The sequence below is a fragment of the Actinoplanes utahensis genome (genome assembly GCF_016862455.1).
In the GTDB taxonomy this organism is placed as follows: Bacteria; Actinomycetota; Actinomycetes; order Mycobacteriales; family Micromonosporaceae; genus Actinoplanes; species Actinoplanes utahensis.
This window is the reverse complement of sequence record NZ_BOMZ01000108.1, coordinates 57,672-104,688: the sequence shown is the minus strand read 5'-3', so window position 1 is coordinate 104,688 and position 47,017 is coordinate 57,672. Positions and strand designations below refer to the sequence as shown.

Sequence of the window (47,017 nt, the reverse complement as noted above, 5' to 3'; positions counted from 1 at the left end):
GCTGGTCGTCACTGCTGTCTCGCCCGCCCCGAGACAGCAGTGACGACCAGCCGGAAGTAACCCCGCTGGCCGGCGGACAGTTCCGGGCCGGACGGGACGTGACATCCCCTGTACCGACACTCCCCCGACTGCGGGCACGAAGAAGCCCGGAGGGGCGGCTCCGGGCTTCTTCGTGGTGCGCACGTAAGGGCGGTGCGCGGGTGAAGCGGACAAGCGGGTCAGCCCTCGCTCAGGCCACGCTCGCTGCCCTTCTTGAGCTTGCGGGTGTCACGCAGTTCGAGGAAGGGCTCGTCGTCGGCGGGGTGGCCGGCCGCGATCGCCCGGCCGCGCTCGAGTTCCGCGTCGAGTTCCGCGCCGAGCAGGATCGCCATGTTGGAGATCCAGAGCCAGACGAGGAAGGCGATGACACCACCGAGCGTGCCGTACGTCGCGTTGTAGTTGGCGAAGTTGGCCAGGTACAGCGCGAACGCCGCGGAGGCCGCCACCCACAGCACGACCGCGAAGATGCCGCCCGGGCTGACCCAGCGGAAACCGCCGGTCTTCGCGTTCGGCGAGGCCCAGTACAGGACCGCGAACATCAGGCTGATCAGCATGACCAGCACCGGCCACTTGACGATGTTCCAGGTGGTGACGAAGACGCCGCTGAGGCCGATCTTCTCCCCGACGACCTGGGACAGTTCACCGGTGAAGATGACGATGGCCGCGGAGGCGATCAGCATGACGCCGACGAGAGCGGTGACGCCGACCCGGATCGGCAGGGTCTTCCAGATGGGCCGGCCTTCCGGCACGTCGTAGATCGAGTTGGACGCGCGCATGAACGCCGCGATGTAGCCGGACGCGGACCAGAACGCCACCACCAGACCGATGATCGCCGCCAGTCCGGCCTTGCCGGTGCCCTGGACCTGACCCAGCACCAGCTCGACGAACTCCTGGAGTTTCGCGCTGGGCGCGATCTCGCTGACCGCGTCCCGCACGGTCTGCTGACCGTCGTTGCCGATCATGCCGAGCAGCGACACGATCACCAGGACACCCGGGAAGATCGACAGGATGCCGTAGTAGGTGAGCGCGGCCGCCCAGTCCGAGATGTTGTCGTCGGAGAACTGTTTGAACGTGCGTTTCAGGGCGGCGAGGATGCCTTTGCCCTTGAGCTGGGTGGGACTGTCCGGCCCGGCGTCCGGCCCCGGCGCGGAGAGATCCACGTCGCGGTCCTCTCCGGTCCGCGCCGTGGCCGCCGCGGCCACGTCGTAGTCGGTGTTTCCCTGACGGCGCGCCTCGGCTGCCTCCCGGTCGTCCGGACCGGCGGCGTGTGACGACGTCTCGTCAGCCTTGTGGAAAAGTTTCATGGTGGGGTTCCCTCCGGTCCGAAGCGATGGCTCCCGGCCGGTCCACACGTCGTGTCCCCACCACGACGTGCGCAGACGGCCTACACGTCAGTTGCCCTCCGTCACGCTTTCCCTAACCTTCCGTCCCGTCCGCGACCCTTCGGGGCCATGTCAGCGGCACAGCAGCCGCTCCATCCGGCGGCCGGCGACGGCCAGGCCCCCGGCGGTCAGCGCCAGCAGGTAGAGCACGTCGAGCAGCTGGACAGGGCCGACCGTGCCGAGGCTGATGCCGCGGATCAGATCGACCGCGCGGTACAGCGGGGTGATCTCGACCAGCCAGCGGAGCGCAGCCGGATAGGTGGTGGCCGGGACGAAGGTGCCGGAGAACAGGAACAGCGCGAACTGGCCGGCGCCGATCATGTCGAAGTCCTGCCAGCTGCGGATCAGTGTCGCGATGGCCATGCCGAGCGCGCCGAACGCGAAGCCGACCAGGACCGTCGCCGGGAAGGCGGCGAGCGCCCGCAGCGGGCTGGTCAGATCCATCGCGACCATGATCGCCAGGAAGACGGCCGAGTAGAGGCTGCCCCGCAGCATCGCCCAGCCCAGCTCACCCAGCGCGATCTCGATCGGCCGGACGGGGGTGGCGAGCATGCCCTCGTACAGCCGCATGAACTTCATCTTCCCGAAGAAGTTGAAGGTGGTCTCGACGATCGCCCCGCTCATCGCCGACGCCGCGAGCATCGCCGGGGCCACGAACTCGGCGTACCCGATGGTCTGGCCGCCGGGCAGCGGGATCTCCCCGACCAGCGAGCCCACCCCGATGCCGATGGAGAACAGGTAGAACACCGGGTCGAGCAGGCCGCCGAGCATCACCAGCCAGTACGCCGGTTTGAGCGCCGACACGTTACGCCCGGCCACCGCGGCCGAACGGCGCCCGGCGCCACTGAGGCCCGCCAGCCGGGGCAGCATCACGGTCAGCACGTCGCCACACCTCCGGTCATCTCAGAACACCAGCCGCCGCCGGTAACGCCACACCGCCAGGAACCAGCCGGCCACGCCCCAGAGCAGCAGGTAGAGCACGTGCCACACGGCTCCGGGACCGGGGTCGAGGCCCAGGACGGCGGTCCGGCACAGGTCCACCCCGTGCCAGAGCGGCAGCACATGGGCGATCCAGCGCAGCGCCCCGGGCAGCGACTCGATCGGGAAGAACACCCCGGAGAACAGCGACATCGGCAGCACCACGAAACGGAACAGCACGGCCAGGAACATGTCGCTGGTCACCGACGCGGTGTAGGCCGCGGCCGGCGCCGCGGTGGCGAACCCGAGCAGCGCCGCGATCGGCAGGACGGCCACCGCCCCGGGCGACCGGATCGCCCCGAACAGCAGCGCCACCAGCAGGAACGAGGCGACGCTGAGCAGCACCCGGAACAGCATGAAGGCCAGGTGCCCGCCGAGGATGTCACCGGCCCGCAGCGGCGCGGCGGCCTGCGCGAAATAGCTCTTCACCCACGCGAAGCCGCTCATCACCGGCCAGGTCGCCTCGCCGACGGCGGTCTGCACGGCGGTGGTGGCGATCAGGCCGGGGACCATCCACTCCAGATAGGAGAAGCCCTGCACGTCACCGGTCACGAACGCGCCGACGCCGAGGCCGAACCCGAGCATGGTGAGCAGCGGCAGCACCACCGAGGACAGCACGGTGGCCCGCCAGGTGCGGCGGTAGTTGACCAGGTGGTACTCGAAGACGTAGGTCGCGGCGGTCATCTCAGTCCACCAGGGTGCGGCCGGTGAGGCGCAGGAACACGTCCTCCAGGCTGCTGCGGCGGGCCAGCGAGCCCACCGGGGTCAGCGAGCGCCGGTGCACCTCGGCCAGCGCGTCGTCGCCGTCGGCCACATAGAGCAGGATCCGGTCGGGCAGCACCTCGATCCGCTCGCCGATGCCCTTCAGCTCGTCCGCATAGGCGCCCTGGTCCTCGGTGGGGAACCGCAGCTCGACCACCTCACGGGTGGAGTGGGCCGCGATCAGCTCGCGCGGGGAGCCCTCGGCCACGATGCGGCCGCCGTCCATCACCACGAGCCGGTCGCACAGCTGCTCGGCCTCATCCATGTAGTGCGTGGTCAGCACCAGCGTGACGCCCTGCTGCTTCAGCCGGAACAGCCGCTCCCACACCAGATGCCGGGCCTGGGGGTCGAGACCGGTGGTCGGCTCGTCGAGCAGCACCAGGTCGGGCTCGTTGATCAGCGCCCGGGCGATGGTGAGCCGCCGTTTCATCCCGCCGGACAGCGGGTCGACCCGGCTGCCGGCCCGCTCCCCCAGCTGCACGAAGTCGAGCAGCTCGGTGGCCCGGGCCCGGGCCACCTTGCGCGGGATGCCGAAGAACCGGGCATAGGTCGTCAGGTTCTCGCGCACGGTCAGCTCGGGATCGAGGTTGTCCAGCTGTGGGCAGACGCCGAGCCGGGCCCGGATCGCCGGGCCGTCCCGCCGCGGGTCCATGCCGAGGATGCGCAGCACGCCGTCGCTGGGTGGGGAGACGCAGCCGATCATGCGCATGGTGGAGCTCTTGCCCGCGCCGTTGGGCCCGAGGAACCCGAACGCCTCGCCGGGCCGCACGTCGACGTCGATGCCGTCGACCGCGGTGAACCCGTCGAACCGTTTGACCAGACCGCGCGCGTGGATGAGGGAGTTCACCCTCGCGACCCTACGGAGGGGGTACGACAGAATCCCGCGCCGCGCCCACCAGTTCCCCGGTCGCCAGGACCACCGGCTCGCTGTCCACCGGGGTGCCGGAGTCGTACCGGACCGCCCAGCTGAGCCCGTCGCGCCCGGCCACCCGGCGGCCGACCACCCGGACCGCGCCCTCGGGGAGCGGGTGGTGCGCGGTGTACGCCACCGACCGGGTCACCCGGGCCCGCACCTGGTCCGGCAGCTCCGCCGGCTCCAGCAGGAGGAACGACACCACCGGCGCGTCCACCAGCACGGTGTACCCGTCCCGCTCCTCGGCGACCTCGGCCGGCGTGATCCGCAGCTCCCGCCCGGACCAGGCCGCCTTGTGCACCTCGTGCCAGCCCAGCCGGCCGGCGACGCCGGGCAGCCAGAGCCCGTGGTTGGTGGCGACCACCACGTCCGCCGAGTCGGCGACCGGGCACCACGCCAGGACGCGTTCGCCGTCGGCCAGCGGGGGCCGGGACGCGGCCGGCAGCCGGGGACGCCGCCGGAGGAACTCGAACATCGTCAAGGGCCACCTCATCCGTGCGCCGAGTCGTAGGAGAACGCCGCCTGCCGGAGCGCCTTCGCATGTTGTTCCAGGGGGAACAGCTCGCCCGCCAGCGCGAAGTACTCGTCCCGGTTCTTGACCGGGTTCATCCTCTGGATCTTGGACTTGATGTCTTGGATCCGGGCCATCACCCGGGGCAGCTGGAGCCGGGCCACCTGCTGCGAGACATAGGAGGGGTCGGCCTCGCGGTCGGCCCGCAACGGCTCCACGGACAGCTCGCCCACCATGGCCTTGGCGCCCAGATCCTCGGCCGCGTCCCGGACCGCCTCGATCCAGTTGGCGCCGCTGATCGCCGCGGCGGTCCCGCCGACGGCCGCGATCGCGACCCGGATCGAACGCAGGATCTCGTCGCCGAAGTCCTCCGGAGCAAGCGTGTCGAACATCGACCCGGCCAGGCCCGGGCACTGCAGAGCGAGTTTCAGGGCCTCCCGCTCGGCCAGGCGCTGGGTGCTGTGCACCGAGCCGGAGCTCCTCTCGGCGCGCGCCTCGTTGCCGGCCTGGGCGGCGCGGACGGCCCGCTGGACGGGCTCCAGGTCCATGCCGAGGTCGCCGGCGAGCTTCCGGGCGTACTCCGGGCGCTTCTCCCGGTCCTTGATCTTGGCGACCAGAGGCGCGGCACGCCGCATCGCCTCCACCCGGCCCTCCACCGTGTCCAGGTCGAAGCGGGCGATGGTCTGGCGCAGGGCGAAGTCGACGAGCGGCTCCCGGCCCGCGATCATGTCGCGGACCGCCAGATCGCCGCGGGCCAGCCGCAGCTCACAGGGATCCATGTTGTCCGGCGAGACCGCGATGAAGGTACGCCCGACGAAGCGCTGATCCTCCTCGAACGCCCGCAGCGCCGCCTTCTGCCCGGCCGCGTCCCCGTCGAAGGTGTAGATGATCTCGCCGGTGAAGCTGTCGCTGTCCATCAGCAGCCGCCGCAGCACCTGGATGTGATCCACCCCGAACGCCGTGCCGCAGGTCGCCACCGCGGTCGGCTCGCCCGCCTCGTGACAGGCCATCACGTCGGTGTACCCCTCGACGATCACCGCCCGGCCACGCTTGGCGATCTCCCGTTTCGCGTGGTCAAGCCCGTACAGCACGTGCGATTTCTTGTAGATCGGCGTCTCGGGGGTGTTCAGGTACTTCGGGCCGTCGTCGTCGTCGAACAGCTTCCGCGCGCCGAACCCGATCACGTCGCCGGTCACGTCCTTGATCGGCCAGAGCAGCCGCCGCCGGAACCGGTCGATCAGCGAGCCGGACCGGGCCTGCTTGCACAACCCGGCCGTGATCAGCTCCTCGGCGGTGAAACCCTTGAGCCGCAGGTGCTTGCCGAGCGCGTCCCAGGTGTCCGGGGCGAAGCCACAGCCGTACCGCTCCGCCGCGTCCCGCCCGAACCCCCGCTCGGCCAGGAACTCCCGCGCCTTGCGCGCTCCCGGCGAGCCGAGCTGGTCACGGTAGAACGCGACAGCGGCGGCGTGTGCGGCGATCAGCCGCTGTTTCTGTCCGATCTGCGGCCGCGGCGTGGAGGGCCCGGTGTCGGTGTCGTAGCGCAGCTGGATGCCGGCCTTGCCGGCGAGCCGCTCCACCGACTCGATGAACGACAGATGCTCCGCGTCCATCAGGAACTTGATCGCGTCCCCGCCCTGCCCGCACCCGTGACAGAAATACACGTTACGGGCCGGCGAGACGTTGAAGGAGGGCGTCTTCTCGTCGTGGAAGGGGCACAGCCCCTTCATGTTGCCGCCGCCGGCCGACCGGAGCGTCACCGTATCGCTGATCACGTCGATGATCGAGGTCCGGTCGCGGACCAGTGCGATGTCCTCGTCCTTGACCCTGCCCGCCACGGCATACATCCTGCCTCGCGCGATCGGCCGTCCGCCAGCAGGGTCGGCCGCGCCTCAGCCGCGTGTCCCGACGACCGCCCGATGCCAGGCCACGGCGGCGTGGTCGGTCAGCGAGGCGACCTGGTCGATCACCACCCGCAGGCGTGCCGCGTCGTCCTCGGCGGCCGCATGCAACGGGCGGAAGAGCGGATCCAACCTCTCCGGGGTACGGGTGAGCGCCTGAACCAATTCGGTCAGGATCGTCCGCTGCTGCTCGTACCAGTCCTCGGCCGCCCTGGACCGCATGACGTACCGGTAGGCCATGCCCTTGAGCAGCGCACACTGGTTCCGGACGGCGCGCGGGACGATCAGGTCGGCGTCGTACCGGCGCAGCGGTCCGGTGCCGTGATGCCCCTGGGTGGCGCCGACCGCGGACGCGACGAACCGGCCGGTCAGCACACTCGTCATCCGTTTGAGGGCGGTCAGGGCGGTGTACCCGCCGTCGTAATCGGCGACCGCCGCCACGGCCGGGTCGGCGAGCAGCTGATCGAGGGCGCCGCCCAGTTCGTCACAGGTCTCGCCGGAGTAGGTGGCGGCGACGTCGACGCAGAGCGCGGCCCGCTCGTCCGGATCGGCCAGCAGCGTACGCAGATCGATGTAGCCGCCGTGCACGCCGTCCTCGACGTCGTGCACCGAGTAGGCGACGTCGTCGGCCCAGTCCATCACCTGCGCCTCCAGGCAGCGGCGCTCGTCGTCACGCCCGTCCCGCAGCCACTCGAAGACCGGCCGGTCGTCGGCGTAGACGCCGAACTTGCGGTAGCCGGGCTTGCGGAACCACGGGTACTTGGAGCAGGCGTCGAGGGTGGCCCGGGTCAGGTTGAGACCGGCGCCGGGAACCTTCGCCTCCAGCCGGGTGATCACCCGCAGGGTCTGCGCGTTGCCCTCGAAACCGCCACACGGTCCGGCCACGGCGTCCAGCGCGGCCTCCCCGTTGTGCCCGAACGGCGGGTGGCCGAGGTCGTGGGCCAGCCCCGCGACGTCCACCACGTCGGGATCGCAGCCGAGGCGGGCGCCCATCTCCCGGGAGATCTGCGCGACCTCGAGCGAGTGGGTGAGCCGGGTCCGCAGGAAGTCGTCCGACCCGGCGGTGTGCACCTGGGTCTTGGCGGCGAGCCGGCGGAACGCGGCCGAGTGCAGCACCCGGGCCCGGTCCCGCTGGTACGGGGTACGCCCGTACCCACTGTCCTTGGCGGGCTCGGCCGCCCACCTCCGGCCCTCGGCGGCGATCATGATCCCCATGAGCTGAACTAACGCGCGCTCAGCACGCAGAACTCGTTGCCCTCGGGGTCGGCGAGGACGATCCAGGGCACGTCGTCGGTCTGGCCGATGTCGACGTGGCGGGCGCCCATGCCGACCAGGCGCTCCACCTCGGCCTGCTGGTCGTCCGGGCGCAGGTCGATGTGCAGCCGGTTCTTCCCCCGCTTGACGTCGTTGTTGACGCCGAACAGCAGGCCGGGCAGCTCGTCGGGGGTACGCCGGATCTCCACCTCGTCGGCGGACTCGTCGACGATCACGTAGCCCAGCGCCTCGGCCCACCACCGGCCCAGCCGGGCCGGGTCCTGCGCGTCCACCACGACCTGCTCCCAGCGACTGGGCACGAGTCCTCCCGAAATAGACATATGGCGATCATGTTACGCGATCCGGCCGGGTGAACCGGACAGAACAGCGCACCGGCCGTGCGACGACGGCCCTCGATGGGGGGTTCAGGATGACGAACCGTGATTCCAGGTTCATCGGCGACCGCATCGATGCGGCGCCTGCTCACCGAACTGGGCGAGTCGGGACGTACCGGCGCGCTGCACGTCGGCGGCACCCCGGGCGGGGTGCTCTACCTGATCGCCGGACGCATCGCCTACGCCGAGTCACCCGCCTGCGAAGGCATCGGCGAACGTCTGGTCGGCTCCGGGCGGCTTACCCCGCAGACCTGGCGGGCGGCCTATCAGGAGGGCCGTGGCAGCCACCGGGTCGGCCGGGCGCTGATGCGGGACGGCTGGCTCGGCCAGAACGAGCTGGCGCTGCGGGTGGTGGCGGTGATCGCCGACGCCACCCACGTGCTGCTGCAGCAGGCCGACGCGCCGGCCCGGTTCGTGCCGGGCGAGCGGCACTGGCTGGGCGAGGTGGCCGGCGTGGACCTGGGCGCGCTGGGCCATTACACGGCGGCACGGCTGCGGGCGGTGCCACACCCCCGGCGCGCCGGGGCCCGAGTCGCCGCGACGGGACCATGACGCACAACGGGTGCGACCCGTCAGCTGCCGGTAACCGGAGGATGGCCCACGGTGGCGGACGGGAAGCGCCCGACCGCCGACCGTAGCGCTGAGGAGTGAAGTGCCCGGCGTCGACCACTGCCTACAGGAGGCGATGACGATCCCCGGCGCCGTCGGGGCCAGCATCGTCGACTACACCACCGGTTTTCCGGTCGCGACGACCGGAGCCGCCCCGAACTCCGACCACGAGGCCGCGGCCGCCGGCACGGCCGAGGTGGTCCAGGCCGCGAACAGCCGCTCGCTGTTCGTCTCCGCGGTTCCGCACGACCTGCTCGAAGACCTGATCATCACCACCGCCGGGGGCTATCACCTTCTGCGGATGGTCCAGACCGAGTTCGACAGCCGCCTGGTGCTCTACGTGTGGCTGGACCGGGTCCGCGGCAACCTCGCCGTGGCCCGCCGCCAGATGCAGCGCCTGGCCGACGACCTGGTCGCGCGATGAGCACCCGCACCGGCCGCACCCGTTCCACTGACCATGCTCGACGCACTGACCACGAAGGAGCGTTCGGTGGGCCCGACCAGGACGTTGGCGCCCGGAGACCTGCTCGCGCGGGTCGCCGGGGCGCGGCAGACCGGAGCGCTGGTGGTCAAGGGCCATCCAGGCGGCGCGGTCTACGTCCTCGAGGGCCGGGTGCTGTACGCCGAGTCGCCGGCCGCGCCGGGGGTGGGCGAGCTGCTCACCTCGTCGGGGCGGCTCGCCGGGCGGACCTGGCAGAGCGCGCTCGATCTGGGCACCTCGACCGCCCGGGTGGGCCGGCTGCTGGTCGAGCAGGGCCATCTCACCCAGGGCGAGCTGGAGTTGTGCGTGCTCGGGGCGACCTACGACGCGGCCTACTTCGTGCTCTCCGACGATGCGGCGCCGGCCGAGTTCCTGGCCGGCGCGATGCACTGGCTGGGGCCGGTGGTGCACATCGACGCGGCGGCGGTGGAGCGCGAGGTGCGCCGCCGGATCCAGCTGCTCGACGAGATCTTCCCGAACCCGCGGATCGACGTGGCGCCGGTCATCCCGGTGACCCGGCCGCCCCGCGAACGGGTCACCGTCACCGCGCCGCAGTGGGAGGTGCTGGTTCACGCGGACGGCCAGCGCACCCCCGCCGACCTGGCGCAACTGCTCGGGCGGGCGGGGTACGCGATCATTGCGGAACTGCGCCGGATGGCCGCGGCGGGGCTGATCGAGCCGCCCGAGACGAAGGCTCCGGAGGGTCCGGAGTTCGTCCGGCTCCCGCATCCACGGGGGGCGTCGGTTCCGGTGAGCCGGTCCGCGCCGGCCGGTTCCGTACCGGCGAGTCCCGCGTCGGCGAGTCCCGTACCGGCGGATTCCGCGCCGGCGAGTCCCGTACCGGTGATCTCCGGTCCGGAACCGGCGGCCCGCAACCCGCCGCCCGTCGGCGACCCACCGCCCGCCCCGCCACCGCCCGGCGACGGCAATGCCGGGATGAACCGGCCACCGCGGCTGGCCCGCCGAAAACCCGGCGCGAAGCTGCCCAAGGAGTTCGCGGGCGAGAGCCCGCCGGCGCATCAGGGCGCCGATGAGGTTCTACTCAAGCGCATACGCACCGCATTGAGGGCACTGCGGTGACCCGCGCGCCACCGACCAGCCGAAGGAGCGAGAAGAAGTGACGGTGGATCCGGCGGTACTCGACGAGCTCGCTCGCCTGCGCAGCAGAGTGCCGGAGCTGGCCGGCAGCGTGCTGGCCACCGCCGACGGGCTGGTCGTGGCGCACGACTCGCACGGCATCGAGCCGGACACCCTGGCCGCGCTGGCCGCGGCCCACCTGGCACTGGCCCGCCGGTTCGCGCACGCCGTCAATCACGGTGACCTGCGCGAGTCGGTGGTGGAGTGCGACGGCGGATACATCACCTCGTACACCGCCGGACCGAACGCCCTGCTCACCGTGGTCACCTCGGGCGACGCGAACCTCGCCATGGTGCATCTGGAGGCGCGGCGATGCGTACGCCGCCTGATCCGGATCATGGCGCTGGAGACCGCGCCCCCGCTGCGCCCGGAGATCCCCACACAAGCCGGCCCGTCGACGCCGCTGGCCCGGCGGACCCCGATGGCCACCCTGCCGAACGTCGTCCGGCGCCGTCAGGCGGCCGGCTGACCGGCAGGTCGGACCGCAATCGACCACCATCCCACCACAACGGAGGAACAATCCCATGCCCGACATGGACACCGCACTCAAGGAAATCATGGAGATCGACGGCTGCATCGGCGTCGCGCTCGTGGACCACACCAGCGGCATGGCCCTGGGCACGCTCGGCGGCGGCAAGGACCTCGATCTGACGGTCGCCGCGGCCGGGAACACCGATGTGGTCCGGGCCAAGCTGCGGGCGATGGAGATGCTCAACCTATCCGAGAAGATCGAGGACATCCTGATCACTCTCGACACGCAGTACCACATGATCCGGCCGCTCACGAGCCGGTCGGGGAAGGGCCTCTTCCTCTATGTGGCCCTGCGCCGGGACCGGGCGAACCTGGCCATGTCCCGGCACCAGCTGCGCCGTATCGAGAACGATCTCGACGTCTGAGTCCCGAGGCGTGATCGCCACCCCTGGCGACGGGGAGGGCCCGCACCGCCCTCCCCGTCCTCGCCGGTGATGTGCCCCGGAGACCGAACCGTAACCAAGGTTTCCGGGACGTTACCTCTTGCCGTCCGTTCCAGGCGCGTGCATCCTGTCTTTGCAGCGCTGCAAAGACAGCGCAGGAGCCGAACGCACGCCAGAACGACAGTTCGACGTGCGTTTTCGTGTCTCATGTGGTCGGCGCCGGTGTGCCAGCACCGTGCGCTGCGCATCCGTCTGTGAGGACCATGTGAACCTTCGCCAGAACCGTCGGCCGGGCCGGTTGACCGCCCTGCTGGCCGCGTTCCTCTTGATCGCCGCCCCGGCCGTCCCGGCGGACGCGGCAGAGCCCGCCCCGGCCGTCCCGTCCCACGCGGCGAAGCCCGCCACGGCCGGCCCCGACCCGGTGGCCCACGACCCCACGCTGATCAAGCAGGGCCGCTACTACTACGAGATCATCACCGGCGACAGCGCCACCCGGACGTACCTGCCGATCCGGCGGTCCGCCGATCTGATCAACTGGACCTACGTCGGCACCGTCTTCGACACCGCGCCGGCCTGGGTCACCGCCGAGCTCGGCGTCACCCCGGACGACTTCTGGGCGCCGGACATCAACTACTTCGACGGCGAGTACCACCTGTACTACGCGGCCTCCTCGTTCGGCACCAACGACTCGGTGATCGGCCTGGCCACCACCCGGAGCCTGGAGAAGCCGCAGTGGGTGGACCGGGGCCTGGTGCTGCGCACGACGAGCGGTGTGGAGAACGTCAACGCGATCGACCCGGACGTCAGCTTCGACCGGGCCGGCGACGCGTACCTCTCCTACGGCTCGTTCTGGGACGGCCTGCGGATGCGCAAGCTGGACGTACGGACCGGCCTGCTCTCCACCAGCGACACCACCGAGCACCGGATCGCCTCCCGTGCCGGCATGGCGATCGAGGGTCCGTCGGTGACCTACCGCAACGGCTGGTACTACCTGTTCATCAGCTTCGACTTCTGCTGCCGGGGCGTGAACAGCGACTACCGGGTGATGGTCGGCCGGTCCCGGAGCATCACCGGGCCGTACGCCGACCGGGACGGGGTCGCGCTCACCGACGGCGGCGGCACCCCGATCCTGGCCGGCTACAACGACTTCGCCGGCCCCGGCCACGGTGACGTCTACGGCGACCTGTTCGCGCACCACTACTACGACAAGGCGGACGCGGGCGCGCCCAAGGGCTCGATCCGGCGGATCAACTGGGTGAACGGCTGGCCGCGGCTGTCCGACCCGCTCAGCGGCAACCGCGGGTACGGTCACGGCCCCGCCTACGTCCAGCTGGTGCACCGCGACAGCGAGGCCGTCCTGGCGAACGCGAGCTGCGGGTACGAGGGCGCCGCCATCACCCTGGCCGCTCCGGACGAGGGCGACCCCTGCCGGCAGTGGCAGCTGATCGACCGCGGTGACGGCGCGGTGAGCCTGACCAACCGGCAGAGCAACAAGGTCGCCGAGGTGGCCGCCTGCGTCGACGCCGACGGCGCGCCGGTCGCCCAGTGGGGCTGGCTCGCCAACGACTGCCAGCGGTTCCGGCTGATCCCCGGCTCCGCGGGCTGGTCCCGGATCGTCAACCCGCTCGCCGGACGGGCCCTCCAGCCCGCCGCCTGTGCCGGCGCCGGCGCCGCGGTGCAGACCTTCGCCGCCGGGGACTGCCAGGAGTTCCGGATCCAGCCGGTCGGCGAGGTGCTGCTGACCGACCTGACGAACACCAGGCTGATCGGCAAGCGCTGGCGGTTCACCCACACCACCGGCGGCTGGTACCGGGTCACCGACTCGGCCTCGCGCCGGTCGCTGGACGGCACGTACTGGCGGATCGAGGCGCCGGCCACCGGCGGCTACCGGCTGGTGGGCCTGAACGGGCAGACCCGGGAGGTCCTGCTGCACACTCCGTGACCGTCCGGCCGCTCGGCAGTCACGGCGCCGGGGTCCTGGCCGGGAACCAGGACCCCGGCAACTACCATCTGCTCCATGACGGCCCGCGAGATCGTCGACCGCGTCCGGGCCGGGGAACTCGACCACGAGACCGCGCTCGACCTGCTGACCGGCGCGCCCGCCGCCGAGGTGGACGACGCCCTCGACACAGCCCTGACCGGGCAGTTCGACCGCCTGTTCCGCAACGGCTGGCAGCCGCTGGAGCTGCACCGGGCGGTGGCCCGCCGGGGCAACCCGATCCAGGCGCGGCTGGTCGCGGAAGCGGCCACCGCGTTCCTGCGAGGCAAGGAACCGGTCGACGCCCGATGGCGCGACCAGATCCCGAAGCCCGTGGGTAGGCGACAGGACCGGATCGCGGTCCTGGACGCCTCCCTGGACCTGCTGGGCGAGCTGCGCCGGCTGCCCGCCATCGAGATCCTGATCCCGCCGCCGGGCACCCCGCTCACCACCGTGCCGCACCACGGCGACCAGCGGATCCTCGGGCGGGTACGGGCCCTGCTGGCCAAGGCGGAGGCCACCGACTTCCCGGCCGAGGCGGAGACGTACAGCGCCAAGGCCCAGGAGCTGATCATCCGGTACCGGATCGAGGAGGTCACCGCCCCCGCGGTGGACATGACCCCGTTCGCCCGGCGGATCGGCGTGGACCACCCCTACGAGAGCGAGAAGGCGGGGCTGCTGGACGCGGTGGCCCGGGCCAACACCTGCCGCACGGTCTGGTCGCCGGAGCTGGGGTTCAGCACGATCTTCGGCTTCGACTCCGACATCGACGCGGTCGAGCTGCTCTACACGTCGCTGCTGGTGCAGGCGAACCGGGCGATGGTCCGGGACGAGAAGAACGTACGCAAGGCCCGGCTGAAGGCGTTCCGGCGGTCGTTCCTGGTCTCCTACGGCGTGCGGATCGGCGAGCGGTTGCGCGAGACGGTCGAGCGGGAGATGACCGGGCACGGCGATCTCCTGCCGGTGCTGCGCAGCCGTGAGATCAAGGTCCACGAGGAGATGGACCGGGTCTTCCCGCGTACGGTCCGCACGCGCGGCAGCCGGGTGGACAGCCTGGAGGGCTGGGAGTCCGGGCGGGCCGCCGCCGACGAGGCCCAGTTGCGCTGACGCCTTATTTCAGCGCTGAAAATTGTTATCCCGCGCCCACCGGCGCATCTACGGGGGTGCCGCTCTTTTCTGTGGGCGACGGGCAACCTTTCCGGCCCGTCCGCACACGTACCGAGCGTTCCCCCCGACACGAAAGGCGATCCCCCATGCGATCCCGCCTGCGTAAGTTCCTCCTTGCCGGAGTGACCGGCATGCTGGCCGTGAGCGCCAGCGTCTACGGGCTGACGAGGGCCGACGCCGCCACGTACCCGAACCCGGGCGTGGTCACCGGCTCCACGTTCGCCCACGACCCGACGATGGTGAAGAAGCCCGCCGGCGGCTACATCATGGCGTACACGTCGCCCGGCATCGGCCTGAAGACGTCGGCCGACCGGACCAGGTTCGCCGACGCCGGCAAGGCCTTCCCCAACGGCACGCCGTGGGCCGACGCCTACACCGCCAGTGACAAGAACCTGTGGGCGCCGGACATCTCGTACCAGGGCGGCAAGTACCTGATGTACTACTCCGCCTCGACGTTCGGCTCCAACAGGTCGGCGATCTTCCTGGCCGGCAGCCCCACCGGCGCGGCCGGCACCTGGTCGAACTACGGCAAGATCATCGAGAGCACCACGAGCAGCGGCTTCAACGCGATCGACCCGAACCTGACGGTCACCCCGTCCGGCGAGTGGTGGCTCAGCTTCGGCTCCTTCTGGAGCGGCATCAAGATGATCAAGCTGAACCCGTCGACCGGCAAGCGGGCCGACAACACCGTCCACCACATCGCGGAGCGGTTCGTCAACAGCAAGTCGATCGAGGCGCCGCACATCTACTACCGGAACGGGTACTACTACCTGTTCACGGCGTTCGACCTGTGCTGCAAGGGCGCGTCGAGCACGTACCGGACCATGGTGGCCCGCTCCACCAGCATCACCGGGCCGTACAAGGACCGGGCCGGCACGCTGGCCACGGCGGGCGGCGGCACGGAGATCCTCGCCTCGCACGACGCCGTGTACGGCCCCGGCCACCCTGCGGTGTTCAAGGACGGGTCGCAGGACGTGCTGGTCTACCACTACTACACCGCCGCGGGTGACGCGAAGCTCGGCATCAACCTGCTGAGCTGGAGCTCCTCCGGCTGGCCGACGGTCTACTGAGATGCGGATCCGTCCCCTGCGCGCCGCGCTGGTCACCCTTCTGATGACCGCCGCGGCCTACGTGACAGTCGCCTTCAACCCGCTGAGCAGCGACGCCGCGGTCGGTTTCAGCAACCCGGTCTCGGCCGCGCCGTACGCCGCCGATCCCTGGGTCGGTTACGACAACGGCTACTACTACCTGGCCGCCACCACCTGGAACAAGCAGGTCGTGATCAAGCGGGCCAAGTCGGTGGCGGCGCTGCCCGCGGCCGCCGCGTCCGTCGTCCACACCGGCTCCGCGACCGCGAGCTGCTGCAACGAGTGGGCGCCGGAGCTGCACAAGCTGTCCGGGCCGAACGGCACCCGCTGGTACCTCTACTACACGGCGGGCACGGCGGCCTGCTGCGAGGGACAGCGGTCCTTCGTGCTGGAGTCGGCCGGCACCGACCCGATGGGGCCGTACACGTTCAAGGGCCAGCTCGACGTCCAGGCCGGCAACGGCTGGGCGATCGACGGCAGTGTCGCCACGATCGGCGGGAAGAACTACTTCCTGTACTCGTCGTGGGTCGGCGACCTGCAGAGTCTCTTCATCGCGCCGATGAGCAACCCGTGGACGGTGTCGGCGTACGGCACCCGGATCTCCTACCCGACCCACGACTGGGAGAAGGTCGGCACCAAGGTCAACGAGGCGCCGTACATCCTCCAGCGCGGCGGCAAGACCTTCCTGACCTACTCGGCGAGCTCCTGCAACACCCCCGACTACAAGCTCGGCATGCTGACCCTGACCGGCGGCAACCCGCTCGCCGCGGCGTCGTGGACCAAGAAGTCCACGCCGATCTTCCAGCGCAGTGACGCCAACGGCGTCTTCGGGCCGGGCCACCACTCGTTCTTCACGTCGCCCGACGGCACCGAGACATGGATGGCCTACCACGCCAACGAGACGGCGGCGCAGGGTTGCGGCGCGACCCGCACCACACGGCTGAAGAAGGTCACCTTCAACAGCGACGGCACACCCAACCTGGGTACGCCCGACAAGCTCACGACCACGCTGACCGCCCCCTCCGGCGACCCGGGCAGCGCCATCACGTTCCCGGTGGCGAACACGAAGTACCGCCTGGTCAACAAGGCCACCGGCAAGGTGCTGGACGCGAAGGACTGCGGCACCGCCAACGGCACCGCCATCCGGCAGTGGTCGTCGCTCGGCAACGCGTGCCAGCAGTGGACGTTCACGAAGACGACGAGCAACTACTACCGGATCACCAACGCCAACAGTGGCACCGTCCTCGACTCGGTCGACTGCGGCACCGCCAACGGCACCGCCGTAGACCTGTGGACGTCGCTCGGCAACACCTGCCAACAGTGGAGCCTCACCCCCACCAGCGGCGGTTACCTGATCGCCAACCGGGGCAACGGCCTGGTCCTCGACGTCGCCGACTGCGCCACCGCCGACGGCACCGCCGTCCGGCAGTGGGCCGCGCTGGGCAACTCCTGCCAGCAGTGGGCCATCACCGCCTAGATCACGTCATGGAGTGTGTGGAGCTCGGCCGCTGTTCGCGCCCGAACTCCACACACTTTCGGCGGCGAGCACGGCGACCGCGGTCACCAACCGCCACCGCCGCTGTCGCCGCCGCCACCGCTGTCGCCGCCGCCACCACCGCTGTCGCCACCGCTGGAACCCCCGCCGCCGCCGTCGTTGTAGCCGCCACCATCCGTGGTGTTCCGGCCGGAAGCCCACACCGGCGAGTCGGCGCTGTAGTCGGATCCGCCGCCCTGACGGCGCTTTCTCTTCGACGGCGGCCGCACCCCGCGGGCGAGCAGGGCGTCCCGGAAGGCGGCTTCCTCCTCGTTGCGGTCGGCCAGCGTCCGCAACTGCTCCACCGAGGCGGTCCGTGCCAGCCCGGCCCGGATCTCACCGAGCTCACCATCCCGGCCGAGCCGGCGGAGCAGTTTCGCCAGAGGTGCGTAGGCGTCTCCGCTGCCCTCGGTCAGGGCGAGCCGCAACGCCCGCTCGGCCTCGGCGGGACGCCCGCGGGCCATCCGATCCGCCACCCGCGCGTGCAGCCACCAGTCATGCGGGCGCCTGGCCAGCTCGTACCGCTCGGCCAGGGCCGTGCCGTGCGGCGGGATCCAGTTCACGTCCCGGCAGAACAGGCAGGCGAAGACGGCCGCCGCCACCCCTCCGGTCAGGCCCCACACGGTCGACTCGAAATGCCACCGCACCAGTCCCGCCACCGCGCCGAACGACACCACGGCCACGACCGCCCACATCAACCAGACCGACACCACCGCGGGCCACACCCGGACACCCGCCACCTCGCCTCGCATGGTGGTGATCGTGCCGGGTCAGGTGAAGTGGCGCAGCCCCGCGATCAGCCGCCGGACTCGTCGGTCTCCGCGCCCTCCGGGACGGTGTCGTCGTCGCGGCTGTCCAGCCAGCCGTGCGGAAGCGACACCTTGCCCGGCGCGTTGACCCGGCCCCGGGGCTGGCCCAGCGCGTCCGCCGGGAACGGCACCGACGGGTCCAGCTTGGCGAGCAGGTCGTCCAGCTCGGCCAGCGAGGAGATCATCGCCAGACTGCGGCGCAGGTCGCCGCCGACCGGGAAGCCCTTCAGGTACCACGCGACGTGCTTGCGGAAGTCCGCGCAGCCGTGCTTCTCGTCCTCCAGGGCCTCGACCAGCAACTGCGCGTGCCGGGCCAGGATCTTGGAGACCTCGCCGAGGGTCGGCAGCACCGGCTGATAACCGGCGCCCTGGGTGAACGCGGCCTCCAGGTCGGCGAACAGCCACGGACGGCCCAGGCAGCCGCGGCCGACCACCACGCCGTCGCAGCCGGTGTGCGCGACCATCCGCAGGGCGTCGGAGCCCTCCCAGATGTCACCGTTGCCGAGAACGGGCACGTCCAGGGCCTGCTTCAGAGTGGCGATGGCGTCCCAGTCGGCCTTGCCGGAATAACGCTGCTCCGCGGTACGGGCGTGCAGCGCCACCCAGGCCACGCCGGCTTCCTGCGCGGCGAGACCTGCTTCCACGTACGTCAGATGGTCGTCGTCGATGCCCTTGCGCATCTTGATCGTGACCGGGATGCCGAACGGTTTCGCCGCCGCCACCGCCTGGCTGACGATCCGGCCGAAGAGACGCCGCCGCCACGGCAGGGCCGAACCGCCGCCGCGCCGCGTCACCTTCGGCACCGGGCATCCGAAGTTCAGGTCGATGTGGTCCGCCAGGTTGTCCTCGCCGACCATCCGCACCGCCGCCGCCGTCACGTCCGGGTCCACCCCGTAGAGCTGCAGGCTGCGAAAACCCTCGTCCTCCGCGAACGTGATCATCTTGAGCGTCTTGGGAATCCGCTCCACCAGCGCCCGGGTCGTGATCATCTCGCAGACGTAGACCCCGCCACCCTGCTCTCGGCAGAGCCGCCGGAACGCCACGTTGGTGATCCCGGCCATGGGCGCGAGCACGACGGGCGGGTTGACGGGATGGTCGCCGAGGAGGAGCGGTGCTGTCACGCGCTCTAGGGTGACACGCCCGCCCCGGCAACCTCGAATCGCCCGCTCTACTTGCCGTCTTCCCGAGCGATCAGCGTGTCCAGCATCCCGATGATCTGCTCCATCCCGTCTTTGAGGGTGTAGCCGTTGAGTGTGAGCTCGGCGAGCGCCGCAGTGTGCTCCTTATACATCGCGGTGTGCCGGCTGAGCGTCGCGGTGTGCTCGGACTGGGTATCCGCGAGGGCTTGGATGAGCTCGGTCTGAACACGCAGCTTCTCGCTGATGTCGGACTGATCGCGATCCTGGCTGGCACGAAGCCGTTCTTGCTCCTCCATGCGCTCCTCAAAGTTGGTGACGCGCTCTTCCAAGGTGGGCATCCGTGCCTCCGGGGTGAAGGGTAGTCGCTCAGCGAGCCGCCGTTGAGCTTTCGTCGCACATGACTATAGGCGCTGAGCTAGTTTGTACGCGACCACCTGAGCGGATGCAAGTCGGATACACGTCTGGCAGAGTTCCGGGGGTGAGTGACGAGCTGAGCCCGCGGCGGCTGATCGCCGTGTTCGAGTCGCCGGTGTCGGAGATGCTGTTCCGGTTCGGGGTGGAGCTGGGCTTCCAGACGGTGCTGGTGGAGCCGGATCCGACCCGGATCGCAGGGACACCGCGGCCGCACGGGGACACCGTCGTCGCGGATCTGTCGGCGGCCGCGCCGGACGAGCACACCGACGTCCTGGTCACCGATCATCACCGGGCGGAGATCGGGCCGGTCCTGCGCGAGGCGCTGAGCGGGAAGGCCCGCTGGATCGGCATCCTGGGCAACCCGAAGGTGGAGGGTCCACACGTGGCCGCGCTGCGTGACCTGGGCATGCCCGGCGAGGAGATCGCGCGGGTGCACCGGCCGGTGGGGTTGAACATCGGGAGCCGTACCCCCGCGGAGATCGCCGTGGCGGTGCTCGCCGGACTGATCGCCGACCGCAACGACCGCCCCGGCGGCTTCGTCTTCTGAGCCGGCGGGCTCACCGCCCCGAGCTGATCCCGCTTCTGAGCCGGCAGGCTCAGCGGCCCGAGCGGATCCGGCTTCTGGGCCGGCGGGCTCAGCGCCTCTGGCGGATGCGGCGCACCGCAAGGGCGACGATCACGATGCCCGCGGCGAGCCACAGCGCGACGAACCAGTGGAACTCACCGATGATGATCATCTGGGAGATACCGAAGATCAGAAGGGCGACCGCGCCGACCGCGATCATGATCGCCAGCGACCGGGAGGGGCGCATGAGTTCGCGGGACATGGCCGAAGCCATGCCCCGCATCGACGGAAGTGAAACGATCAGCAGCCGGGCAGGCGCTTGATCAGGTAGTCCTCGATGTTGTCGAGGGAGACCCGCTCCTGCTTCATGGTGTCGCGGTCGCGCACCGTCACCGCGTTGTCGGTGAGGGTGTCGAAGTCGACGGTGACGCAGAACGGGGTGCCGATCTCGTCCTGCCGGCGGTACCGGCGGCCGATCGCCTGCGAGTCGTCGAACTCGACGACCCAGCGCTTGCGCAGCAGCGCCGACAGCTCCTTGGCCTTCGGCGACAGCTCCGGGTTGCGCGACAGCGGCAGCACGGCGACCTTGACCGGGGCGAGCCGGGGATCGAACCGCATGACGGTCCGCTTGTCGACGCCGCCCTTGGTGTTCGGGGCCTCGTCCTCGTCGTACGCCTCGAGCAGGAACGCCAGCACCGCGCGGGTCAGACCGGCCGCCGGCTCGATGACGTAGGGCACCCAGCGCTCGCCCTTCTCCTGGTCGAAGTAGGAGAGCTCGACGCCGGAGTGCTTGGAGTGCGTCGAGAGGTCGAAGTCGGTGCGGTTGGCGATGCCCTCGAGCTCGGCGAACTCGGTGCCGCCGAACTGGAAGCGGTACTCGATGTCGACGGTCCGCTTCGAGTAGTGCGAGAGCTTCTCCTTGGGGTGCTCGTAGAAGCGCAGGTTGCTCTCGGACAGACCCAGGTCGCGGTACCAGTCCCAGCGCTGCTGGAGCCAGTACTCGTGCCATTCCTCGTCGGAGCCGGGCGCGACGAAGAACTCCATCTCCATCTGCTCGAACTCACGCGTACGGAAGATGAAGTTGCCCGGAGTGATCTCGTTGCGGAAGCTCTTGCCGATCTGGGCGATGCCGAACGGCGGCTTCTTGCGGGCCGCGGTGGCCACGTTGTTGTAGTTGACGAAGATGCCCTGCGCGGTCTCCGGCCGGAGGTAGTGCAGGCCGTCGGCGCTCTCGGTCGGGCCGAGGTAGGTCTTCATCAGGCCGTTGAACATCTTCGGCTCGGTGAAGGTGCCCTTGTTGCCGCAGTTCGGGCAGTTCAGCTCCTGCAGCGACTCCGGCAGCTTGCCGTGCTTGGCCTCGAAGGCCTCCTCCAGGTGGTCGGCCCGGAAGCGCTTGTGGCAGGACTGGCACTCGGTCAGGGGGTCGACGAAGGCGTCGAGGTGACCGGAGGCGGCCCACACGTCCTTGGAGAGGATGACCGCCGAGTCCAGGCCGACGATGTCGTCACGCTGCTGGACCATGGTCTTCCACCACTGACGGCGGACGTTCTCCTTCAGCTCCACGCCGAGCGGGCCGTAGTCCCAGGCCGAGCGGGTGCCTCCGTAGATCTCGCTGGAGGGGAAGACGAAGCCCCGGCGCTTGGCCAGGCTGACGACGCTGTCGATACGGTCGGCAGGCATGTGCGGTTTCCTCCTACGCCGGCTGGGTGTCGGCGGGGAAATCTCGAGTGATTGGACGGAGAGTGAGGTTACTCTTCGAGTTCGCAGACCTCGAACTCGCCCGTCTGCGTGTTCTGCCCGAGCACGGCCGCGGCCTGCACCCGGTCACCGCCGACGTAGATCAGGTCGACCGGCAGGACGATCTGGATGCCCATGGTGAGTTCACGGAAGCTGTACGACCGGAGCGGCTCGCTGTCGGTCATCCGCGCCACGTAGTCGGCTTTCGCCTCGGTGTCCCGCGCGTCCTGGCAGAGTTGCTCATAGGCGCCGCCGAAGTCGCGTTCCCGCAGGTCGTCGAGGTAACGCCCGACGACCACCTGGGCCTGCTCGTCCAGCGCGCTGGTGAAGGCGGTGAAGAACCCGCCGGCCGCGATCGTGCCGGCGCCGCAGACCAGCACCAGGACCACCGCGACGATGCCCAGGGTGGTCCCGGTCCGCTTGCCGCGCCCCTCGACCGGGGGCGCCGGGAAGGGCGGGTGCACTCCCGGGCCCGGCGGCGGTGGAGGCGGAGGAAGACTCATGTCTTCAGCCTAGTGTTCAGCGCCAGGGCTCGGCCGCCCGGTCGCTGGCGGTGATCACCACGTCCGAGCCGGGCGCGGCGGACGCCAGCGTCTCGAACGCCGAGGGCTCGTCCAGCGAACGGGCCAGCAGCGGTGTGGCGTGCACCTTCACGTCGAACGATCCGAGCGCCCGGCGGTAGGCTCCGACGGACTCCCACTCGGTGACCAGGGTCCACCCGGCCGGGTCCTCCAGGGCGCGGGCGAGCCGGCCGGAGAGGTACCCGGAGGTGCGCGCCAGGGCGGCGAGCGCGGCGTGCGCCTGCTCCCGGAAGGCGTCCTGCGTTTCCGGTGGGACGGTGAAGCGGTTGAGCACCAGCATGTGACCGAGGGTACGCACACACGACAGGAGTGGAAGTGACGCGCACGATGCTGCACCGGCTGGCCCGGGTGAGCCCGACCGTGGCGTTCGCCGGGACTCTCGCCGTGCTGCTGGCCGGTCTCTTCCTGCCCGGCATCGTCGGGGCGCTGCTGCTGTTCGCGCTGGCCGGCGGCCTGGCCACGCTGACCTTCACCACCTGGCCGGTGCAGACCGGCGTCACCCGGGCGGTGCGGCTGGCGCTGCTGGCCCTGTTGGTGGTGGCCGCGGTGGCGAAGACACTGTGAATCCATGCGGCTTTGACAATCATTGTCATTATCGACCACAGTTGGTGGCATGATGCGCCGCCTGCTGCCCGCCCTGCTCCTGACGACCGCCACCGCCCTCGCCGGCTGCGGAGGATCGGCCAGCGCCGACGACCGCCTCTCCGTCGTCACCGCCTTCTATCCGCTGCAGTTCGTCAGCGAGCGCATCGGCGGCGACGCGGTCAGCGTCTCCACCCTCACCAAGCCGGGCGCCGAGCCGCACGACGTGGAGCTGACCGCCAGCCAGGTGGGTGAGGTCGCCGACGCCGGCGTGATCGTCTACCTCGGCGGCTTCCAGCCCGCCGTGGACGACGCGGTGAAGCAGAACGGCGGCGACCGGGCCTTCGACGCCTCCTCCGCGGTCAAGCTGATCGAGGCCGGCGCGGCCGACCCGCACGCCGAGGAGCACGCCGAGGAGGAGAAGGGCGAGCACGCCGGCGAGGAGGGCGGGGAGCACGCCACCGACCCGCACGTCTGGCTCGACCCGGAGCGCCTCGCCACCATCGGCGACAAGCTGGCCGAGCGTCTCGGCAAGGCCGACCCGGACCACGCGGCCGACTACACCGCCCGCGCCGCCGCGCTGCGCACCGAGCTGACCGCCCTCGACGGCGAGTTCAAGACCGGCCTGGGCAGCTGCACCCGCCGCGAGCTGGTGACCAGCCACACCGCCTTCGGATACCTGGCCGACCGCTACGAGCTGACTCAGATCGGCATCACCGGCATCGACCCGGAGACCGAGCCGTCGCCGCAGCGGCTCGCCGCCGTCGCCGCCGAGGCCAAGGAGCACGGCACCACCACGATCTTCTTCGAGACGCTGGTCAGCCCGAAGGTGGCCGAGACCATCGCCCGGGAGATCGGCGCGCAGACCGCGGTGCTGGACCCGATCGAAGGTTTGACCGACGGCTCGGCAGACTATTTCTCGGTGATGCGCGCCAACCTGGCGGCGCTCAAGCTGGGGCTGGAGTGTAAGTAGACATGAGCGTTGTCGAGGTATCGCATCTCGCGGCCGGCTACGACGGCCGCGAGATCCTCCGGGACGTGTCGCTGTCCGTCACGGCCGGCGATGTCGTCGCGGTCCTCGGCGCCAACGGCTCCGGAAAATCGACGCTGATTCGTACGATCCTCGGCCTCGTCCCGTCCCGCCGCGGCGAGATCACCCTGTTCGGGACGCCGCACAAGCGGTTCCGGCAGTGGCAGCGGATCGGATACGTGCCGCAGCGGCTGGGCGCCGGCAGCGGCGTCCCGGCCACGGTCGGTGAGGTCGTCGCGTCGGGCCGTCTGGCCCGGCGCGGCATCTTCCGCTTCCCCGGCGCCGCGGACCGGGACGCCGTCCGGGAAGCGCTCACCGCGGTCGGCCTGCTGGATCGGATCGGCGACCCGGTGGCGACCCTCTCCGGCGGTCAGCAGCAGCGCACCCTGATCGCCCGGGCGCTGGCCGGCCGGCCGGACCTGCTGGTGCTGGACGAGCCGAACGCGGGGGTGGACGCGGCCAGCCAGGAGGCGTTCGCCGCGGCGCTGACCCGGTTCGCCGGCGAGGGCGGGACGATCCTGGTGGTCCTGCACGAGCTGGGGCCGCTGCGCCAGCTGATCGGGCGGGCCGTGGTGGTGCACGACGGCCGGATCGCGTACGAGGGGACACCTCCCGAACCGGCCGGGCACCACGCCGAGCCGGATCACGAGCACCTGCACCCGCACGCCGAGGAGATCCAGGCCGGCATCTGCGAGTGGGCACCGACCGAACAGACGAAGGCGTACTGATGGAACTGCTCTCGCTGCCGTTCATGCAGCGCGCCCTGGCCGCCGCTCTGATCATCGGGCTGGCCGCCCCGGCGCTCGGCATCTATCTGGTGCAGCGCCGCCTCTCGCTGATCGGGGACGGCATCGGTCACGTCGCCCTCACCGGCGTCGGCCTCGGCCTGCTCACCGGCAACTCACCGGTCTTCTCCGCGGTGCTGGTGGCGACGGTCGGCGCGGTCGGCGTGGAGCTGATCCGCGAGCGTGGCCGTACCTCCGGGGATCTGGCCCTGGCCATGCTGTTCTACGGCGGGATCGCCGGTGGCGTGCTGCTGGTCGGCCTCTCCGAGGACAGCGGCAGCAACAGCCTCATGCAGTACCTCTTCGGATCGCTGCTCACCACGTCACCGGCCGACCTGATGGTCATCGGCGGGCTGGGCGCGGCCGTGCTGATCGCCATGCTGGTGTTCCGCCCGGCCCTGTTCGCCCTCTGCAACGACGAGGAGTACGCCCGGGTCAGCGGCCTGCCGGTACGGACCCTCAACATCCTGCTGGCGGTGACCACCGCGGTGACCGTGACGATCGCCATGCGTACCGTCGGGCTGTTGCTCGTCTCCGCCCTGATGGTCGTCCCGGTCGCCGCCGCCCAGCAGGTCACCCGGGGTTTCGTCAGCACGATGCTGGCCGCCATGGCGATCGGTCTCGGTGCCGCCGGCGCCGGGGTGCTGGTCTCGGCCGAAGCGGACACCGCGCCCGGCGCCACCACGGTCCTGCTGGCCCTCACCGTCTTCGTGGTGACCGCGATCGCCGGCTCGGTACGTCACCGGCTGCGCCGGCACAAGGCTCATCCGGTCGCCTCGGAGCCACCGGATGTCGTACTGCATGCCTGACCGGGGGCGCCCTGTACCGTTGGCGCCACGATGACGACGACCACCGGTTACGAAGCGTACGAATCGGCGGGGGCGCTGCTGCGTGCGCTCTCCGCTCCGATCCGTGTCGCCATCGTGGTCGAGCTGGCCGTGGGCGAGCAGTGTGTGCACGATCTCGTGGAGCGGCTCGGCGCCCCGCAGCCGCTGGTGTCCCAGCATCTGCGTGTGCTGCGCGGGGCCGGCGTGGTGCGGGGTGTGCGGCGCGGCCGGGAGATCGCGTACTCCCTGGTGGACGAACACGTTGCTCACATCGTCGCGGACGCCGTGAGCCATGCCAGGGAGAGCCGACAGTGAACTCCGAGACCCCGATCCGCAACACCAAGCAGCGCAGCGCGGTCAGTGCCGTCCTGGCCGAGACCGAGGGCTTCCACAGCGCTCAGGACCTGCACGCGATGCTGCGTGACCGGGGCGAGCGGGTGGGTCTGACCACGGTCTACCGCACGCTGCAGGGGCTGGCCGACGCCGGGGAGATCGACGTCATGCGGCCGCCGGGCGGCGAGCACCTCTACCGCCGGTGCAGCCAGGGCCACCACCATCACCTGGTGTGCCGCTCGTGCGGGCGGACCGTCGAGGTGGCCGGTCCCGCGGTCGAGTCGTGGGCGGACAAGGTGGCCGGGCAGCACGGTTTCGTCGACGTCTCGCACACCATGGAGATCTTCGGCACCTGCCCGGAATGCGCCGCGAAACGCTGAGTGCGACCCTTCGGGGGTGAAGTTCTATGCGGACCGCGTCCCCGTCGCCCTGCGCCAGCTGATCACCGACGTCTTCGTCGTCATCTGGGTCTTCGTATGGCTTCGGATCGCCTTCTGGATCCAGGACATCGTGGAGAAGCTCGCCGTCCCCGGCGAGAAACTGGAGAGCGCCGGCACCGGCATCGCCACCAACCTGGCCGACGCCGGCGGCAAGGTCGGTGACGTTCCGCTCGTCGGGGACGAGCTGACCAAGCCGTTCACCGGCGCCGCCGACGCGGCCCGGTCGATCGCCGACGCCGGCCGGCAGCAGCAGGAGTTCGTCGGCCAGCTGGCGCTGATCCTGCCCGCGGTCGCGGTCGCGGTGCCGCTGGCCCTGGTGCTGTTCCTCTGGCTGCCGTGGCGGCTGCTCTGGATCCGCCGGGCCGGGGTCGCGTCCGCCGTCCGCGAGAACCCGGCCGGGCAGGATCTGCTGGCGCTGCGGGCGCTGACCTCCCAGCCGCTGACCCGACTGGCCAGGCTGGGACCGGACATCGCCCAGAGCTGGCGGGCCGGCGACCCGGCCGCGGTCGCCGCCCTCGCCGAGCTGGAGCTGAAGCAGCTGGGACTACGAGGCCGGCGCCGCTGAGTCGTCCTCGTTGTCGTCGTCGTCGCCCCACTCCCGGTGCGCGAACGGCAGGATGGCCCAGAAGGTGAGGAACCAGCCACCGGTGATCACGGTCAGCGGGATCGCCCACTTCCAGTCCAGCAGGTAGTCGGTGATCAGCAGGACGCTGCTGGTCATCGCGATCAGCATGAACGCCAGGCCGCCGGTGGCCATCTTGTGGGCGTACTTGACCAGCTCGGGCTTGCGCCCCTGGCGGAACAGCGCGCGGTGGAACGCCACCGGCGAAATGATCATTGCGGTGGCGAAGGCCGCGCTGATCAACGCGACGATGTAGACGTCCTTCTGGAACTGGCTGACCTGGGGGAAGCCACTGCTGAACGGGAGGGTGAGCAGGAACGCGAAGAGGATCTGCACACCCGTCTGCGCAACACGCAGCTCCTGGAGCAGGTCCGCGAAGTTGCGGTCCCAGCGCTGCTTCTCGGTCTCCTGGGATTTACCGGGGGTTTGCGTATCGACGGCCATGTTGCGCGAGCGTTCCCCCGCGCGCGCGAAATCAAACGCCGATTCGTGCCAGGACCGCGTCGGCCAGCTCGCGGGGCGCCTGTTCGGGGATCCAGTGGCTCACCCCGCGCATCGCGACCAGCTGATAGTCGCCCTGCACCCAGTCCCGGGTGCGCAGCGCCGCGGTCAGCCCGACGACCCCGTCCTTGTCGCTCCACACGTAGGTGGTCGGCACGTTGATCACCCCGAGGCCGGAGATCTGCTCGGCGGTGAACGCGCGGTACCAGTTGAGACCGCCGGTGAGCCGCCCCGGCTCACGCATCGCCGCCACGTACTGCTCGGCGCGCATGCCGATCGGCCGCAACATCAGCCGCAACGCCAGGGCGTGCTGAGCGAGCAACAGCTTCTCCGCGCGCCGGTTCCGGAACACGCCGAAGTAGGCGAGCCGGGCCTGCTGGCTGGGCCGGACCCGCAACGCCAGCAGCAGCGCCCGCGGGTGCGGCACCGAGATCGCGGTGAGGGTCCGCACCCGGCCCGGATGCCGGCCGGCCAGCTGCCAGCCCACCTGGGCGCCCCAGTCGTGGCCGACGACGTGCGCCTTCTCGATGCCGAGGCTGTCCAGGACGGCGACGGCGTCGGCGGTCACCGACGTCATGGTGTACGCCGCGACGTCGGCCGGGCGCGCGCCGGGCGAGTATCCCCGCTGATCCATCGCGTACGTCCGCAGACCGGCCGCGTGCAGCCGGGGCAGGATCAGGTCGAACTCCCGATGGTCCTGCGGGAAACCGTGCAACAGCAGCACCGGCTCCCCGTCGGCGGGCCCGCTCTCGTGCACATCGAAGACCAGACCCCGCGCTTTGACCTCCATCTGCACATCCTCCCCATGCCGGTGACGTGACCAGGTGCCACCGCCATCGAAACACATCCCGCGCGAGTTGGCCGGACAGCGACACGACCCCGGCTGGTCGTGGGTCCCGTCTCCGGGTGCTGAGACGGCACCCGTGACCAGCCGGGGTCGCCGTTGATCGTTCGCCGGGCGGCTACGAGATCGACAACGGGAGTTGTCCTGTTCGGACGAGGGTGTCGGCCATGGGTCACGGCCACGATCATTCACACGACCACGCGCACGAGACGGTCCCCGCGGGCGACCTCCCCGAGGCGCTCGACCTCTCCGTACCCGCCTCCGAGCTGTCGCCGTCCGACGCGACCCGCCGCCGCTTCCTGCTCGGCGCGGGCCTGCTCGGCGCCGGCGCGGCCGCCTCCGTGCTGGCCCGGCCGGGCGCCGCCGAGGCCGCCGGACTGGGACACACCCACGGCCCGGCCGGCGGCGGCACCGCCAAGGGCGGGTTCCGCTGGCTCGCCGGCGACCACCACATCCACACCCAGTACAGCTCCGACGCCCAGTATCGGGTGATCGACCAGGCACAGCACGGTCACGCGTACGGCCTGGACTGGCTGGTCATCACCGACCACGGCAGCGCCACCCACGCCAAGATCGGCGTCGACAAGGTCAACCCGGACATCGTCGAGACCCGCTCGGCACTGCCGGAGCTGCTCACCTTCCAGGGCCTGGAGTGGAACATCCCGGCCGCCGAGCACGCCACCGTCTTCGTGCACCCGGGCCGGAACGAGGTCGAGGTCCTCAAGCAGTTCGAGAACGCGTACGACGGCTCGCTGCTGCCCTCCACCAACACCGCCGCCCAGAACGAGGCGATGGCGATCGCCGGCATCAAGTTTCTCGGCGAGCAGGTCAAACGGCGCAAGATCGACGGCGCGCTGTTCTTCGCCAACCACCCGGCCCGGCGCGGCATCGACTCCCCGCACGAGATCCGCAACTGGCGGGACGCCGACCCGACCGTCGCCGTCGGCTTCGAGGGCGCGCCCGGCCACCAGGCCGCCGGCATCCCCGCCCCCAACGGTCGGGGCGGCGCCCGCGGCTACTACGACAACAACCCGTCCGCCGCGTCGTTCGCCGGGTACCCGCTCGAGAGCTACCGCACCTGGGGCGGCTTCGACTGGATGACCTCGACCGTCGGCGGCCTCTGGGACAGCCTCCTCGCCGAGGGCAAGGCGTGGTGGATCACCGTCAACTCCGACAGCCACGTCAACTACCTGGACCAGACCGAGCGCGGGCCGGGCAGCGACTTCAACGCCAACGGCAAGTACAACGACCCGGTCTACAACGGCTCCATCAACACCCAGGCGGGTGACTTCTGGCCCGGGTACTACGGCCGGACCAACGTGGGCGCGTCGTCGTTCTCGTACAAGGCCGTCATGGACGGGCTGCGGGCCGGGCGGGTCTGGGTCGACCACGGCCGGCTCGTCAAGGCCCTCGACGCCCGGGTCCGGGTCACCGGCGACCGCCGCTGGTCCACCGGCACCCCGCTCGGCGGCGTCCTCCAGGTCAAGCGCGGCACCTCCACCGAGCTCGTGCTCGACATCGACCTGCAGGACGTGCCGAACTGGGCCGGCTTCATCCCGGTCCTCAAGCGCGTCGACCTGATCGTCGGCACGGTCACCGGCCCGGTCGCCGACAAGGACACCTTCACCACCCCGAACACCAAGGTGGTCAAGTCGTTCGAGATCTCGGCGAAGAGCGGCAAGGTGTCGCTGAGCTACTCCCTCGGGCGCCTCGACAAGCCGTTCTACCTGCGGCTTCGTGGCACCGACGGCAACCGCACCCAGCCGGGCCTGCTCGGCACGGCGGTCGACCCGTACGGCCCGCAGCTCGACGTGGCCGGCGCCGCCGACCCGTGGGGCGACCTGTGGTTCTACACCAACCCGATCTGGGTCCTGCCTCGATGACATCGTTCATCGGTCACCACGCGCCGGCCGCTCACGCGGCCGGCGCCGCCCGGATCGTCGGTGTCAGCCTCGGGCACGCCACCCTCGCCGAAGCCGACCACTGGATCCAGTCGCTGACGCCGCCGCCCGTGCTGGCCTGCACCCACCTGGTGAGCGAGCCGTTCCCGCACGTCGCGGTCAGCCTGCTCACCGCGCACCCGTTCGAGACCGCGCCGGAGCTGGCCGCAGCGGCGACCGCCGCGGCAGCCGGACGGCACGGGCGGGCGGTACGGTTCCCCGGCGTCGAACGGCTCACCGGGTCGCTGACCGTCAGCGAGATCCTGCAGCGCAGCTCCATCGCCCGGGTCGAGGTCCTGGGCGGCGGGCCGGCCGCGCCGGACGTCGTCGTGGACACCGGGGACTTCGTCCGCCCGCAGTTCCGCGAGGGCGAACTGGTGCTGGTCACCACACCGGCGGCGGGTGGACGGCTGATCCCGTTCGAGAGCCGCAACCCGACCCCCTGCTGCGCCGACCATCCCTGATGAGCGGGACGGCCCGCGCGCCTCTTCCGCGGGGTGGGGGCGCGTCACCCGTACCGCTGAAAAGCTCGCAGTGCGGGACACGCCGCCTGCGGTGACCACCGCGGCCCCGCTGTTACCTACGGTGTTCGCATGTCTCGTCACCCCTTGCCACAGCTTCTGGCGGAAGCGCGCAGCGGCGTGCTGGTCTTCAGCATCACGCCGCCGAAGCGCAGCAACACCGAGGAGCGGATCAAGGAGATCGCCGAGGTCACCCTGGAACGTCTCGCCGCGCTCGACCTCGACGGCCTGATCCTTTACGACATCGACGACGAATCCGACCGCAACCCGGACGACCGGCCGTTCCCCTTCCTGCCGACCCTGGACCCGGGCAGCTACTACACCGAGCATCTGACCGGCTGGCGGCAGCCGGTGATCATCTACCGCTGTGTCGGGAAATACCCGGAACCGGAGCTGCGGGCCTGGATGGCCGGCGCCGGGCCCGGCGTACTCAGCGTCTTCGTCGGCCCGTCCTCGGGTGGCAAGAGCGTGCAGACCAGCCTGCGCCGGGCTCAGGAACTGCGGGCCGAGGTGCGCCCGGACCTGCCGCTGGGCGCCGTCGCGATCAGTGAGCGCACCGACGAGCACCTGCGGATGCTGGCCAAGCAGGAGCGTGGCGCGTCGTTCTTCGTGACCCAGGTCGTCTATCACGTCAACGAGACGAAGAACCTGCTCAGCGACTACTTCTACGAATGCCGCGCCCGGGGGGTCGCACCTCGTACGGTGATCTTCACGCTGTCGCTGTGCGGCTCGATGAAGACCCTCGAACTCGTCCGGTGGCTCGGCGTCGACGTGCCCCGCTGGCTGGAGAACTCGATCCGGCACGCCGCCGACCCGCTGGCCGAGTCGTACCGTCAGTGCGTGGCGATGGCCCGCGACCTGATGGATTTCTGCGAACACCTGGGCCTGCCGTACGGCTTCAACATCGAGAGCGTCTCCATCCGCAAAGCCGAGATCGAAGCGAGCATCGACCTGGCCGCCGAGGTCACCGAGATGCTCCGTCACCGCCGCTGACCGGCTGGGAGAGGATGGGGGCATGCTGGTTGCCTTCTCAGTCACGCCGATCGGGATCGGGGACGCCGTCGGGGACGCCGTCGCCGAGGCCGTCCGGGTGGTTCGCGCCTCCGGTCTGCCGAACCGGACCGATGCCATGTTCACCACCATCGAGGGCGAGTGGGACGAGGTGATGGCCGTCGTCAAGCAGGCCGTCGACGCCGTCGCGAAAGTCTCCCCCAGGGTCAGCCTGTCCCTGAAAGCCGACATCCGTCCCGGCGTCACCGGCGCGCTGACCGCCAAGGTCGAGTACATCGAGCGGGTGCTCGCCGAGTGAGACGCCTGGTGATGTGGGACATCGACTACACCCTGCTGCGCGGTGGCGGGGTCGCGTCGAGCGCCTGGAAGGCCGCGTTCACCGAGGTCACCGGGGTGCCGTGGCAGGACACCCCGATCTTCGGCGGGCGCACCGACACCGACATCTGCGCCGAGGTCTTCGCCTCCCACGGGGTGACCGACTGCACCCCCGAGCGGTTCTTCGCCCGCTACGTCGAGGTGGTGCACGAGAACCGGCACGAGTTCGCGGTGCAGGGCGCGCTGATGCCGGGGGTCCGCGAGGTGCTGACCCGGCTCGGTGACGATCCGGGCGTGGTGCAGACGCTGGTCACCGGCAACGTCCCGCAGGTGGCGGCGGCGAAGGTGGCGGCGTTCGGGCTGGAGGGCACGTTCGACGCCGAGGTGGGTGGTTACGGCACCGACGACAGCGTGCGGGCCACCCTGGTGCGCCGGAGCCTGGAGCGGGCCGAGGCGAAGTACGGCGAGCGGTTCCTGCCGGTGGTGGTCGGCGACACGGTGTACGACGTGACCGCCGCTCTGGCCAACGGCGCCGTCGCGATCGCGGTGGCGACCGGCGCCACCCCGGCGGACGCGCTGGCCGCCGCGGGCGCGCACGTGGTACTCGGAGATCTGAGCGACCTGGAGACGACCGTGCGGGTCCTCACGGCCGCAACTCCACCGGCATCCCGGTCCATTGAAGTTCCGGCGGCAGGTGCGTGACGTCGTTGTACATGATCAGCTGCGGGGGCCGGTCCCGGCGGTAACGGATCAGGGTCAGTCCGGTGTTGCACGGCAGGAGGGACTGCCACCGCTCGTCCGGCGCCCCGAGCGCGTCCCGCACGAACCAGCCCACCTGGAAGGCGTGCGTGATCAGCAGCTCGTGCGTCTCCACGGACGGCGGGCCGGCGAACCGCGCGATCATCGCGGCCGAGGCCGCCGGCTCCTCGTCCGGGATCCGGTCGTCGAGCTCGGCGGCCGGCCGGACCGGCACGCCCGGCAGGTGCGCCGACACCAGCGCGGCGGTCCGCACGGCCCGTGGGAGCGGGCCGTGGCTGACCGCCGTGAGCGGCACCCCGGCCAGCCTCCGCCCGAGCAGCGTCGCCTGCCGCTCACCGGCCTCGCTCAGACCGGACTGGTCCCGGGTCGCCTCGGCGTGCCGGGCGATCCACAGGTGCCGGACGGCGGTCATGTCGGGCTCACCGGGTTGGGCAGCGCACCCCCGAACCGGCGATCGCGCTGCGCGTAGAGCTCGCACGCGTACCACAGGTGGCGGCGGTCGAAGTCGGGCCAGAGGGTGTCCAGGTAGACCATCTCGGCGTACGCCGACTGCCAGAGCAGGAAGTTCGACGTGCGCTGCTCGCCGGAGGGCCGCAGGAACATGTCCACCTCGGGGATCTCCGGGTGGTACAGGTATTTCGCGATGGTCTTCTCGGTGATCTTGTCGGCCTTCAGCTTGCCGGCCGCCACGTCCCGGGCGATGGCCGCCGCCGCGTCCGCGATCTCCGCCTGCCCGCCGTAATTGACGCAGAACTGCAGGGTGAGCTTGCTGTTGTGCCGGCTCATCTCCTCGGCGGTCTGCAGCTCGGAGATGACGCTCTTCCACAGCCGGCCCGCCCGGCCGGACCAGACCACCCGCACGCCGAGGTCGACGAGCTGGTCGCGGCGGCGGCGGATGACGTCCCGGTTGAAACCCATCAGGAAGCGCACCTCCTCGGGCGAGCGCTTCCAGTTCTCGGTGGAGAACGCGTACGCCGAGAGGTAGGGGATGCCGATCTCGATGGCGCCCTCGATGGTGTCGAAGAGCGAGTGCTCCCCCTGCTCGTGCCCCTTGGTCCGGGACAGCCCGCGCTCCTTGGCCCAGCGGCCGTTGCCGTCCATGACGACGGCCACGTGCTTGGGCAGGGCCGCCGAGGGCAGCTGGGGTGGCCGGGCACCGGAGATGTGGGGGGTGGGCGGGCGCGGGCTCACGAGTTCAACTCCCGTCGATCGACAAGCGGGAGCGAACGCAGTGCCCGCTCCATGTGCCATTGCAGGTGGGCGGCGACCAGACCGCTGCACTCGCGGCGCACCGAGGGCTCGGTGTGATCCGCGACGGCCCAGTCGCCGGAGGAGAGGGCGGACATCAGGCCGAGGGTGGCCGGGCTGGGGTGGGCGGCGCCCGGCGGCCGGCAGTCCGGGCAGACCGCGCCGCCGGCCGGCACCGAGAACGCCGCGTGCTGCCCGGGTGTGCCGCAGACGGCGCACTCGGTGACGGCCGGCGCCCAGCCGGCGAAGGCCATCGCCCGCAGCAGGTAGGCGTCGAGCACCAGGCCGCCGGAGTGCTCCCCGGCGGCGAGGGCCTTGAACGCGCCCAGGGTGAGCTGGAAGAGCCGCAGGGCGGGCTCCCGCTCGACCGGGGTGAGCCGCTCGGCGGTCTCGCAGATGGCGCTGGCCGCGGTGTAGCGCGGGTAGTCGCTGAGAAGGCTCTTGCCGTAGAGCGAGACCGCCTCGACCTGGCTGACCGAGTGCAGCGGGCTGCCCACTCCCTCGGGGGAGCCGGCGAGCTGCAGGTCGATGTGGCCGAACGGCTCGAGCCGGGCGCCGAACCGGGAGGAGGTGCGGCGGACCCCGCGGGCGACGGCGCGCAGGCGGCCGTGGCGACGGGTCAGGAGGGTGACGATCCGGTCGCTCTCACCGAGTTTCTGCACACGCAGGACCACCGCGTCGTCGCGGTAGAGCTGGCGGCGGTATCCGGCGGTCACACCCGCCATTCTGCCCGGTCCCTACGACAGACCCTGACCCGGATCTCAGGGTCGTCTCGGGGACGGGACCGATGGCGCCGGGTTGCCACCCGGAAATAGCGTCAGGGCATGACCGACTGCACCGAGCGGCACCACCCGGAGGCGTCCGGCAACCTCGCAGGCGAGGGCCGGGAGGGCAGCCCGGGCCGGGCCGGCATGAGCCGAAAGGTCGCGTTCCTCCTTGCCGCCGTCTCCGTGGGCGCGCTGGCCGGCTGTTCCGGCGTGGTGGGCGCGCGGATGACCTTCGAGGACACCGAGACCGAGAAGATCACCGAGATCGTGCTGGCCGGCGGCCGCGGCGACGTCATGGTCACCACCGACGGCGCGGCGACGAAGACGACGATCCAGCGGATCGTCAACGGCGGCTCCGACCCCGGCTCGTCCTACCAGCGGGCCGGCAGCGTGCTCACCCTGGGCACCGAGTGCGGTCCCGACTGCTCCCTGTCGTACCAGGTGGTCACCCCCGCCGCGGTGACCGTCCGCGGCGAGCTGACCTCCGGCGACGTCACCCTGTCCCGGGTCGGTTCCGTCGATCTGCGGCTGACCTCGGGGGACGTGATGGTGGAGGACGCCACCGGCCCGGTGAAGGTGCGGACGACCAACGGCGACATGAACGTGACCGGCGGCACCGAGGTGGCGGTGGAGGCGCGCAACGGCGACATCAGCGTGCTCGGCGCCGACGGTCCGGTCACCGCGCAGACCACCTCGGGCGACATCGACCTGAAGCTCGGCGCCGTCGCCTCGGTCACCGCGACGGCGACCGACGGCGACATCGATCTGATGGTGCCGCCGGGCTCCTACCGGCTGCGGGCGGACACCCACGGCCGCGAGGACGGCAAGGAGATCATCGGGATCACCGACGATCCGTCGTCACCGAACGTGCTGACTCTGCGGTCCGCCGGCGGCGAACTGCGGGTCATCGCGGGCTGACGGCTGCCGGGAGCCGATTGCCGGAGCCGGCCGGAGCCGGGGACACCGGCACGGGGAGCGGTCGTCCCGGCAGCAGCGCGGGGCGGCGCCCGGCAGCCACGTCCTCCACCCACCCGAAGATCGCGGTCAGCACGCCGAGCAGCACCAGCACCGCCCCGAGCCGCCAGCCGACCCCGGCGAGCCCGTCGATGGGCCAGCCGTGCCGCTCGCCCCACTGGGTCACCGCGATGACCACCGGCACGTGCCAGAGGTAGATGGTGAGCGCCCGGGCGTTCAGCACGGTGAGCACCCGGTGGCCGGGGATCACCGGGCGCAGGCAGCCGAGGACGACCAGGATGAACGCGGCCGACCAGAGCGCGTTGCCGAGCGGGATGTCGTTGAGGTCGTACCCGCGCGGGCTGGGGTGGGTGATCACCCAGCCGATCGCGGGCACGGCGAGCGCCGCGGCGAGGCCGAGCAGGCGGGCGCGGCCGAGCCGCTCCAGGTGGCCGTCGTGGTGGGCGAAACCGAGCAGCCACGCCCCGCCGTACAGGGCCAGTCCTTCGACCACCGGCGGCACGGTCATCCCGGTCAGGGTGACGGCCGTCAGGACGAGGTACGGCGTGGCCACCGTCGCCAGCGGGAACCGGCGGTACACCGGCAGCGCCAGCGGCGACAGCAGGACCATCCAGAGGAAGTCACGCAGGTACCAGGTGTGCCCGAGCGCCTGGATCCACCACCCGGTCGCCTCCGGGGTGTCGATCGGGAAACCCCAGAGCAGCAGCTTGGCGTTGGCGGTGGAGGTGCCGGTGATCAGCATGGCCGGCACCGCGATCAGGGCGAGCGCCCACAGCGAGGGCAGCAGGCGGCGGATCCGGCGTTCCACCGCCCACACCCCGAATCGGTCCAGCGAGGCCGCCATCAGCGACCCCGCCAGCGCGAACATCACCGACATCGCCGGGAAGACGACGGTGAGAGCGGTCCACCCGGTGACGTGGTAGACCACCACCCGGACGGTCGCTACCGCGCGCAGCAGGTCCAGGTACCGATTTCGCATAGCCCAAGGTGTTACCCAAGGACAAGCACGCTGCGCAAATTATGGTGAAGAACACCATAGTTGGAGAATGTCCATGTATGGATCAGAAACCGAGTTTGCGCAACTGTTTCGGGTCGCGCTGCCATTCCTTGGCCACTCGAACGTGGAGATCCAGATAGACCCGGCGGCCGATCAGCTGCTCGATCTCCGCCCGCGCCCGCGTGCCGACCTCCTTGAGCCTTACCCCCCGACTGCCGATCACAATCGACTTCTGACTGTCGCGCTCCACGTACAGATCCGCGAAGATCCGGGTCAGGTTGCCCTCGACCAGCATCTCCTCCACCATCACCGCGATCGAGTGCGGCAGCTCGTCGCGCACACCCTCCAGCGCCGCCTCCCGGATCAGCTCCGCGATCAACACCTGCTCCGGCTCGTCGGTCAGGACGTCGTCCGGATAGAGCTGCGGCGACTCCGGCATGTGCCGGACCATCACGTCGGTCAGCGCCTCCACCTGATGCCCGGAGACCGCGCTCACCGGGACGATCTCGGCGAAGTCGTACAGCTCGGCGACGGCGAGCAGCCGCTGCGCCAGGACCTCCGGAGAGACCAGGTCGACCTTGGTGACCACGGCGATGACCTTGGCCTTGAGCTCGCTGACCTCCGAGGAGATGAACCGGTCGCCGCGCCCGATCGGCTCGTCCGCCGGGAAGCACACGCCGATCACGTCGACCTCGCTCCACACCTCGCGGACCAGATCGTTCAGCCGCTCGCCGAGCAGGGTCCGGGGACGGTGCAGACCGGGCGTGTCGACCAGCACCAGCTGCGCGTCCGGCCGGTGCAGGATGCCGCGGATCACGTGCCGGGTGGTCTGCGGCTTGTTCGAGGTGATCGCGATCTTCTGGCCGACGATGGCGTTGGTCAGGGTCGACTTGCCGGCGTTCGGCCGCCCGACGAAACAGGCGAAACCGGCACGGTAGACGTCGTCCTGCGGTTTCTCGACACGTGCGGCCTTGTGCCGGTGCTTCTTGCGAGGAAAGGCGTTGGCGGTACGGGGGTCGCCGTCCTTCGCCGCGCCGTCCCGCTCCCGGGGACCCGCGGCGCCTCCGGCCTTGCCCGGCGGATCCGCCGGGACGCCACCACCACGGCCGGGCCGGTCGTCCCGGGCGCCGGCGGGGGCGGCCTTACGCGTACCTGGCAGGCCCTTGGCCCCGCCTCCAGCCGACCCGCCACGCGTACTAGGCAGGCCCTTGGCCCCGCCTCCAGCCGACCCGCCACGCGTACCAGGCAGGCCCTTGGCCCCGGCTCCAGCCGACCCGCCACGCGTACCCGGGAGGCCCTTGGCCCCGGCTCCGGCCGACCCGCCACGCGCGCCGGCCGGCTTGCGACCGCCCTGCGCCGCGCTGTCGTCGGCCGTGCGCTTCGCCGCCCGCCGTTCCTGCCGCCGCTGCTCGTTGCGCTCGCCGGCGGTGAGACGCCGCTCCCCGGACTCGGGACGGCGCTCCGGTGACTTCTCCGCCATCACTGGACCGTGCCGGCGAGCGAGCCGTCCGGGCCGGCCACGTGGATCGGCGCTCCGGCGGCCAGGTCGCGCACCGCGGCGAACCCGTCGTCCTCCAGCCGGCCGGCCCCGGTCACCACCGCGGCCGCCTCGATCTTCGTCGCGCCGGACGCGGCGGCCTGCGCCACGGCCAGCTGCAACGCGCTCAGGGACAGGTGGGGAAGCCGGACCGTCGCGGCCGCGTAGGTGCGGCCGTCCTGGTCGCGGACCGCCGCGCCCTCCGCCGCGCCCACGCGGGTGCGGGAGTGGCGCGCGAGGGTCACCAGCTTGGCGTCCTCGGCGCTCAGCTCATCAACAGAAAGGGTCAGGTCAGGCATCGGCGGGTTGTCTTTCCTCGTTCTCGGCAACGTTCTCATCGTCTCGTTCGGCGGGCGGTTCCGGTCGCACCCGGCGCACCAGCACCGAGTCGATCCGGTTCCGCCGGCCGGTGGTGCCCTCGGCGGTCAGGTGCAGGCCCTCCACCTCGGCCTTGGCGCCCGGGATCGGCACCCGGCCCAGCGTCTGGGCCAGCAGGCCGCCGACCGTCTCGACCTCGTCGGCCGGGAGCTCGACGCCGAAGACGGCGCCCAGGTCCTCGATCGGCAGCCGGGCGGTCACCCGGACCGCGCCGTCCTCCAGGTGGTCGATCGGCGGGCGCTCCACGTCGTACTCGTCGGTGATCTCCCCGACGATCTCCTCCAGGATGTCCTCGATCGTGACCAGGCCGGCGGTCCCGCCGTACTCGTCGACGACGATCACCAGGTGGTTGCGGGCGGCCTGCATCTCCGACAGCAGGTCGTCGACCGGTTTCGACTCCGGCACGAAGTTCGCCGGGCGCATCGCCTCGGCCACCGGCTGTGAGGTCGTGGCCGGATCGCCGTTCTGCGTACGCCGGATGACGTCCTTGAGGTAGAGCACGCCCAGCACGTCGTCGACGCTCTCGCCGATCACCGGGATCCGGGAGAACCCGGACCGCAGGAACAGGAAGAGCGCCTGCTGCAGCGTCTTGGTGCCCTCGATCCACACCATCTCGGTGCGCGGAACCATCACCTCGCGGGCGATCGTGTCACCCAGCGTGAACACCGAGTGGATCATCTCGCGCTCGCCGTGTTCCACCACACCGCGCTGCTCGGCCAGATCGACCAGCTCGCGCAACTCCACCTGGCTGCCGAACGGCCCCTCCGGGAACCCCTTGCCCGGGGTCACCGCGTTACCGATCAGGATCAGCAGTTTGGCGAGCGGGTTGAGCACCCGGCCCAGCCAGCGCACCAGCGGGGCGGTCGCCCGGCCCACCGCGTAGGCGTGCTGGCGGCCCAGCGTCCGTGGGGCGACACCCACCACCACGAAACTGACCAGCGTCATCGTGCCGGCCGACACCAGCGCCGCCGGCCAGCCGACCCCCCACGTGTCCACCGCCACCAGCGCCACCAGCGTGGTCGCGGTCAGCTCGCAGAGCAGCCGCAACAGGAGAAGCAGGTTGACGTAGCGCACCACGTCGGAGGCGACCGCCGCCAGCGCGCCGGCGCCCCGCTGCCCCTCCCGGTCCAGCTCGGCGGCCCGGGCCTGGGAGACGGTCGCCAGCGCGGCGTCGGTCATCGAGGCCAGGCCGGCGAGCAGCACCAGCAGGACAGCGAAGATGATCAGCTGCAGGTCCGGCAGGCCGGCCGAGGCGGGGTCCATGATCAGCCGGCTTTGCGCCCGGCACGCCAGCTCTGCAGAAGCTTGTTCTGCAGAGCGAACATCTCCCGCTCCTCGTCCGGCTCGGCATGGTCGTAGCCGAGCAGGTGCAGCGCGCCGTGCACGGTGAGCAGGTGCAGCTCGTCGGCGGCGGTGTGCCCGGCCACGGCGGCCTGCTTGGCGGCCACCTCCGGCGAGAGCACGATGTCGCCGAGCAGCGCCGGCTCGCCCATGCCCGACTCCCCGGGACCATGGTCGACGCTGCCCTCGTCCATCGGGAACGCGAGCACGTCGGTCGGCCCGTCGCTGCCCATCCAGCGATGGTTCAGCTCGGCCATGTAGTCGATGTCGACGAGCAGGATCGACAGCTCGGCGAGCGGGTTGACCCCCATCTCGTCCAGGGCGTGCCGGGCAACCGCGAGGATCGCGTCGGTGTCGACCTCGACTCCCGACTCGTTGGCGATCTCGATGGACATAGTGGTGCGATTACCCCTTGCGAATCAGCGCCGGCGGCCCTGCGCCCGGCCACCGCTGGCGGCCCGGCCCGGCACGGCGTGGACGGATTGTGCTGCCTGTTGCTCCTGCACGGCGTCGAACCGTGCGTACGCGTCGACGATCTCGGCGACCAGCCGGTGCCGCACCACGTCGGAGCTGGACAGCTCCGCGAAGTGCACGTCCTCCACGTCGCGCAGGATCTCCCGCACGATCTTGAGCCCGCTGGTCGTCCCGCCGGGCAGGTCGACCTGGGTCACGTCACCGGTCACCACGATCTTCGCCCCGAACCCGAGCCGGGTCAGGAACATCTTCATCTGCTCGGGCGTGGTGTTCTGCGCCTCGTCCAGAATGATGAACGCGTCGTTGAGAGTACGGCCGCGCATGTAGGCGAGTGGCGCGACCTCGATCGTGCCCGCGGCCATCAGGCGCGGGATCGTCTCGGGGTCGAGCATGTCGTGCAGCGCGTCGTAGAGCGGCCGCAGATAAGGGTCGATCTTCTCGGTCAGCGATCCGGGCAGGAACCCGAGCCGCTCACCCGCCTCGACCGCCGGCCGGGTCAGGATGATCCGGCTGATCTGCTTGGCCTGCAGCGCCTGCACGGCCTTGGCCATCGCCAGGTACGTCTTACCGGTACCGGCGGGGCCGATGCCGAAGACGATGGTGTTCTCGTCGATGGCGTCGACGTACTTCTTCTGCCCCAGGGTCTTGGGCCGGATGGTGCGCCCGCGCCGGGACAGGATGTTGAGGGTGAGCACCTCGGCCGGGCGCTCCGAGGTGTTCTCCTCGAGCATCCGGAGGGTGCGGCGGACGGCGTCGACGCTGAGCGTCTCGCCCTTCTCGATGAGCTCGATCAGCTCGGCGAAAAGGCGCTCGGCGATGGCGTTCTCCGCCGGCTCGCCGGTGATGGTGATCTCGTTGCCGCGGACGTGCACGTCGCTGTCGACAGTGCGCTCGATGAGCCGGAGGATCTCGTCCTTGGCGCCGAGCAGGTTCACCATGATCTTCGGATCGCTCACCGAGATCTTGGTCTGCGCCCGCACCGGGCTGGTCGAGCCAGTGCTGGATTCGTTCGGCGTACCGGTCATAGGGTGGCCCGGCGGGCCTCCGCCACCTGCTCTCTTCTTCATCGCCGTCCGGGTCGGGCGGCTCGCTCAAGGATCGTGCCATCCTATCCGCTCGCCCGCCCGCACGCCGATGCCATTATCGCCGGTGGCGCTAAACCGGCCCGTCCGACGCCCGGCCCCCGTCGAAGGCCTCCTGCATCCGGGTGAACCGATAGGTCGCCCAGTGCATCCGGGACACCGTCCCGTCGTCGTCGCGGGTGAGCCGCAGCAGCTCGCCGGCCTCCCGCCCGGAGACGGTCCGCAGCACGTCCGGATCGTCCTGCGGCTCGAAGACCGCCGGCGGCCGGCCCGCCGGGGCCTCGGCCACCCGGGCCTGCAACCGCCCGTCGTGCCAGGCGAAGACGAACTCGGTGCCCTCACTCCACCATCGGCCGAGGATCGACCGGTAGGCCGCCGGCGCGGGCGGCGCCGGCCGCCACGGGGTGATCTCGGCCGGATCCAGGTCGACGGTGAGCCGCAGCAGCTCGTGCACCAGCTCGTTGGTCTCGCCGGCGGTGCCGGAGGAGCCGAGGACCGCGCAGCCGAGCGCGCCGGGGTTCCCGTCGCCGCCGCGCCGCCCGTACACCCCGGCCAGGAAGCCCGGCATCGCCCCGTCGTGGCCGACGTGCACGACCCGTTTGCCCTCCGGGACCAGGATCAGCCCGAGCCCGAACCCGGCCGCCCACAGCGCCTCGTCGGTGGTGGTCAGCGGCCAGCGCATCTCGTCGACGGTCGCGGCCGCCAGCACCCGGCCGTCCGGGTCGATGCTCTCCGGGGCCGCCAGGAACGCCGCCCAGCGCGCCATGTCGGCGGCGGTGCTCCACAGCTGCGCGGCCGGGCCGACCCCGGCCAGGTCGACCGGCGGCTCGGGGCGTACCGCGTCGGAATAGGCGTCGACCAGGTAGCCGACGACCGCCTCGGGCGGGGTCTCGACGGTGGTCCGGGTCAGGCCGAGCGGGGTCAGGATCCGCTCGGTGAGGACCTCCGCCCAGGTGCCGCCGCGCACCCGGGCGACCAGGTGGCCGAGGACGGCGAGGCCGAGGTTGGAGTAGTGGAAGCGGCGGGCGTTGGGCAGCACCCGCTCGGCCCGGGCCAGCTCGGCGATCAGGCGGCCGGCGTCGGGGGTGATCAGGGTGTCCCAGACGTCGCCGTACGGCTCGCGCTGGAAGCCCGCGGTGTGCGAGAGCAGCCGCCGGATGGTGGCGTCGCCGTGGGCGGGCACGTCGAGGTGCGCCGAGACCGGCTGGTCGAGGTCGAGCAGCCCGTCGTCGCGGGCCTGCATGACGAGCACCGCGGTGAAGGTCTTGGTGACCGAGCCGATCCGGAACCGGCTGTCCGGCCCGAGCGGGTGCGCCGGGTTGCCGGAGCCGCCGACGGTGAAGACCCACGGCTCCCGGTCGGCGCGGTGCAGCGCGACCGAGAGGGCCGGGATCCGCCCGGCGGCCTGGGCCCGCCGGGCGGCCCGTTCGTACCGCGGGGTGGGCCCGTTCACCGACGGGCCAGCATCGGTCCGAGCGGGGCGCCACCGACGACGTGCGCGTGCACGTGGAAGACCTCCTGGCCACCGTGCGCGCCGGTGTTGAAGATGACCCGGAACCCGTCGGCCAGGCCCTCCAGCTCGGCGACCTTGGCGGCGGTGGCGAGCACGTCGGCGGCCGCGGCCGGGTCGGCGGCGAGCTCGATCACGTTCGCGTGGTGGGTGACCGGGATCACCAGGACGTGGCTGGGCGCCTTGGGGTCGATGTCCCGGAAGGCGAGGGTCGTGTCGGTGCGGTGCACGACCGTCGCGGGGATCTCGCCGGCCACGATGCGACAGAACAGGCAGGAGTTTTCCACCCGATGGATCTTATGGGCCCGGGTGGGATCAGATGGGCGCCGGATCCTCGGAAACAATGGTGGGAGCGCTTTCATGGCCGACAGGTCGAATCGGAAGGCTTCGAAAGGTGTGGGACGACGGCGCCTGGCACACGATTCCCGGCACCTCCCAGGTGATCGCGTCGCACGCTCTCGACGATCCCCGCCGCACCGCCACGATCGAGGTCTGACCGCCGCTTGGCGACCCCGCGTGGTGAGTCGTGGCTCGCCTTCACCACGCGGGTCGTCACCAGCGGCCGAGGCGGGCGGAGAGCACCGACAGGGCGGCGACGCCCGCCGTCGAGGTGCGCAGCACCGCGTCGCCCAGGCGCACCGGGACCGCGCCGGCCTCTCGGAAGGCGTCGAGCTCCGCGTCGGCGACGCCGCCCTCGGGACCCACCACCAGCGCGATCTCGCCCGAGTCCGGCAGGGCCGCCGTGGCCAGCCGCTCGGTCGCCTCCTCGTGCAGCACGAACGCCGCCGCCACGTCGGCCAGCCGGGCCGTGACCTGCTTCGTGGAGCAGTCCGGTTCGCCGGAGACGACCGGCAGCCACGACCGGCGGGCCTGCTTGGCGGCTTCCCGGGCGGTGGCCGCCCATTTGTCGCGCGCTTTGAGGCCCCGGTCGCCGCGCCACTGTGCCACCGACCGGGACGCCGCCCACGGCACGATCTCGTCGACGCCGACCTCGGTCATCGCCTGCACGGCCAGTTCGCCCCGGTCGCCTTTGGCGATGCCCTGCACGACGGTCAGCCTCGGGTCGGGTGCGGGTTCGGCGGCGACGCTCAGCACGGTGACGTCCACGCTGCCGCGGCCGACGGCGGTCACCTCGGCCCGGGCGGTTCCGCCTCGCCCGTCGGCGAGGATCAGCACCTCACCGGATCGCAGCCGCTGGACGGTGGCGGCGTGATGGCCCTCCGGCCCGTCGAGGGTGAAGTACGACCCGGTGGGCAGGCTCTCGACCAGGAACAGTGGCGCGGACATGCCCGCACGCTACCGGGCCGGCCGGATCCGCCACCGGATCGGGGCGGCCGGCGTGCACGGCGTACCGCGGCGAGGGCTCGACCGGCGGCGCCGTGCTCACGGCGTACCCCCGGCGGGGTTCAGATCGGCCGGAACCGCGCGGGGAGGCCGCGCGGGACCGGAACGACGACCGTGCGGGTGGGCTAGTGGCCGTTGAAGGCGTCGCGCATGCGGCTGAAGAAGCCGCCCTGTTTGCTGAGCTCGGCCACGTCCTCGCCGCGGGTCTTGGCGAAGTCGCGGAGCATCCGCTCCTGGTCGGCGGTGAGCTTGGTCGGCGTCTTCACGTCGAGGTGCACGAAGAGCTCGCCGCGGCCCTGACCGCGCAGGTGCGGGACGCCCTTGCCGCGGATGCGCAGCGTGCTGGCCGGCTGGGTGCCCGGTTTGACCTCGATGTTCTCTTCGCCGTCGAGGGTCTTGATGGTCATCCGGGTGCCGAGCGCGGCCGCGGTCATCGGCAGTGTGACGCGGCAGTGCAGGTCGTCGCCCTTGCGAGAGTAGACGTCGTGCGGGCGCTCGTGGATCTCCACGTAGAGGTCGCCGGCGGTGCCGCCGCCGGGGCCGACCTCGCCCTGCTGGGCCAGGCGGATCCGCATGCCGTCCTCGACGCCCGCCGGGATCTTGACGGTGAGGGAGCGGCGGGTCCGGATCCGGCCGTCGCCCGCGCACGTCGGGCAGGGGCTGGGGATGGTCGTGCCGTGACCCTGGCAGTTCTGGCAGGGGCGGGACGAGACGACCTGGCCGAGGAAGGTGCGCTGCACCGACTGGACCTCACCGCGGCCGGAGCACACGTCGCAGGTGGCGAGGTGGGTGCCGGGCGCGGTGCCGGCGCCGGAGCACTGGGTGCACAGCACCGCGGTGTCGACGGTGATCGGCGCCTCTACTCCGAAGGCGGTCTCGACCAGGTCGAGCTCGAGCCGCAGGATGGCGTCGGCGCCGGGGCGGGTGCGCGGGCGTGGCCCTCGGGAGCCACCGCCGGCGGCGGTGCCGAAGAACGCGTCCATGATGTCCTGGAAACCGACGAACGGCCCGGCTCCACCGGCGCCGCCGGGCATGCCGCCGCCGGGCGCGAGAGGGTCACCGCCGAGGTCGACGACCTGACGCTTCTGCTCGTCGGACAGCACCTCGTACGCCGCGTTGATCTCTTTGAACTTGTCGTGCGCCTCCGGATCCGGGTTCACATCCGGGTGGTACTGCCGAGCCAGTTTGCGGTAGGCGCGCTTGATCTCGTCGTCGGTGGCGTCCCGGCTCACACCGAGAATTCCGTAATAGTCCTTGGCCACGGGGTTTGGAGTCCTCAATGTCTGCGCGAATCCGTCAATTCTGTGCCAACAGGTCGCCAACGTAGCGTGCCACTGCACGAACGGTAGCGATAGTGCCGGGGTAGTCCATCCGGGTGGGGCCCAGCACACCGAGCCCACCAACGATCGTGGTACCCGGTCCGTAACCGCTGCTCACCACGGACGCCGACCGCAGGTTGTCGATCTGGTTCTCGTCGCCGATCAGAACCCGGGTGGTGCGGGGCTCCAGATCGCCGATGAGTTTCAGAAGGATGACCTCCTCCTCGAGGGCTTCGAGGACGGGTCGCAGTGTGCCCTGGAAGTCCAGCACACCGCCGCGTGTCAAGTTGGCCGTACCGGCGAGCGCGAGGCGCTCCTCACTCCGCTCGACGAGGGTCTCCAACAGGACCGAGGCGAGACAGGTCATCGTGCCGCGCCGCTCCGGGTCGGTCTCCTCGACGAGTTTCTGCACCAGGGCGGGGGTGTCGGCGAGCCGCTGACCGGCCAGTTTCTCGTTGACCCGGCGGCGCAGGTCCCACACGTCGCCGTCGCCGATCGGGGCGGGCAACTCGACCAGGCGCTGCTCGACCCGGCCGGTGTCGGTGATCATCACCAGCATCAGGCGGGTGGTGGAGATCGTGACCAGCTCGAGATGGCGGACGGCCGAACGGGACAGACTGGGATATTGCACGACGGCGACCTGGCGGGTCAGCTGGGCGAGCAACCGGACCGTGCGGTGCACCACGTCGTCGAGGTCGACGGCGCCGACCATGAACCGCTCGATGGCGCGGCGCTCGGCCGGGCTGAGCGGCTTGATCTTGGTGAGCCGGTCGACGAACAGCCGGTAACCGGCGTCGGTGGGGACCCGGCCGGCGCTGGTGTGCGGCTGCCGGATGTAGCCCTCCTCCTCCAGCACCGCCATGTCGTTGCGCACGGTGGCCGGGGAGACGCCGAGTTTGTGCCGATCGACCAGGGCTTTGCTGCCCACCGGCTCCTGGGTCTCGACGTAGTCCTCGACGATCGCCCGGAGCACCTCGAGCTTGCGGTCATCCAGACTCATATGACCCCTCCCCCTGCTGGCACTCCCGCTAATAGAGTGCCAGTCTACGTCGCGGGCGGTCGCAACGCGATGATCGAAAGTACGGAGCGGTCTCAGATCTTGAGTGCGGGATCCGTCCCGACCGGCTCGAACCGGACTTCCAGCGTGTCATACCGGGCGCGAACCCCGCCGGACCGCGAGCCGCTCGACCACTCGCCGAGCATGCGGTTCCTCCGGTGCGGGCTCACAGGACGTCACGGATGACCGCGTC

54 protein-coding genes and 1 pseudogene (1 of these 55 running past the window's edge) are annotated in these 47,017 nt (G+C 71.0%); 23 read left to right on the top strand and 32 right to left on the bottom strand.

Annotated elements, in window-relative coordinates:
- Nucleotides 1-218 precede the first annotated feature (218 nt).
- The 8 genes from Aut01nite_RS38545 to Aut01nite_RS38510 form a co-directional block, all read right to left on the bottom strand.
- On the bottom strand, nucleotides 219-1,343 hold the full coding sequence (locus Aut01nite_RS38545) for a YihY/virulence factor BrkB family protein (protein ID WP_043526178.1): 1,125 nt from the start codon (nucleotides 1,341-1,343) through the stop codon (nucleotides 219-221).
- Between the two features lie 150 nt (nucleotides 1,344-1,493).
- Nucleotides 1,494-2,291: an ABC transporter permease gene (locus tag Aut01nite_RS38540; protein WP_373871569.1), complete on the bottom strand. Its 798-nt coding sequence runs from the start codon at nucleotides 2,289-2,291 to the stop codon at nucleotides 1,494-1,496.
- A 33-nt stretch (nucleotides 2,292-2,324) separates the two neighbouring features.
- Nucleotides 2,325-3,083, bottom strand: coding sequence for an ABC transporter permease (locus Aut01nite_RS38535; RefSeq protein WP_043526181.1), 759 nt, complete (start codon nucleotides 3,081-3,083; stop codon nucleotides 2,325-2,327).
- 1 nt (nucleotide 3,084) lies between these two features.
- Nucleotides 3,085-4,008 (bottom strand): ABC transporter ATP-binding protein, encoded by a 924-nt coding sequence (locus Aut01nite_RS38530; RefSeq protein WP_043526183.1) that lies wholly within the window; start codon nucleotides 4,006-4,008, stop codon nucleotides 3,085-3,087.
- Between the two features lie 10 nt (nucleotides 4,009-4,018).
- A complete protein-coding gene (locus Aut01nite_RS38525; RefSeq protein ID WP_043526184.1) occupies nucleotides 4,019-4,549 on the bottom strand; it encodes a hypothetical protein in 531 nt (176 codons plus the stop codon).
- Between the two features lie 14 nt (nucleotides 4,550-4,563).
- Nucleotides 4,564-6,429: a DNA primase gene (gene dnaG, locus Aut01nite_RS38520; RefSeq protein WP_043526186.1), complete on the bottom strand. Its 1,866-nt coding sequence runs from the start codon at nucleotides 6,427-6,429 to the stop codon at nucleotides 4,564-4,566.
- Between the two features lie 45 nt (nucleotides 6,430-6,474).
- Entirely contained in the window at nucleotides 6,475-7,689 is a 1,215-nt protein-coding gene (locus Aut01nite_RS38515) for a deoxyguanosinetriphosphate triphosphohydrolase (protein WP_043526336.1), read from the bottom strand.
- Between the two features lie 17 nt (nucleotides 7,690-7,706).
- A complete protein-coding gene (locus tag Aut01nite_RS38510; protein WP_043526187.1) occupies nucleotides 7,707-8,057 on the bottom strand; it encodes a VOC family protein in 351 nt (116 codons plus the stop codon).
- Between the two features lie 120 nt (nucleotides 8,058-8,177).
- Between Aut01nite_RS38510 and Aut01nite_RS38505 the strand changes: the two genes are divergently transcribed.
- The 9 genes from Aut01nite_RS38505 to Aut01nite_RS38465 all read left to right on the top strand — a co-directional run bounded on the left by Aut01nite_RS38505 (nucleotide 8,178) and on the right by Aut01nite_RS38465 (nucleotide 16,983).
- Nucleotides 8,178-8,684, top strand: coding sequence for a DUF4388 domain-containing protein (locus Aut01nite_RS38505; RefSeq protein WP_152628767.1), 507 nt, complete (start codon nucleotides 8,178-8,180; stop codon nucleotides 8,682-8,684).
- Nucleotides 8,685-8,784: 100 nt separating this feature from the next.
- Complete coding sequence (locus tag Aut01nite_RS38500) at nucleotides 8,785-9,165, top strand: roadblock/LC7 domain-containing protein (RefSeq protein WP_204037898.1); 381 nt, start codon at nucleotides 8,785-8,787, stop codon at nucleotides 9,163-9,165.
- 66 nt (nucleotides 9,166-9,231) lie between these two features.
- The gene (locus Aut01nite_RS38495; RefSeq protein WP_043526340.1) at nucleotides 9,232-10,302 is read left to right on the top strand and encodes a DUF4388 domain-containing protein; all 1,071 of its coding nucleotides are present in this window, start codon (nucleotides 9,232-9,234) and stop codon (nucleotides 10,300-10,302) included.
- 37 nt (nucleotides 10,303-10,339) lie between these two features.
- Complete coding sequence (locus tag Aut01nite_RS38490) at nucleotides 10,340-10,828, top strand: roadblock/LC7 domain-containing protein (RefSeq protein WP_043526191.1); 489 nt, start codon at nucleotides 10,340-10,342, stop codon at nucleotides 10,826-10,828.
- A gap of 55 nt (nucleotides 10,829-10,883) precedes the next feature.
- Complete coding sequence (locus Aut01nite_RS38485; RefSeq protein WP_043526192.1) at nucleotides 10,884-11,255, top strand: hypothetical protein; 372 nt, start codon at nucleotides 10,884-10,886, stop codon at nucleotides 11,253-11,255.
- A gap of 283 nt (nucleotides 11,256-11,538) precedes the next feature.
- A complete protein-coding gene (locus Aut01nite_RS38480) occupies nucleotides 11,539-13,215 on the top strand; it encodes a family 43 glycosylhydrolase (RefSeq protein WP_052163866.1) in 1,677 nt (558 codons plus the stop codon).
- Between the two features lie 75 nt (nucleotides 13,216-13,290).
- Complete coding sequence (locus Aut01nite_RS38475) at nucleotides 13,291-14,358, top strand: DUF2786 domain-containing protein (RefSeq protein ID WP_043526194.1); 1,068 nt, start codon at nucleotides 13,291-13,293, stop codon at nucleotides 14,356-14,358.
- 146 nt (nucleotides 14,359-14,504) lie between these two features.
- Complete coding sequence (locus Aut01nite_RS38470) at nucleotides 14,505-15,488, top strand: arabinan endo-1,5-alpha-L-arabinosidase (protein ID WP_201775533.1); 984 nt, start codon at nucleotides 14,505-14,507, stop codon at nucleotides 15,486-15,488.
- Between the two features lies 1 nt (nucleotide 15,489).
- Nucleotides 15,490-16,983, top strand: coding sequence for a family 43 glycosylhydrolase (locus Aut01nite_RS38465; protein WP_043526196.1), 1,494 nt, complete (start codon nucleotides 15,490-15,492; stop codon nucleotides 16,981-16,983).
- 83 nt (nucleotides 16,984-17,066) lie between these two features.
- Here Aut01nite_RS38465 and Aut01nite_RS38460 read toward each other — a convergent pair whose 3' ends face one another.
- The 3 genes from Aut01nite_RS38460 to Aut01nite_RS38450 are packed head-to-tail and all read right to left on the bottom strand — an operon-like array spanning nucleotide 17,067 to nucleotide 19,326.
- Nucleotides 17,067-17,792 carry a hypothetical protein gene (locus Aut01nite_RS38460; protein WP_043526197.1) on the bottom strand — a complete coding sequence of 242 codons (726 nt, stop codon included), beginning with the start codon at nucleotides 17,790-17,792 and terminating at the stop codon, nucleotides 17,067-17,069.
- Nucleotides 17,793-17,836: 44 nt separating this feature from the next.
- The gene (dusB, locus tag Aut01nite_RS38455; RefSeq protein WP_043526199.1) at nucleotides 17,837-18,970 is read right to left on the bottom strand and encodes a tRNA dihydrouridine synthase DusB; all 1,134 of its coding nucleotides are present in this window, start codon (nucleotides 18,968-18,970) and stop codon (nucleotides 17,837-17,839) included.
- Between the two features lie 47 nt (nucleotides 18,971-19,017).
- Nucleotides 19,018-19,326, bottom strand: a complete 309-nt coding sequence (locus Aut01nite_RS38450; RefSeq protein WP_043526201.1) for a hypothetical protein — start codon at nucleotides 19,324-19,326, stop codon at nucleotides 19,018-19,020.
- A 140-nt stretch (nucleotides 19,327-19,466) separates the two neighbouring features.
- Here Aut01nite_RS38450 and Aut01nite_RS38445 point away from each other — a divergent pair, with 140 nt between their 5' ends.
- A complete protein-coding gene (locus Aut01nite_RS38445; RefSeq protein ID WP_043526203.1) occupies nucleotides 19,467-19,949 on the top strand; it encodes an XdhC family protein in 483 nt (160 codons plus the stop codon).
- 88 nt (nucleotides 19,950-20,037) lie between these two features.
- On the opposite strand, the gene Aut01nite_RS38440 is transcribed toward Aut01nite_RS38445, so the two are convergent.
- From Aut01nite_RS38440 to Aut01nite_RS38425, 4 genes are all read right to left on the bottom strand, one after another.
- Nucleotides 20,038-20,229: a hypothetical protein gene (locus Aut01nite_RS38440; RefSeq protein WP_152628768.1), complete on the bottom strand. Its 192-nt coding sequence runs from the start codon at nucleotides 20,227-20,229 to the stop codon at nucleotides 20,038-20,040.
- A gap of 38 nt (nucleotides 20,230-20,267) precedes the next feature.
- Nucleotides 20,268-21,647 carry a glycine--tRNA ligase gene (locus Aut01nite_RS38435; RefSeq protein WP_043526207.1) on the bottom strand — a complete coding sequence of 460 codons (1,380 nt, stop codon included), beginning with the start codon at nucleotides 21,645-21,647 and terminating at the stop codon, nucleotides 20,268-20,270.
- 68 nt (nucleotides 21,648-21,715) lie between these two features.
- Nucleotides 21,716-22,207: a hypothetical protein gene (locus tag Aut01nite_RS38430; RefSeq protein ID WP_043526209.1), complete on the bottom strand. Its 492-nt coding sequence runs from the start codon at nucleotides 22,205-22,207 to the stop codon at nucleotides 21,716-21,718.
- 16 nt (nucleotides 22,208-22,223) lie between these two features.
- Nucleotides 22,224-22,565 (bottom strand): antibiotic biosynthesis monooxygenase family protein, encoded by a 342-nt coding sequence (locus Aut01nite_RS38425; protein WP_043526210.1) that lies wholly within the window; start codon nucleotides 22,563-22,565, stop codon nucleotides 22,224-22,226.
- 35 nt (nucleotides 22,566-22,600) lie between these two features.
- Between Aut01nite_RS38425 and Aut01nite_RS38420 the strand changes: the two genes are divergently transcribed.
- Genes Aut01nite_RS38420 through Aut01nite_RS38390 form a run of 7 tightly spaced genes read left to right on the top strand, consistent with a single transcriptional unit; the run spans nucleotide 22,601 to nucleotide 26,847 of the window.
- Entirely contained in the window at nucleotides 22,601-22,849 is a 249-nt protein-coding gene (locus Aut01nite_RS38420; protein WP_373871568.1) for a DUF6703 family protein, read from the top strand.
- 49 nt (nucleotides 22,850-22,898) lie between these two features.
- A complete protein-coding gene (locus Aut01nite_RS38415) occupies nucleotides 22,899-23,840 on the top strand; it encodes a metal ABC transporter substrate-binding protein (protein ID WP_043526212.1) in 942 nt (313 codons plus the stop codon).
- Nucleotides 23,841-23,842: 2 nt separating this feature from the next.
- Nucleotides 23,843-24,625 carry a metal ABC transporter ATP-binding protein gene (locus Aut01nite_RS38410; RefSeq protein WP_043526214.1) on the top strand — a complete coding sequence of 261 codons (783 nt, stop codon included), beginning with the start codon at nucleotides 23,843-23,845 and terminating at the stop codon, nucleotides 24,623-24,625.
- Nucleotides 24,625-25,491 (top strand): metal ABC transporter permease, encoded by an 867-nt coding sequence (locus Aut01nite_RS38405; RefSeq protein ID WP_043526216.1) that lies wholly within the window; start codon nucleotides 24,625-24,627, stop codon nucleotides 25,489-25,491. The genes Aut01nite_RS38410 and Aut01nite_RS38405 overlap by 1 nt, the downstream gene beginning before the upstream one ends.
- 30 nt (nucleotides 25,492-25,521) lie before the next feature.
- Nucleotides 25,522-25,824 (top strand): ArsR/SmtB family transcription factor, encoded by a 303-nt coding sequence (locus tag Aut01nite_RS38400; protein WP_043526217.1) that lies wholly within the window; start codon nucleotides 25,522-25,524, stop codon nucleotides 25,822-25,824.
- Entirely contained in the window at nucleotides 25,821-26,222 is a 402-nt protein-coding gene (locus tag Aut01nite_RS38395) for a Fur family transcriptional regulator (RefSeq protein WP_043526219.1), read from the top strand. The genes Aut01nite_RS38400 and Aut01nite_RS38395 overlap by 4 nt, the downstream gene beginning before the upstream one ends.
- 16 nt (nucleotides 26,223-26,238) lie before the next feature.
- Nucleotides 26,239-26,847: a hypothetical protein gene (locus Aut01nite_RS38390; protein WP_043526220.1), complete on the top strand. Its 609-nt coding sequence runs from the start codon at nucleotides 26,239-26,241 to the stop codon at nucleotides 26,845-26,847.
- Here the strand turns inward: Aut01nite_RS38390 and Aut01nite_RS38385 are convergent.
- Nucleotides 26,827-27,348 (bottom strand): DUF6328 family protein, encoded by a 522-nt coding sequence (locus tag Aut01nite_RS38385; protein WP_043526222.1) that lies wholly within the window; start codon nucleotides 27,346-27,348, stop codon nucleotides 26,827-26,829. The genes Aut01nite_RS38390 and Aut01nite_RS38385 overlap by 21 nt on opposite strands.
- Before the next feature lie 31 nt (nucleotides 27,349-27,379).
- The gene (locus Aut01nite_RS38380) at nucleotides 27,380-28,195 is read right to left on the bottom strand and encodes an alpha/beta fold hydrolase (protein ID WP_043526223.1); all 816 of its coding nucleotides are present in this window, start codon (nucleotides 28,193-28,195) and stop codon (nucleotides 27,380-27,382) included.
- Nucleotides 28,196-28,416: 221 nt separating this feature from the next.
- On the opposite strand from Aut01nite_RS38380, the gene Aut01nite_RS38375 reads away from it, so the two are divergent.
- The 5 genes from Aut01nite_RS38375 to Aut01nite_RS38355 all read left to right on the top strand — a co-directional run bounded on the left by Aut01nite_RS38375 (nucleotide 28,417) and on the right by Aut01nite_RS38355 (nucleotide 32,738).
- A complete protein-coding gene (locus Aut01nite_RS38375; RefSeq protein WP_043526225.1) occupies nucleotides 28,417-30,132 on the top strand; it encodes a CehA/McbA family metallohydrolase domain-containing protein in 1,716 nt (571 codons plus the stop codon).
- Complete coding sequence (locus Aut01nite_RS38370) at nucleotides 30,129-30,653, top strand: hypothetical protein (protein ID WP_052163868.1); 525 nt, start codon at nucleotides 30,129-30,131, stop codon at nucleotides 30,651-30,653. The genes Aut01nite_RS38375 and Aut01nite_RS38370 overlap by 4 nt, the downstream gene beginning before the upstream one ends.
- 129 nt (nucleotides 30,654-30,782) lie before the next feature.
- The gene (locus tag Aut01nite_RS38365; protein ID WP_043526226.1) at nucleotides 30,783-31,703 is read left to right on the top strand and encodes a methylenetetrahydrofolate reductase; all 921 of its coding nucleotides are present in this window, start codon (nucleotides 30,783-30,785) and stop codon (nucleotides 31,701-31,703) included.
- Nucleotides 31,704-31,725: 22 nt separating this feature from the next.
- Nucleotides 31,726-32,019, top strand: coding sequence for an MTH1187 family thiamine-binding protein (locus Aut01nite_RS38360; RefSeq protein ID WP_043526228.1), 294 nt, complete (start codon nucleotides 31,726-31,728; stop codon nucleotides 32,017-32,019).
- Nucleotides 32,016-32,738: an HAD family hydrolase gene (locus Aut01nite_RS38355; protein ID WP_236642758.1), complete on the top strand. Its 723-nt coding sequence runs from the start codon at nucleotides 32,016-32,018 to the stop codon at nucleotides 32,736-32,738. The genes Aut01nite_RS38360 and Aut01nite_RS38355 overlap by 4 nt, the downstream gene beginning before the upstream one ends.
- On the opposite strand, the gene Aut01nite_RS38350 is transcribed toward Aut01nite_RS38355, so the two are convergent.
- From Aut01nite_RS38350 to recO, 3 genes are read right to left on the bottom strand one after another with little or no spacing between them, the layout of a single operon-like run.
- The gene (locus Aut01nite_RS38350) at nucleotides 32,680-33,207 is read right to left on the bottom strand and encodes a histidine phosphatase family protein (protein WP_043526229.1); all 528 of its coding nucleotides are present in this window, start codon (nucleotides 33,205-33,207) and stop codon (nucleotides 32,680-32,682) included. The two genes, Aut01nite_RS38355 and Aut01nite_RS38350, sit on opposite strands and share 59 nt — an antisense overlap.
- Nucleotides 33,204-33,986, bottom strand: coding sequence for an isoprenyl transferase (locus Aut01nite_RS38345; RefSeq protein ID WP_043526231.1), 783 nt, complete (start codon nucleotides 33,984-33,986; stop codon nucleotides 33,204-33,206). Before Aut01nite_RS38345 ends, Aut01nite_RS38350 begins: the two co-directional genes overlap by 4 nt.
- Complete coding sequence (gene recO / locus Aut01nite_RS38340) at nucleotides 33,983-34,768, bottom strand: DNA repair protein RecO (RefSeq protein ID WP_043526233.1); 786 nt, start codon at nucleotides 34,766-34,768, stop codon at nucleotides 33,983-33,985. Before recO ends, Aut01nite_RS38345 begins: the two co-directional genes overlap by 4 nt.
- 99 nt (nucleotides 34,769-34,867) lie before the next feature.
- On the opposite strand from recO, the gene Aut01nite_RS38335 reads away from it, so the two are divergent.
- The gene (locus Aut01nite_RS38335) at nucleotides 34,868-35,728 is read left to right on the top strand and encodes a DUF4097 family beta strand repeat-containing protein (RefSeq protein ID WP_236642760.1); all 861 of its coding nucleotides are present in this window, start codon (nucleotides 34,868-34,870) and stop codon (nucleotides 35,726-35,728) included.
- On the opposite strand, the gene Aut01nite_RS38330 is transcribed toward Aut01nite_RS38335, so the two are convergent.
- The 12 genes and pseudogenes from Aut01nite_RS38330 to hemW form a co-directional block, all read right to left on the bottom strand.
- Nucleotides 35,715-36,764 (bottom strand): acyltransferase family protein, encoded by a 1,050-nt coding sequence (locus Aut01nite_RS38330; RefSeq protein WP_043526234.1) that lies wholly within the window; start codon nucleotides 36,762-36,764, stop codon nucleotides 35,715-35,717. The genes Aut01nite_RS38335 and Aut01nite_RS38330 overlap by 14 nt on opposite strands.
- A gap of 82 nt (nucleotides 36,765-36,846) precedes the next feature.
- Nucleotides 36,847-37,722 (bottom strand): annotated as a pseudogene (gene era, locus Aut01nite_RS38325) (GTPase Era); the annotation flags it as partial.
- A 539-nt stretch (nucleotides 37,723-38,261) separates the two neighbouring features.
- A complete protein-coding gene (locus Aut01nite_RS38320) occupies nucleotides 38,262-38,618 on the bottom strand; it encodes a cytidine deaminase-like protein (protein WP_043526236.1) in 357 nt (118 codons plus the stop codon).
- Nucleotides 38,611-39,960: a hemolysin family protein gene (locus Aut01nite_RS38315; RefSeq protein ID WP_043526238.1), complete on the bottom strand. Its 1,350-nt coding sequence runs from the start codon at nucleotides 39,958-39,960 to the stop codon at nucleotides 38,611-38,613. Before Aut01nite_RS38315 ends, Aut01nite_RS38320 begins: the two co-directional genes overlap by 8 nt.
- Nucleotides 39,961-39,962: 2 nt before the next feature.
- A complete protein-coding gene (ybeY, locus tag Aut01nite_RS38310) occupies nucleotides 39,963-40,433 on the bottom strand; it encodes an rRNA maturation RNase YbeY (RefSeq protein WP_043526240.1) in 471 nt (156 codons plus the stop codon).
- A gap of 24 nt (nucleotides 40,434-40,457) precedes the next feature.
- On the bottom strand, nucleotides 40,458-41,537 hold the full coding sequence (locus Aut01nite_RS38305) for a PhoH family protein (RefSeq protein ID WP_043526242.1): 1,080 nt from the start codon (nucleotides 41,535-41,537) through the stop codon (nucleotides 40,458-40,460).
- A gap of 130 nt (nucleotides 41,538-41,667) precedes the next feature.
- The gene (locus Aut01nite_RS38300; RefSeq protein ID WP_043526244.1) at nucleotides 41,668-43,047 is read right to left on the bottom strand and encodes a serine hydrolase domain-containing protein; all 1,380 of its coding nucleotides are present in this window, start codon (nucleotides 43,045-43,047) and stop codon (nucleotides 41,668-41,670) included.
- Entirely contained in the window at nucleotides 43,044-43,391 is a 348-nt protein-coding gene (locus Aut01nite_RS38295) for an HIT domain-containing protein (protein WP_043526245.1), read from the bottom strand. Before Aut01nite_RS38295 ends, Aut01nite_RS38300 begins: the two co-directional genes overlap by 4 nt.
- Before the next feature lie 265 nt (nucleotides 43,392-43,656).
- On the bottom strand, nucleotides 43,657-44,391 hold the full coding sequence (locus Aut01nite_RS38290; protein WP_043526247.1) for a 16S rRNA (uracil(1498)-N(3))-methyltransferase: 735 nt from the start codon (nucleotides 44,389-44,391) through the stop codon (nucleotides 43,657-43,659).
- Between the two features lie 182 nt (nucleotides 44,392-44,573).
- Nucleotides 44,574-45,710 carry a molecular chaperone DnaJ gene (gene dnaJ / locus Aut01nite_RS38285; RefSeq protein ID WP_043526249.1) on the bottom strand — a complete coding sequence of 379 codons (1,137 nt, stop codon included), beginning with the start codon at nucleotides 45,708-45,710 and terminating at the stop codon, nucleotides 44,574-44,576.
- Nucleotides 45,711-45,744: 34 nt separating this feature from the next.
- On the bottom strand, nucleotides 45,745-46,767 hold the full coding sequence (hrcA, locus tag Aut01nite_RS38280) for a heat-inducible transcriptional repressor HrcA (RefSeq protein ID WP_043526250.1): 1,023 nt from the start codon (nucleotides 46,765-46,767) through the stop codon (nucleotides 45,745-45,747).
- Nucleotides 46,768-46,990: 223 nt separating this feature from the next.
- Nucleotides 46,991-47,017: the 3' end of a radical SAM family heme chaperone HemW gene (gene hemW, locus Aut01nite_RS38275; protein ID WP_043526252.1), read on the bottom strand. It continues 1,173 nt past the right edge of the window; the window shows 27 of its 1,200 coding nt (coding positions 1,174-1,200); its start codon lies beyond the right edge, outside the window; the stop codon is at nucleotides 46,991-46,993.

Excerpts from the sequence above, each read along its gene's own strand:
- Aut01nite_RS38460 (WP_043526197.1), bottom strand. The coding sequence starts at position 17,792 with ATGCGAGGCGAGGTGGCGGGTGTCCGGGTGTGGCCCGCGGTGGTGTCG.
- Aut01nite_RS38425 (WP_043526210.1), bottom strand. The coding sequence starts at position 22,565 with ATGCTGGTGCTCAACCGCTTCACCGTCCCACCGGAAACGCAGGACGCC.
- Aut01nite_RS38315 (WP_043526238.1), bottom strand. The coding sequence starts at position 39,960 with ATGGACCCCGCCTCGGCCGGCCTGCCGGACCTGCAGCTGATCATCTTC.
- Aut01nite_RS38410 (WP_043526214.1), top strand. The coding sequence starts at position 23,843 with ATGAGCGTTGTCGAGGTATCGCATCTCGCGGCCGGCTACGACGGCCGC.
- Aut01nite_RS38320 (WP_043526236.1), bottom strand. The coding sequence starts at position 38,618 with ATGCCTGACCTGACCCTTTCTGTTGATGAGCTGAGCGCCGAGGACGCC.
- Aut01nite_RS38435 (WP_043526207.1), bottom strand. The coding sequence starts at position 21,647 with ATGCCTGCCGACCGTATCGACAGCGTCGTCAGCCTGGCCAAGCGCCGG.
- Aut01nite_RS38350 (WP_043526229.1), bottom strand. The coding sequence starts at position 33,207 with ATGACCGCCGTCCGGCACCTGTGGATCGCCCGGCACGCCGAGGCGACC.
- dnaG (WP_043526186.1), bottom strand. The coding sequence starts at position 6,429 with ATGTATGCCGTGGCGGGCAGGGTCAAGGACGAGGACATCGCACTGGTC.
- Aut01nite_RS38305 (WP_043526242.1), bottom strand. The coding sequence starts at position 41,537 with ATGACCGGTACGCCGAACGAATCCAGCACTGGCTCGACCAGCCCGGTG.
- Aut01nite_RS38415 (WP_043526212.1), top strand. The coding sequence starts at position 22,899 with ATGATGCGCCGCCTGCTGCCCGCCCTGCTCCTGACGACCGCCACCGCC.
- Aut01nite_RS38400 (WP_043526217.1), top strand. The coding sequence starts at position 25,522 with ATGACGACGACCACCGGTTACGAAGCGTACGAATCGGCGGGGGCGCTG.
- Aut01nite_RS38440 (WP_152628768.1), bottom strand. The coding sequence starts at position 20,229 with ATGTCCCGCGAACTCATGCGCCCCTCCCGGTCGCTGGCGATCATGATC.
- Aut01nite_RS38430 (WP_043526209.1), bottom strand. The coding sequence starts at position 22,207 with ATGAGTCTTCCTCCGCCTCCACCGCCGCCGGGCCCGGGAGTGCACCCG.
- Aut01nite_RS38545 (WP_043526178.1), bottom strand. The coding sequence starts at position 1,343 with ATGAAACTTTTCCACAAGGCTGACGAGACGTCGTCACACGCCGCCGGT.
- Aut01nite_RS38365 (WP_043526226.1), top strand. The coding sequence starts at position 30,783 with ATGTCTCGTCACCCCTTGCCACAGCTTCTGGCGGAAGCGCGCAGCGGC.
- Aut01nite_RS38335 (WP_236642760.1), top strand. The coding sequence starts at position 34,868 with ATGACCGACTGCACCGAGCGGCACCACCCGGAGGCGTCCGGCAACCTC.
- Aut01nite_RS38290 (WP_043526247.1), bottom strand. The coding sequence starts at position 44,391 with ATGTCCGCGCCACTGTTCCTGGTCGAGAGCCTGCCCACCGGGTCGTAC.
- Aut01nite_RS38525 (WP_043526184.1), bottom strand. The coding sequence starts at position 4,549 with ATGTTCGAGTTCCTCCGGCGGCGTCCCCGGCTGCCGGCCGCGTCCCGG.
- Aut01nite_RS38360 (WP_043526228.1), top strand. The coding sequence starts at position 31,726 with ATGCTGGTTGCCTTCTCAGTCACGCCGATCGGGATCGGGGACGCCGTC.
- Aut01nite_RS38385 (WP_043526222.1), bottom strand. The coding sequence starts at position 27,348 with ATGGCCGTCGATACGCAAACCCCCGGTAAATCCCAGGAGACCGAGAAG.
- Aut01nite_RS38375 (WP_043526225.1), top strand. The coding sequence starts at position 28,417 with ATGGGTCACGGCCACGATCATTCACACGACCACGCGCACGAGACGGTC.
- Aut01nite_RS38450 (WP_043526201.1), bottom strand. The coding sequence starts at position 19,326 with ATGCCCACCTTGGAAGAGCGCGTCACCAACTTTGAGGAGCGCATGGAG.
- Aut01nite_RS38540 (WP_373871569.1), bottom strand. The coding sequence starts at position 2,291 with ATGCTGCCCCGGCTGGCGGGCCTCAGTGGCGCCGGGCGCCGTTCGGCC.
- Aut01nite_RS38465 (WP_043526196.1), top strand. The coding sequence starts at position 15,490 with ATGCGGATCCGTCCCCTGCGCGCCGCGCTGGTCACCCTTCTGATGACC.
- Aut01nite_RS38535 (WP_043526181.1), bottom strand. The coding sequence starts at position 3,083 with ATGACCGCCGCGACCTACGTCTTCGAGTACCACCTGGTCAACTACCGC.
- recO (WP_043526233.1), bottom strand. The coding sequence starts at position 34,768 with ATGGCGGGTGTGACCGCCGGATACCGCCGCCAGCTCTACCGCGACGAC.
- Aut01nite_RS38485 (WP_043526192.1), top strand. The coding sequence starts at position 10,884 with ATGCCCGACATGGACACCGCACTCAAGGAAATCATGGAGATCGACGGC.
- Aut01nite_RS38470 (WP_201775533.1), top strand. The coding sequence starts at position 14,505 with ATGCGATCCCGCCTGCGTAAGTTCCTCCTTGCCGGAGTGACCGGCATG.
- Aut01nite_RS38370 (WP_052163868.1), top strand. The coding sequence starts at position 30,129 with ATGACATCGTTCATCGGTCACCACGCGCCGGCCGCTCACGCGGCCGGC.
- ybeY (WP_043526240.1), bottom strand. The coding sequence starts at position 40,433 with ATGTCCATCGAGATCGCCAACGAGTCGGGAGTCGAGGTCGACACCGAC.
- Aut01nite_RS38380 (WP_043526223.1), bottom strand. The coding sequence starts at position 28,195 with ATGGAGGTCAAAGCGCGGGGTCTGGTCTTCGATGTGCACGAGAGCGGG.
- Aut01nite_RS38330 (WP_043526234.1), bottom strand. The coding sequence starts at position 36,764 with ATGCGAAATCGGTACCTGGACCTGCTGCGCGCGGTAGCGACCGTCCGG.
- Aut01nite_RS38475 (WP_043526194.1), top strand. The coding sequence starts at position 13,291 with ATGACGGCCCGCGAGATCGTCGACCGCGTCCGGGCCGGGGAACTCGAC.
- Aut01nite_RS38515 (WP_043526336.1), bottom strand. The coding sequence starts at position 7,689 with ATGATCGCCGCCGAGGGCCGGAGGTGGGCGGCCGAGCCCGCCAAGGAC.
- Aut01nite_RS38405 (WP_043526216.1), top strand. The coding sequence starts at position 24,625 with ATGGAACTGCTCTCGCTGCCGTTCATGCAGCGCGCCCTGGCCGCCGCT.
- hrcA (WP_043526250.1), bottom strand. The coding sequence starts at position 46,767 with ATGAGTCTGGATGACCGCAAGCTCGAGGTGCTCCGGGCGATCGTCGAG.